At 55.5% G+C, this 56,077-nt stretch carries 52 protein-coding genes and 6 pseudogenes (1 of these 58 cut by a window edge); 28 read left to right on the forward strand and 30 right to left on the reverse strand.

The features are described from left to right. The first annotated feature begins 93 nt into the window (after nucleotides 1-93). From repA to repC, 3 genes are all read left to right on the forward strand, one after another. Complete coding sequence (gene repA, locus ATU_RS23950; protein ID WP_035215636.1) at nucleotides 94-1,377, forward strand: plasmid partitioning protein RepA; 1,284 nt, start codon at nucleotides 94-96, stop codon at nucleotides 1,375-1,377. Then, nucleotides 1,374-2,405 (forward strand): plasmid partitioning protein RepB, encoded by a 1,032-nt coding sequence (gene repB / locus ATU_RS23955; protein ID WP_010974268.1) that lies wholly within the window; start codon nucleotides 1,374-1,376, stop codon nucleotides 2,403-2,405. Before repA ends, repB begins: the two co-directional genes overlap by 4 nt. Nucleotides 2,406-2,605: 200 nt before the next feature. After that, entirely contained in the window at nucleotides 2,606-3,820 is a 1,215-nt protein-coding gene (repC, locus tag ATU_RS23960) for a plasmid replication protein RepC (RefSeq protein WP_006313545.1), read from the forward strand. 332 nt (nucleotides 3,821-4,152) lie between these two features. Here the strand turns inward: repC and ATU_RS23965 are convergent, their stop codons facing one another. Genes ATU_RS23965 through ATU_RS23980 form a run of 4 tightly spaced genes read right to left on the reverse strand, consistent with a single transcriptional unit; the run spans nucleotide 4,153 to nucleotide 8,754 of the window. Beyond that, nucleotides 4,153-5,280, reverse strand: a complete 1,128-nt coding sequence (locus tag ATU_RS23965) for an NAD(P)/FAD-dependent oxidoreductase (RefSeq protein ID WP_010974269.1) — start codon at nucleotides 5,278-5,280, stop codon at nucleotides 4,153-4,155. A gap of 44 nt (nucleotides 5,281-5,324) precedes the next feature. Then, complete coding sequence (locus ATU_RS23970) at nucleotides 5,325-6,332, reverse strand: Gfo/Idh/MocA family protein (RefSeq protein ID WP_010974270.1); 1,008 nt, start codon at nucleotides 6,330-6,332, stop codon at nucleotides 5,325-5,327. Between the two features lie 19 nt (nucleotides 6,333-6,351). Next, on the reverse strand, nucleotides 6,352-7,860 hold the full coding sequence (locus tag ATU_RS26955) for an amino acid ABC transporter permease/ATP-binding protein (RefSeq protein WP_010974271.1): 1,509 nt from the start codon (nucleotides 7,858-7,860) through the stop codon (nucleotides 6,352-6,354). 60 nt (nucleotides 7,861-7,920) lie between these two features. Then, nucleotides 7,921-8,754, reverse strand: coding sequence for an ABC transporter substrate-binding protein (locus ATU_RS23980; RefSeq protein WP_010974272.1), 834 nt, complete (start codon nucleotides 8,752-8,754; stop codon nucleotides 7,921-7,923). 225 nt (nucleotides 8,755-8,979) lie between these two features. Here ATU_RS23980 and ATU_RS23985 point away from each other — a divergent pair, with 225 nt between their 5' ends. Together ATU_RS23985 and ATU_RS23990 are read left to right on the forward strand one after the other, a co-directional pair. Then, nucleotides 8,980-10,044 (forward strand): LacI family DNA-binding transcriptional regulator, encoded by a 1,065-nt coding sequence (locus tag ATU_RS23985; protein WP_010974273.1) that lies wholly within the window; start codon nucleotides 8,980-8,982, stop codon nucleotides 10,042-10,044. Between the two features lie 261 nt (nucleotides 10,045-10,305). Then, complete coding sequence (locus tag ATU_RS23990; protein WP_010974274.1) at nucleotides 10,306-10,611, forward strand: hypothetical protein; 306 nt, start codon at nucleotides 10,306-10,308, stop codon at nucleotides 10,609-10,611. 55 nt (nucleotides 10,612-10,666) lie between these two features. Here the strand turns inward: ATU_RS23990 and ATU_RS23995 are convergent, their stop codons facing one another. Both ATU_RS23995 and ATU_RS26785 read right to left on the reverse strand, forming a co-directional pair. Then, nucleotides 10,667-11,452 carry a DUF72 domain-containing protein gene (locus ATU_RS23995; protein WP_010974275.1) on the reverse strand — a complete coding sequence of 262 codons (786 nt, stop codon included), beginning with the start codon at nucleotides 11,450-11,452 and terminating at the stop codon, nucleotides 10,667-10,669. 945 nt (nucleotides 11,453-12,397) lie between these two features. Next, a pseudogene (locus ATU_RS26785) lies at nucleotides 12,398-12,539 on the reverse strand (integrase); the annotation flags it as partial. On the opposite strand from ATU_RS26785, the pseudogene ATU_RS24000 reads away from it, so the two are divergent. Together ATU_RS24000 and ATU_RS24005 are read left to right on the forward strand one after the other, a co-directional pair. Next, nucleotides 12,538-12,717: pseudogene (locus tag ATU_RS24000) on the forward strand (NAD(P)H-dependent oxidoreductase); the annotation flags it as partial. The pseudogenes ATU_RS26785 and ATU_RS24000 overlap by 2 nt on opposite strands. Nucleotides 12,718-13,081: 364 nt before the next feature. Next, complete coding sequence (locus ATU_RS24005; protein WP_010974277.1) at nucleotides 13,082-13,723, forward strand: DsbA family oxidoreductase; 642 nt, start codon at nucleotides 13,082-13,084, stop codon at nucleotides 13,721-13,723. A 120-nt stretch (nucleotides 13,724-13,843) separates the two neighbouring features. Here ATU_RS24005 and ATU_RS24010 read toward each other — a convergent pair. After that, nucleotides 13,844-14,090, reverse strand: a pseudogene (locus ATU_RS24010) (recombinase family protein); the annotation flags it as partial. Between the two features lie 325 nt (nucleotides 14,091-14,415). Between ATU_RS24010 and ATU_RS24015 the strand changes: the two are divergent. Then, nucleotides 14,416-14,664 carry a type II toxin-antitoxin system VapB family antitoxin gene (locus ATU_RS24015; protein ID WP_006313527.1) on the forward strand — a complete coding sequence of 83 codons (249 nt, stop codon included), beginning with the start codon at nucleotides 14,416-14,418 and terminating at the stop codon, nucleotides 14,662-14,664. Next, complete coding sequence (locus tag ATU_RS24020; RefSeq protein ID WP_010974278.1) at nucleotides 14,661-15,074, forward strand: type II toxin-antitoxin system VapC family toxin; 414 nt, start codon at nucleotides 14,661-14,663, stop codon at nucleotides 15,072-15,074. The genes ATU_RS24015 and ATU_RS24020 overlap by 4 nt, the downstream gene beginning before the upstream one ends. A gap of 14 nt (nucleotides 15,075-15,088) precedes the next feature. Here the strand turns inward: ATU_RS24020 and ATU_RS24025 are convergent, their stop codons facing one another. After that, nucleotides 15,089-16,237: a site-specific integrase gene (locus ATU_RS24025; protein WP_035257854.1), complete on the reverse strand. Its 1,149-nt coding sequence runs from the start codon at nucleotides 16,235-16,237 to the stop codon at nucleotides 15,089-15,091. A 190-nt stretch (nucleotides 16,238-16,427) separates the two neighbouring features. Here ATU_RS24025 and ATU_RS24030 point away from each other — a divergent pair, with 190 nt between their 5' ends. After that, the gene (locus ATU_RS24030; RefSeq protein ID WP_010974280.1) at nucleotides 16,428-17,576 is read left to right on the forward strand and encodes an RHE_PE00001 family protein; all 1,149 of its coding nucleotides are present in this window, start codon (nucleotides 16,428-16,430) and stop codon (nucleotides 17,574-17,576) included. 92 nt (nucleotides 17,577-17,668) lie between these two features. On the opposite strand, the gene ATU_RS24035 is transcribed toward ATU_RS24030, so the two are convergent. The 6 genes from ATU_RS24035 to ATU_RS24060 all read right to left on the reverse strand — a co-directional run bounded on the left by ATU_RS24035 (nucleotide 17,669) and on the right by ATU_RS24060 (nucleotide 24,126). Further along, nucleotides 17,669-18,334, reverse strand: a complete 666-nt coding sequence (locus ATU_RS24035; RefSeq protein WP_162180339.1) for a hypothetical protein — start codon at nucleotides 18,332-18,334, stop codon at nucleotides 17,669-17,671. A 49-nt stretch (nucleotides 18,335-18,383) separates the two neighbouring features. Further along, nucleotides 18,384-19,208: a DUF2971 domain-containing protein gene (locus tag ATU_RS24040; protein WP_010974282.1), complete on the reverse strand. Its 825-nt coding sequence runs from the start codon at nucleotides 19,206-19,208 to the stop codon at nucleotides 18,384-18,386. A 25-nt stretch (nucleotides 19,209-19,233) separates the two neighbouring features. Then, nucleotides 19,234-20,004 (reverse strand): Qat anti-phage system TatD family nuclease QatD, encoded by a 771-nt coding sequence (qatD, locus tag ATU_RS24045; protein WP_010974283.1) that lies wholly within the window; start codon nucleotides 20,002-20,004, stop codon nucleotides 19,234-19,236. Then, on the reverse strand, nucleotides 20,001-21,335 hold the full coding sequence (qatC, locus tag ATU_RS24050) for a Qat anti-phage system QueC-like protein QatC (RefSeq protein ID WP_010974284.1): 1,335 nt from the start codon (nucleotides 21,333-21,335) through the stop codon (nucleotides 20,001-20,003). Before qatC ends, qatD begins: the two co-directional genes overlap by 4 nt. After that, nucleotides 21,332-21,877, reverse strand: coding sequence for a hypothetical protein (locus ATU_RS24055; protein ID WP_071241530.1), 546 nt, complete (start codon nucleotides 21,875-21,877; stop codon nucleotides 21,332-21,334). The genes qatC and ATU_RS24055 overlap by 4 nt, the downstream gene beginning before the upstream one ends. Nucleotides 21,878-22,227: 350 nt before the next feature. Beyond that, nucleotides 22,228-24,126 (reverse strand): KAP family NTPase, encoded by a 1,899-nt coding sequence (locus ATU_RS24060; protein WP_010974286.1) that lies wholly within the window; start codon nucleotides 24,124-24,126, stop codon nucleotides 22,228-22,230. Between the two features lie 301 nt (nucleotides 24,127-24,427). On the opposite strand from ATU_RS24060, the gene ATU_RS24065 reads away from it, so the two are divergent. Together ATU_RS24065 and ATU_RS24070 are read left to right on the forward strand one after the other, a co-directional pair. Then, a complete protein-coding gene (locus tag ATU_RS24065) occupies nucleotides 24,428-26,161 on the forward strand; it encodes an ATP-dependent nuclease (RefSeq protein ID WP_010974287.1) in 1,734 nt (577 codons plus the stop codon). Then, nucleotides 26,149-27,891, forward strand: coding sequence for a UvrD-helicase domain-containing protein (locus ATU_RS24070; protein ID WP_035257825.1), 1,743 nt, complete (start codon nucleotides 26,149-26,151; stop codon nucleotides 27,889-27,891). Before ATU_RS24065 ends, ATU_RS24070 begins: the two co-directional genes overlap by 13 nt. Before the next feature lie 48 nt (nucleotides 27,892-27,939). Here the strand turns inward: ATU_RS24070 and ATU_RS26790 are convergent, their stop codons facing one another. Beyond that, nucleotides 27,940-28,185, reverse strand: a complete 246-nt coding sequence (locus ATU_RS26790) for a helix-turn-helix domain-containing protein (RefSeq protein ID WP_197970167.1) — start codon at nucleotides 28,183-28,185, stop codon at nucleotides 27,940-27,942. A gap of 105 nt (nucleotides 28,186-28,290) precedes the next feature. On the opposite strand from ATU_RS26790, the pseudogene ATU_RS26795 reads away from it, so the two are divergent. Continuing rightward, nucleotides 28,291-28,704: pseudogene (locus ATU_RS26795) on the forward strand (hypothetical protein); the annotation flags it as partial. A 162-nt stretch (nucleotides 28,705-28,866) separates the two neighbouring features. On the opposite strand, the pseudogene ATU_RS24080 reads toward ATU_RS26795, so the two are convergent. Continuing rightward, nucleotides 28,867-29,753: pseudogene (locus ATU_RS24080) on the reverse strand (IS3 family transposase); the annotation flags it as partial. 170 nt (nucleotides 29,754-29,923) lie between these two features. On the opposite strand from ATU_RS24080, the gene ATU_RS24085 reads away from it, so the two are divergent. Next, nucleotides 29,924-30,694, forward strand: a complete 771-nt coding sequence (locus ATU_RS24085; RefSeq protein ID WP_010974293.1) for a hypothetical protein — start codon at nucleotides 29,924-29,926, stop codon at nucleotides 30,692-30,694. A 160-nt stretch (nucleotides 30,695-30,854) separates the two neighbouring features. Then, a complete protein-coding gene (locus ATU_RS24090) occupies nucleotides 30,855-31,397 on the forward strand; it encodes a hypothetical protein (protein ID WP_010974294.1) in 543 nt (180 codons plus the stop codon). A 60-nt stretch (nucleotides 31,398-31,457) separates the two neighbouring features. Here the strand turns inward: ATU_RS24090 and ATU_RS24095 are convergent, their stop codons facing one another. From ATU_RS24095 to ATU_RS24105, 3 genes are all read right to left on the reverse strand, one after another. After that, nucleotides 31,458-32,576, reverse strand: a complete 1,119-nt coding sequence (locus tag ATU_RS24095) for a restriction endonuclease (RefSeq protein WP_010974295.1) — start codon at nucleotides 32,574-32,576, stop codon at nucleotides 31,458-31,460. 195 nt (nucleotides 32,577-32,771) lie between these two features. Continuing rightward, nucleotides 32,772-33,533, reverse strand: a complete 762-nt coding sequence (locus ATU_RS24100; protein ID WP_010974296.1) for a hypothetical protein — start codon at nucleotides 33,531-33,533, stop codon at nucleotides 32,772-32,774. A 31-nt stretch (nucleotides 33,534-33,564) separates the two neighbouring features. Next, a complete protein-coding gene (locus ATU_RS24105; protein ID WP_071241511.1) occupies nucleotides 33,565-34,740 on the reverse strand; it encodes an SIR2 family protein in 1,176 nt (391 codons plus the stop codon). 791 nt (nucleotides 34,741-35,531) lie between these two features. Here ATU_RS24105 and ATU_RS24110 point away from each other — a divergent pair. From ATU_RS24110 to ATU_RS24130, 5 genes and pseudogenes are all read left to right on the forward strand, one after another. Beyond that, nucleotides 35,532-36,428, forward strand: a complete 897-nt coding sequence (locus ATU_RS24110) for a hypothetical protein (protein ID WP_010974299.1) — start codon at nucleotides 35,532-35,534, stop codon at nucleotides 36,426-36,428. Nucleotides 36,429-36,550: 122 nt separating this feature from the next. After that, on the forward strand, nucleotides 36,551-36,865 hold the full coding sequence (locus ATU_RS24115; RefSeq protein ID WP_035257820.1) for a DUF6804 family protein: 315 nt from the start codon (nucleotides 36,551-36,553) through the stop codon (nucleotides 36,863-36,865). A gap of 52 nt (nucleotides 36,866-36,917) precedes the next feature. Next, entirely contained in the window at nucleotides 36,918-37,697 is a 780-nt protein-coding gene (locus tag ATU_RS24120) for a hypothetical protein (RefSeq protein WP_010974301.1), read from the forward strand. A gap of 324 nt (nucleotides 37,698-38,021) precedes the next feature. Further along, nucleotides 38,022-38,731: pseudogene (locus ATU_RS24125) on the forward strand (DUF4158 domain-containing protein); the annotation flags it as partial. 508 nt (nucleotides 38,732-39,239) lie between these two features. Further along, a complete protein-coding gene (locus tag ATU_RS24130; protein ID WP_010974302.1) occupies nucleotides 39,240-40,421 on the forward strand; it encodes a Fic family protein in 1,182 nt (393 codons plus the stop codon). A 73-nt stretch (nucleotides 40,422-40,494) separates the two neighbouring features. Here the strand turns inward: ATU_RS24130 and ATU_RS24135 are convergent, their stop codons facing one another. Genes ATU_RS24135 through ATU_RS24145 form a run of 3 tightly spaced genes read right to left on the reverse strand, consistent with a single transcriptional unit; the run spans nucleotide 40,495 to nucleotide 43,834 of the window. Continuing rightward, a complete protein-coding gene (locus tag ATU_RS24135) occupies nucleotides 40,495-41,397 on the reverse strand; it encodes a plasmid partitioning protein RepB C-terminal domain-containing protein (RefSeq protein WP_010974303.1) in 903 nt (300 codons plus the stop codon). Further along, nucleotides 41,394-42,281, reverse strand: coding sequence for a plasmid partitioning protein RepB C-terminal domain-containing protein (locus tag ATU_RS24140; protein ID WP_010974304.1), 888 nt, complete (start codon nucleotides 42,279-42,281; stop codon nucleotides 41,394-41,396). Before ATU_RS24140 ends, ATU_RS24135 begins: the two co-directional genes overlap by 4 nt. Then, nucleotides 42,278-43,834 carry a recombinase family protein gene (locus ATU_RS24145; RefSeq protein ID WP_051883819.1) on the reverse strand — a complete coding sequence of 519 codons (1,557 nt, stop codon included), beginning with the start codon at nucleotides 43,832-43,834 and terminating at the stop codon, nucleotides 42,278-42,280. The genes ATU_RS24140 and ATU_RS24145 overlap by 4 nt, the downstream gene beginning before the upstream one ends. Before the next feature lie 61 nt (nucleotides 43,835-43,895). Between ATU_RS24145 and ATU_RS24150 the strand changes: the two genes are divergently transcribed. After that, entirely contained in the window at nucleotides 43,896-44,303 is a 408-nt protein-coding gene (locus ATU_RS24150; protein WP_010974306.1) for a hypothetical protein, read from the forward strand. A gap of 48 nt (nucleotides 44,304-44,351) precedes the next feature. Here the strand turns inward: ATU_RS24150 and ATU_RS24155 are convergent, their stop codons facing one another. The 7 genes from ATU_RS24155 to ATU_RS26620 all read right to left on the reverse strand — a co-directional run bounded on the left by ATU_RS24155 (nucleotide 44,352) and on the right by ATU_RS26620 (nucleotide 48,190). After that, a complete protein-coding gene (locus ATU_RS24155; protein WP_010974307.1) occupies nucleotides 44,352-45,479 on the reverse strand; it encodes a nucleotidyl transferase AbiEii/AbiGii toxin family protein in 1,128 nt (375 codons plus the stop codon). Then, on the reverse strand, nucleotides 45,460-46,200 hold the full coding sequence (locus ATU_RS24160) for a DUF6088 family protein (RefSeq protein WP_010974308.1): 741 nt from the start codon (nucleotides 46,198-46,200) through the stop codon (nucleotides 45,460-45,462). Before ATU_RS24160 ends, ATU_RS24155 begins: the two co-directional genes overlap by 20 nt. Before the next feature lie 171 nt (nucleotides 46,201-46,371). Further along, the gene (locus ATU_RS24165; RefSeq protein WP_035257815.1) at nucleotides 46,372-46,638 is read right to left on the reverse strand and encodes a hypothetical protein; all 267 of its coding nucleotides are present in this window, start codon (nucleotides 46,636-46,638) and stop codon (nucleotides 46,372-46,374) included. A 2-nt stretch (nucleotides 46,639-46,640) separates the two neighbouring features. Next, nucleotides 46,641-46,889, reverse strand: a complete 249-nt coding sequence (locus tag ATU_RS24170; protein ID WP_071241513.1) for a hypothetical protein — start codon at nucleotides 46,887-46,889, stop codon at nucleotides 46,641-46,643. 15 nt (nucleotides 46,890-46,904) lie between these two features. Beyond that, entirely contained in the window at nucleotides 46,905-47,141 is a 237-nt protein-coding gene (locus ATU_RS24175) for a hypothetical protein (protein WP_010974310.1), read from the reverse strand. Nucleotides 47,142-47,225: 84 nt separating this feature from the next. Continuing rightward, entirely contained in the window at nucleotides 47,226-48,002 is a 777-nt protein-coding gene (xth, locus tag ATU_RS24180; protein WP_010974311.1) for an exodeoxyribonuclease III, read from the reverse strand. A gap of 11 nt (nucleotides 48,003-48,013) precedes the next feature. Further along, on the reverse strand, nucleotides 48,014-48,190 hold the full coding sequence (locus ATU_RS26620; RefSeq protein ID WP_010974312.1) for a hypothetical protein: 177 nt from the start codon (nucleotides 48,188-48,190) through the stop codon (nucleotides 48,014-48,016). A 199-nt stretch (nucleotides 48,191-48,389) separates the two neighbouring features. On the opposite strand from ATU_RS26620, the gene ku (ATU_RS24185) reads away from it, so the two are divergent. The 6 genes from ku (ATU_RS24185) to ATU_RS24210 all read left to right on the forward strand — a co-directional run bounded on the left by ku (ATU_RS24185) (nucleotide 48,390) and on the right by ATU_RS24210 (nucleotide 52,444). Beyond that, nucleotides 48,390-49,286 (forward strand): non-homologous end joining protein Ku, encoded by an 897-nt coding sequence (gene ku / locus ATU_RS24185; protein ID WP_010974313.1) that lies wholly within the window; start codon nucleotides 48,390-48,392, stop codon nucleotides 49,284-49,286. Nucleotides 49,287-49,298: 12 nt separating this feature from the next. Continuing rightward, nucleotides 49,299-50,111, forward strand: a complete 813-nt coding sequence (gene ku / locus ATU_RS24190) for a non-homologous end joining protein Ku (RefSeq protein ID WP_010974314.1) — start codon at nucleotides 49,299-49,301, stop codon at nucleotides 50,109-50,111. Beyond that, nucleotides 50,108-51,145: a non-homologous end-joining DNA ligase gene (gene ligD / locus ATU_RS24195; protein ID WP_010974315.1), complete on the forward strand. Its 1,038-nt coding sequence runs from the start codon at nucleotides 50,108-50,110 to the stop codon at nucleotides 51,143-51,145. Before ku (ATU_RS24190) ends, ligD (ATU_RS24195) begins: the two co-directional genes overlap by 4 nt. Before the next feature lie 165 nt (nucleotides 51,146-51,310). Continuing rightward, entirely contained in the window at nucleotides 51,311-51,787 is a 477-nt protein-coding gene (locus tag ATU_RS24200; RefSeq protein WP_010974316.1) for an Hsp20 family protein, read from the forward strand. Between the two features lie 72 nt (nucleotides 51,788-51,859). Then, complete coding sequence (locus tag ATU_RS24205) at nucleotides 51,860-52,159, forward strand: DUF982 domain-containing protein (protein ID WP_010974317.1); 300 nt, start codon at nucleotides 51,860-51,862, stop codon at nucleotides 52,157-52,159. Between the two features lie 9 nt (nucleotides 52,160-52,168). Continuing rightward, entirely contained in the window at nucleotides 52,169-52,444 is a 276-nt protein-coding gene (locus tag ATU_RS24210) for a hypothetical protein (RefSeq protein ID WP_010974318.1), read from the forward strand. An 11-nt stretch (nucleotides 52,445-52,455) separates the two neighbouring features. On the opposite strand, the gene ligD (ATU_RS24215) is transcribed toward ATU_RS24210, so the two are convergent. Continuing rightward, the gene (gene ligD / locus ATU_RS24215) at nucleotides 52,456-55,110 is read right to left on the reverse strand and encodes a DNA ligase D (RefSeq protein ID WP_010974319.1); all 2,655 of its coding nucleotides are present in this window, start codon (nucleotides 55,108-55,110) and stop codon (nucleotides 52,456-52,458) included. Nucleotides 55,111-55,383: 273 nt separating this feature from the next. On the opposite strand from ligD (ATU_RS24215), the gene ATU_RS24220 reads away from it, so the two are divergent. Further along, nucleotides 55,384-56,077: the 5' portion of a hypothetical protein gene (locus ATU_RS24220; protein WP_035257813.1), read on the forward strand. 173 nt of this gene lie beyond the right edge of the window; 694 of the gene's 867 nt are visible here — the first part of the coding sequence; its start codon is at nucleotides 55,384-55,386; its stop codon lies beyond the right edge, outside the window.

Genomic DNA, 56,077 nt, shown 5'->3' on the forward strand with positions numbered 1-56,077 from the left:
AAAATATTAACCGTAGTTATGGCGAGGCCAAGCGCGGATAGTGGTTCATTAAGGATTCGTTAACCCTTAATGTCTGGACGTAAAGCGAGAATCATGTTGTATCTTTGGCGGGCTTTGGGCGGCAAACCGAACCTTGCCCGCCAAGGGGGCGATATGGCGATAGCGAAGCAGATTGAAGCAACGATCGGTCAAAAGGAAGATGCAGGTGGCAAGATCGCCCGCCATGCAAGCCTTTTGTCGCAGCAATTGCAGGAACTCCGCACACGCATGTACCCGCCGAAGTCGGAGAAAAGCCTGCGGCCCTTCCTGACCAACGAAGTCTCCAAGCTCACGTCGATACCTGATTCCACGCTGAAACTCATGTCGAGTGAAGGGCGTGGGCCGGTTCCTGGACGCCTGGAAAACAATCACCGCGTCTATACGCTTGCCCAGATAAACGAGTTGCGCGAATTCTTTGCCAGCCAGAAGCCTTCAGAGGCGTTGAGATTTTTGCCGCGCAGACGCGAGGGCGAGCATCTTCAGGTTGTCGCGATCGCCAACTTCAAGGGCGGTAGTGCAAAGACTACGACCTGCGTTCATCTTGCACATTACCTCGCTTTACAGGGTTATCGCGTCCTTGCACTTGACCTTGATCCGCAGGCATCGCTTTCCGCTCTCTTCGGTGCGCAGCCCGAATTCGATGTCGGTGCAAACGAGACGATTTATGCGGCCCTTCGTTATGACGACGCCGAGCGTCGCCCGATCCGCGATATTATTCGCAAAACGTATTTCGATGGTATCGACCTTATTCCGGGCAACCTCGAAGTCATGGAATACGAGCACGAAACGCCGCGCGTCCTGGCGCAGAAATCAGGCTCGGGCGCGATCTTCTTCGAGCGTCTCAAACTTGCCCTTTCCGAGGTCGAGCAGGACTATGACATCGTCATTCTCGATACGCCTCCGTCGCTCGGGTTTCTGACGCTCAGCGCAATTTATGCCGCGACCAGCATGATTATCACGGTACATCCGGCCATGCTTGATGTGGCGTCGATGAGCCAGTTCCTTTTGATGATGGGCGATTTGATCAGCGTGCTGAACGAGAGCGGAGCACAACTCGATCAGGATTTCATCCGCTATCTTGTCACCCGCCACGATCCGAACGACGCACCGCAGTCGCAGGTTGTTGCGATGATGCGCCATCTGTTCGGATCGGATGTGCTTCTACCCACGCTGATTGAAAGCACGGCGGTCGAGGCAGCGGGACTTGCCAAACGATCCATTTACGAACTTGAGATGGGCCAGATCGGCCGTGATACGCACAAGCGCGCCCGTGAGGCGGTGGATGCCGTCAACGAAGCGATATTGAAACTCATCAACACCAGTTGGGGACGCACATGACCAGTAAGTCATCGCGTAAATCCATCGTTGCAAATTTCGGACTGCTGTCGGCGGAGCTTGAAAACCGGCTGTCGACGGACAATTCTGCCACCCCGCAACAATCGACAGCACCTGCACGTGTTGGCGCCGGCGTCATTGGTGCGGCGCACCGCGCAATCGACGACATCAAATCCGAACGCGACCGCCTGAAGGCGCTTGTCGAATCGGGTGGCGGTGCGATCCGGGAACTCGATCCGTCAAAGATTGATCCCTCTCCCTTTCCTGATCGTCTTCCAGATGACAACGCATCGGATTTCGAGACTTTCAGGAACTCCATTCGGTCCGAAGGTCAGAAAGTTCCTATTCAGGTCCGCAAGTCGCCTTCCTCACCTGAACGCTATCAGGTAATCTACGGCCATCGCCGACTGCGGGCAGCCAAGGATCTCGGAATTCCGGTGAAGGCGATCGAAGTCGAGATTTCCGATGTCGAGCTTGTCATCGCGCAGGGTATCGAAAATGCCGATCGTCAGGATCTAACCTGGATCGAGCGCGCCCTGTTTGCCCGCCGCATGGACGATGCCGACGTGAAGCCTCGTGATATCAAGGCGGCGTTGTCGATCGACGATCCAGAGCTTGCCCGAATGCGGGCGGTTTATCGCTCCGTTCCCTTCGAGATCATCGAGGCGATCGGTCGGGCGACCAAGGTCGGCCGTCCAAGATGGGCAGAATTCGCAAAGGCATTCTCTGAGCAGGCTGATCTGCATGATGAACTGCGCAAGGCGCTGTCGCTCGCTTCAGAAAAGCACCTGGGGTCGGATCAGAAGTTTTTGGCAGCCCTCAATGCCCTGAAACCTGCAGCACCGTCACAGAAGGCCGGCGGGAAGAAGATTGCCGGCGCCGCGGGCGAACAGCTTGGCAGTTTCCTGCGTACGACCAAGGACATTCGCATTTCGGTGGAGACGCCGGCCGGAGCAGAATTCCTCGATTTTATCGAAGCCGAACTACCCACGCTGGTGGAGCGGTTCGCCCGCAAGGGATCAAAGACTTAAACCGAAGCTGAGTAGCAGGCTTCGAAGTGATTTTACGGAAGGAAAGTGCGCAAAAGAAAAAGGCCCCCGAAACGTTGCCGTCATGGAAGCCCTTCTCGTTGTGTGAGAACTTGAGAATCGCATTTCCATGAATCTTAGTCAAGAGTCTTTGGCATCGTTTTGGTGAGCGTGAATCTTTTGCCTTTTTGAAAGGCGAGGACATGGAAGGTGGACAAGTGACGACGCCCTTTGGGCGGCGGCCTGTGACCCTTGCGCTTGTGAAGCGGCAGATTGCCACGACCAAGATCGAGGAAGGCAAGTCGGCAGACAAATGGAGGGTCTTTCGCGATGCATCAGAGGCAAGAGAAGTGCTCGGTCTGCAGGATCGTAGCCTGGCGGTGCTCGACGCTCTCCTGAGCTTTTATCCCGAGAACGAACTGCGCCAGGACGCCCAGCTCGTCGTCTTCCCGTCGAACATCCAGCTGTCAATTCGCGCGCATGGTATCGCAGGTGCCACTTTGCGTCGGCATCTTGCCCTTCTCGTTGAGGCCGGCTTAATCATCCGCAAGGATAGTGCGAACGGCAAGCGCTACGCTCGAAAAGATGACGAGGGATCAATCGAACACGCTTTTGGATTCGACATATCCCCGCTCCTTATGCGGGCTGAGGAACTCGCATGCCTGGCCCAGCAGGTTGCCGCTGATCGAATTGCCTTCAGAAGAGCAAAGGAAAGCCTGACGATCTGCCGGCGCGATATCCGAAAGCTGATCACGGCTGGCGTTGAAGAGGGAGCTTCAGGCGATTGGAGCGGGCTTGAAGAGCGCTATCTTGCGCTCGTCGGACAAATTCCGCGCAATCCAACCTTGAATGAACTCAGCGATCTGGGTGCCAAGATGGCCAGCTTGCGAGAGGATATCCTCAAACTCCTGAATTCCGATGATTTTTCTTCAGAAATGACCACCAATGATGCTCAAATTGAGCGTCACATACAGAATTCAAATACCAATCACCTTAATGAACTTGAACCTAGCTCTGGAAACGAGCAGGGAGCGAAGCCGAGCCAGAACAAGCAGGCCGGACATGTGCCGATCAAGGCTTTTCCTATTGGCCTTGTGTTGCGAGCCTGCCCGGAGATTTCGAACTATGGGCCTGAGGGTCAAATCGGGAGTTGGCGCGAGCTCATGACCGCCGCCGTGGTTGTCAGGTCAATGCTTGGGGTTAGTCCCTCCGCATATCAGGAGGCCTGTGAGATAATGGGTCCAGAGAATGCTGCGGTAACCATCGCCTGCATTCTGGAGCGCGGTGGCCACATCAATTCGCCGGGCGGGTATCTCAGGGATTTGACAAGCAAGGCGAAGCGCGGTGAGTTTTCACTTGGTCCGGTGCTTATGGCGCTGTTGCGAGCTGGCGGTCACCAGGTGAAAGCCACGGGATAAATGATGGTTGGCTGGGAGAGGTGGTATCGTTATGAGGGCGGCGGCCTGCGACGTCGGAACCGTAGTTAAGGTGGTGAGGGGTTTGATTGATCACGTCAGGAAACCGGGCATGCCAATTATCACCACCCGCCCTGCCCTTCATTGACCCTTCCCACTCACCTCGCCGAGCTGGTGAATGGGACAAGAACAATCCACGTCCGGACGATAACTGGTGAGTACCGTGATCGCGCCCGCCTGGGAAACTGAAACGACGGTTCAGCATCGGCGTGCGGTAAAACAAGCCTGCCGTTAGGTCAGCAGGCTCGTGTTCCGGAGATCTTCGAATGAGTGTCTTAGCTTGAGAAACGCTCCGGTCGGAAGGTTGCGAGCATCTGATGCTCGGTCCCGGTGACAATCTCGAAAGCGAGCAATTCGCCCACGATCAGGCCAAGCGTTGCGCCGCTATGGCTGAAGGCCACGTAATAGCCGGGAATGGCCTTGATGGCTCCAATCACCGGCTCTCCGTCGCCCGGGATCGGCTTCCCACCAACACCGATCGAAGCGACTTCGAGTTGCGGATTGCCTTCCATCACCTTGGCAGCCTCCACAAGAAGCTCGGCAACAATGGTGTCATCGATCTCATAGGTGCCGTCCGCACGCACTGTCACACCCTCGTCGGCCGCCCAGTCGGCATCCAGCGAGAAGGAGCCACCTGGCGCGGGGCGAACAGCGACACGCGGTGTGTTGAGGACAGCGCGCAGGGGATGGGCGAGCGGTTTGGTTTGCACGAGAAGAGCGATCGGTGTCCCGTCACCGATGATTTGTCCGCTTTCCCCAACCATCTTCGGCACGGCCGGGCCTGTCGCGAGCACAACAGCATCGGCCCGATGGAGATAACCTTCTGCGGTTTCCGCACCAACAGCACGACCACCCTCGAGCATGACCCGCGCGGCACCTTGGTCCGTCACCAGAACGCCCCCGAGCGCGAAAAACTCTTCCAGAAGCACCCTGATCAATGTTGGCAGATCGACCCAGCCTTCGCCGGGATTGAAGATGGCACCCTGCGGGGTGATTGCGCCTGCGTCTATGCCCGGTGTGACGCGGGCGACGTCGCCTGCGGAAAGCCGCTGCGCGTCATAGGCAAGCGAAACCTCGTGGCGATAGGCTGCGTCGATCTCGTTGCGCTCGTCATCCGAATCCCAGGTCAGCCCACCATCGAAGCGAAGCCATTCCACGTCGGGGTTCTCCGCCGCGAGCGTACGATACCGGTCGATGCCAGCCATCCGCAACTGATGATAGGGTTCCGAGCGCATGCGCGCCGAGTTTAACCAGGAAAGCGAGCGGCCGGAGGCACCGTTGGCGGGCGGGCCGTCATTGAGGATAGTGACCTGGATGCCGCGCCGCGCAAGCTGCACGCCGGTAGAAACGCCGAAGATACCGGCACCGATGATGACGGCCGAAGAGATGGTGTTGTCGGTCATGGGGTTGGCTTTCAATCAATTGTCATACGGATGGGGTGAAGCGGTCAGGGCTCTTCCCAGCGGCCGCTGGCGGCGGAGCGGAAAAGGGCATCGATCGCCTTCGTGTTTGCGATCGCGTCGCCAAGGTCCGTCTCGAGTGGCTTTCCGGAGAGAACAGCCTCGGCAAATGCATCGGCCTGTTCGCGATACTGGTCGACCGGCCCGATCATGATCTCCTCGCGTCCACCGCCGGCCAGATCACGGCCATCGTCGAAGATGAGGACAGTCGGCTCGTCGGCGGGTGCATTGAAAGGAATGGGAATTTCCAGACGCCCACGCGTTCCCAGCACCGTCACCTTCTGCGTGAGGGACAGTTGCGTGGAACAGGTGAAGGCAAGCTGCTTTCCCTCCGGAAACGCTAGCAGCCCGCTCGTCAGCCGGTCCGTGCCGAAAACGGGATCACGCTCCATGAGCGCGATTGCCCGCAGCGGTTCCGCATCGAACAGGAAACGCGCCGTGTTGATGGCATAACAACCGACATCGAACAGACCGCCGCCGCCAATATCAACCTGGTTGCGCACATTCCCGGGGTCGTCGAGATAATAGGAAAAGATTGTCTGGATGGCCCTGACCTCACCAAGGCGCCCCTCGGTGATCAATGCATGTGCTTTCTTCCATTGCGGATGGTGGCGAACCATGAAGGCTTCGGCGACCGGCAGGCTCGCCGCCTTTTGTGCGGTCGCAAGTTCCCTCGCCTGTGCGGCATCAAGCGCGATCGGTTTTTCGCAGAGCACGGGTTTGCCCTGCTCCAGGGCCTTGATCGTCATGGGCACATGCAGATGATTGGGCAAAGGGTTGTAGATTGCATCTATTTCCGGATCGGCAAGCAAATCCTCGTAGCTCCCATAGGACCTGGCGATGCCGAAGCGGGCCGTCATCTCCTTTGCCTTGGCGGCATCACGCGAGGCAATTGCCACAACGCGCCCCAGGCGGCTGGACTGGATGGCGGGAATGACCGCTTTGGCAGCGATTCCTGCGCAACCGAGGACGCCCCATCGTATCGTTCGTGTCATCTTTTTCTCCTCCCGACGCTCAGAGCACTTCCGCAAGGAAGCGCTGGAGGCGCGGGCTTTGCGGGTTATCGAATATCGCCTCTGGCGTGCCGGCTTCCACCACGCGCCCCTCATCCATGAAGACGACCTGATCGGCGACCCGGCGGGCAAATCCCATTTCATGCGTCACGACGACCATGGTCATGCCACGCGTGCCGAGTTCGGCCATCAGGTTGAGCACGCCCTTGACCAATTCCGGATCGAGCGCACTCGTCACCTCATCGAAGAGGATAACTTCCGGCTCCATGGCAAGCGCACGGGCTATGGCGACGCGCTGTTGCTGCCCACCGGAAAGACCGCCCGGACGGTGATGCTGACGGCTCGCAAGACCAACGTCGGCAAGCCCTGCCTTGGCAATGCGCTCGGCCTCGGCTGCAGGCAGGCCCTTGATCTTCTTCAGCGACAGCATGACGTTTTCCAGCGCCGTGTGATCCGGAAAGAGATTGAAATGCTGGAAGACCATACCGACCCGGCGGCGCAGCGTTTCCGGTTTCATGGCCAGAATGCTTTCACCATCGATGAGAATATCGCCGCTCTTCGGCTCGACCAGACGGTTAAGTCCGCGCAGCAGGGTGGATTTGCCTGAACCGGACGGGCCGATGATGCAGGTGACGCTGCCCGGCTTTACCGAAAGGTCGACACCCTTCAGCACATCGAGATCGCCATACGCCATGCCGAGACGGCGCACATCGAGGCTGCCACCCTTGAAGGCGACACCGGACGCGCGGGCTGCACCGTCGAGTTCACTGACTTCCTCCAGCCCACTGGTGATGACGGATGGACGCTGCTTGCCGATCCGCAAGCGATTGTCGATCGCATTGACGACATGGGTGAGCGGTACGGTGACGATGAGATAAAATACGCCCGCGAGCAGCAGCGGCGAAAGATTGCCCGTCACCACCGCCTGGTCCTGCCCCACGCGGAAAATCTCGCGCTCGGAGGCCAGAAGCCCGAGGAAATAGACAAGGCTCGAATCCTTCACGTTGCCGATGAACTGGTTGACGAGAGCCGGCAGCACACGGCGCACACCCTGCGGCACGACGATAAGGCGCATGCCCTGACCGTAGCTCATCGAGAGCGCCCGGCAGGCCTCCATCTGGCCGCGGTCAACGCTCTGAATACCGGAGCGGAAAATCTCGCCGATATAAGCGCCAGCGATCAGGCTGAGCGCCAGAATGCCGAGCGGATAAGGCGACGGACCGAAGAGCTCGCGGCCGATGCGGGCAAAACCCTGGCCGATCAGGAGGATTGTGACGATGGCCGGCAGGCCGCGGAAAATATCGGTATAAAGGCGCGCGGGAATGCGCAGCCATGGCGAGCGGGAAATACCCATGATGGCGAGCATCATGCCGATGGCGACGCCAAGCACCGTCGAGGTCGCAGCCAGAATCAGCGTATTCTTCAGTCCGACCGTGATCATGGTCGGCAGCACTTCGGCCATGGCATTCCAGTCGAGGAAGCTGCGGCGCAGGTTTTCAAGCCAGTTCATCAGTATATCCCTTGAAAGAAAGGCCGGCCCGACCGGTGGAGGCCGGACCGGAAGGCGGCATCACTGCTTGGGAAGATATGCCGCCGGCATCGGTGTGCCGGGGAACCATTTTTCATGAAGCTTCTTCCAGGTGCCGTCCTGCATGGCCTCTTTCAGGCCCTTGTCCAGTGCGTTGCGCAATGCATCGTTCCCCTTGCGGATGACGAAGCCGGCAGGCGCATCGAAGCTTGGAATGTTGACTGCAATCTTCAGCGCCGGATAGCGGGCGGAGTAGTCTTTTGCCGCCTCGAAATCGAGGAAATGGGCGTCGACCGTGCCGTTGTTGAGCGCAGAAACGGCTGAGTTATTGTCCGGGAACTTGACGAGATCGGTGCCGGCGAAGTTCTTCTCGGCATAGATTTCCTGCAGCGTGCCCTGCACGACGCCGAGACGCTTGCCCTTGAGGCCTGCGGCATCGGTGATGCCAGCCTCCGAAGTCAGCACGCTGAGGAAGCCTGCAAGATAACCATCGGAGAAATCAACGGTCTCCTTGCGCTTGGCCGTCGTGCCAATTGCGGCAGCCGCAACATCGAAGCGGCCGTTAGCGACCGAGGGCATCAACGCCGAGAACTCCTGACCGGTGAAGACCACCTGCTCCTTCTTGAAGCCAAGACGCCCTGCGACGTTGAGGAAAAGCTCGATGTCGAAACCGGTAAAGTTGCCGTCGGCAGTGGTAAAGGCATAGGGCTTGGCGTCACCCATCGTGCCGACACTGATGGTGGTGGGATCGATGAGGCCAAGCGGATTGTCTGCAAGCGCCGGGGTCGCTGCGCCTGCAAGGACACCAAGCGTGACCGCGATGGCAGTGGCGCGGATTTTGGCAAAGGGGGAAGTGAAGGCTTCGGTAAATCGCATTGGTTTCGTCTCCTCTGGTGTCGTTGTCTGCGATGTATTCAAGGCGCACGGGTCCCATCCGGACGGCGACATGACGTCACCTGCCCGGCCCATGCAGTTCGCATGTCGGAAGTCTTTTTGTTACTGAGACCGGTCTCAATGAGAATGAGACCGGTCTCTTTGATTATTGGTAATTGTTATCTTCGCATTTGCCACCCGTCAAGTTCTCTTGTAAGGCTACCGTTCATGGACAAGAGCCTATCTAAATCTCCTTCCGTCACCGTGGCTGACGTCGCACGCAGGGCCGGCGTCTCGAAGGCAACGGCTGCACGCGTGCTGGGCGGCTACGGAACTGTCAGCGACAGGGTGCGCGAGGCTGTCACAGCTGCGGCAAGTTCCCTTGATTATCGTCCTAATGAGCTTGCCCGCAGCATGACGACGGGCCGCTCAGGCACGATCGGCGTGGTAGTGGGGGATATCGAGAACCCCTTCTTCAGCCTCGCGGTACGCGGCATCACGGATGTCGCCCGGCAGGCCGGCTTCACCGTCATTCTCATCAATTCGGGCGAGGACGCGGCGGCGGAGAAGGCGGCGATCCGCACATTGCTTGCCAAACGCGTCGATGGCCTGATTGTTTCCCCTGCCAAGGAAAATGACGTTGAGCACCTCCATGAGGTTATCCGCTCGGGGCTGCCGCTTGCTTTGCTCGACCGCGGAAGCGACACACTTGAAGTCGACACGGTTCTAGCCGACGACCGTTATACCGCCGAGAATGTCACGAGCCGGTTGATTGCGCTCGGCCACCGCCGCATCGCTTACCTCACCGCCTGCGACACGCCGGATCATCGCTTCCGTACGCCGCAGGACATTAGCACCGGTTCGGTGCGGCGCCGCATCGAAGGATATCTTGCTGTCTGCCGTGAGGCTGGCTTTATCGGTATGGAGGATTGGGTAAAGGTTGGGGCCGTTACACCTGAACGCACACACCGGATCGTTATCGAGACGCTCCAATCGGGACACCGTCCGACGGCGATCATTGCATCGGACAGTATAATCGGCCTTGAGGTGTTCAAGGCGCATCGTGAGTTGGGATTAAATATTCCGGGGGATCTGTCTCTGGTGTCATTCCACGACGCTGACTGGACATCTGTAACCACCCCCCCGGTCACCGTCGTGCGCCAACCCGTCTACGAACTGGGAGCGACGGCAGCCAGACTGCTAGTTGAGCGACTAAATGGCGAGGATCGGGCCGCCCGCAAGGTGGTTCTAAAAAACGAAGTTGTTGAACGCGCCTCCACACGAGCCATTTGACACTAACATCTGCCCTTTGCTCGTGGCGTGCACTGAACAGTGCCCTCGCCGCTTCGGTGCGACGTAGCACTTTTGGTATCGAGTAAAAAAATGTCGCCAGGCGGCCGGCCTGCAACACGGTTCGCCTTCTAGACGAGGTGCTGACGTGTATCGCAGCCGCGACCGGAGGCGACACAGTCCTTAAGGCGCGTTCCGCAAGGTTTGAGTTGACCATTCTCAACGGCGAGGCGAAACTTGTCGCAATGGCAAGGGAGGAATAGAATGGATCAACCAAACCTATGGCGTCATATGGCAAGCGCGCCGAAAGACGGTAATCGGATTCTCGTGACGATCCGCTCTTCAGAGCAAGGCCCAGCGCAGGTAGATCTCGTTTATTGGTCTAACGGCGATCGACTCGGCTCGGAAGGCTGGCGCGCTTCAGACTCTTCGCCGGGCCGAATCATCGAATACGCTGAACCGGAATTGAAGTGTTGGATGCCAATACCGTCGGCAAATGTCGACGGCCTCTCAACCCCCTCCCCTTGGCAAGGTGATGATGACCGGGAGCTGTACGGGTCAGGGATATGATGGGATGGAGTGCGAACATTCCGCGTGCCCTTAGCTCTCGTTGATCAAACACGTCTCAACCGTTTTCTGACTTGGCCGCGGCGTCTTCAGCCACCGGAGGTCTCTTGCCTTTCCGGAGTGTTTTGCGAGGGGCATGGCTCGACCCAAGCATAGACAGAGCGTTCTCAATTGCAGCTCCAGAGGCGGTGTTATCGAAGACGCACCATCCGTCAGGCGCCACGTTTTTGAAAAAGAACTCGATCTCCTCGTCACTGTAGACAGAATAGTAGATTTTTGGCTTTCCATGTAAACGAATGTATCGAGGAGGTGTGTCGAAAACTTCGACAGGCCACACGAGGGCAGGATCAGCGAGAACCCTATCGATCTCGTATGTCTTCAACAGATCGCTAGCTTCGAGCGAGGCCCAACTTTTGTGCCGAGCCTCGATGACAATCGGTCCCATGTCGGTATTGCGCATCGTTTTGAATGCAATATCGAAGGTTCGGCTCTCAAAAGCCAATGATGGCGGCAACTGGCACAGAAGCGGTCCACGTTTTTCGCCAAGTGGGGCGATATCTTCAATGAAACTGCAAAACGGCTCGGCGACATCGATCATCGCACGCGTATGTGAGATTTCTTTGGGCATTTTTACAGAAAACCGAAAGCCGTCTGGCACAAAGCCGGCCCACCGCGCGAATGTGGACGTTTTGTGCCGACGGTAAAAGGTGGAATTGATCTCGACGCCGTCAAAGACGGAGGCATACCGTTGCAGGCCACTGCCCTCTTCCGGAAAACGACTGGCAACTTTTTTTGGTATCGACCACGCTGCGGTGGCAATGATTGGCAAATCGCTTTCCTCCATTTTGGATTTGCAAGTGTGTAAAGAGCTGGCGCCCCGAAAGTTCCCGATCTGCTTGTCAGTTACCTTTGGTAGACATGGCACCGGTCGGACATCGAACGATTTCAACCTCATGGCTGGACTTTAGCCATGGGTCTGCCGCGCTTTCCAAGCGTTCTTACGTTTGTGCTGTCTTTGGATCGGGCTCTGGAAAATCGTTGCCGCTATGTAGATGCTGGTGCACGGTCAATGAGCGTAACACACCTTCTCGCAGGTAGCGGTATGCGCTGTTTGCGCGCTCGTAGCGTTGCGTGGCGCTGGATTGCTGAAGTTTGCCGTTGGTGGACGGGCGAAAATGAGCCCCATTCCTTCTGCATTTTAAATTTGGCTGACAGGTATGAGGTCGCTCGAATGGGTATATGTTATCGTCTTGTTCAGTTGGCCCTCCCCTCCCTCTTCAAATAGATAGCTTTTCTTTCCGATGTGATTGGTGGAAGACACGCGGTGTCTGTATCAACGTATCGGTCCGCGTGACGTCGCCTGCTTATAAGCGCTGTTTTCACGCAATGGTTTTCCAAACCTTGTCAGCTGACAAGGTCTTGGCCCCCAAGTTGCTAGGCCTTGATGTGTCCAGTAAGGCGGTATCTGCATATGAGGCTTCAAGGGTGTTGGCCTAGGGTTTTGAAAACCTTGTCAGCTGACAAGGTTTTCAAGCAATGCGTTACAAGTAAGCAGCCAAAATGACGCCTCCTCCCTACACCACCAATAGGTTGACCGACAGGAATGGCAGGGCGTCGCAGAACGGCTCGGGGAACTGCGGCGTTTGCCAGAAGGGCTGTGGACGAGGCCGGGCTCGACTGCCGGGCTGTCATCAACGAGTTTGAGGAGCTCGATTTCAATTCCTTCGTCTAAGGAACCGAGCGATGGTGGGATTGTTTCATCGTTTCCGGGAGGGGAATGCCGCGATCAGCTGCCTCCGTCGATCCTGGCAGCTACTAACAAGGTATTCAGCGCTTCCATTGGCCAACCAATGAGATAGACAATCTCGTCCTGTTCGCCTGTGGGCCGTTTTGGTGCGGCCGAGATGGATGGAGAACGAGGGGAGAGGAGGCGAATGGGCCGCCTACGATTTCCAGACCGGCTATCTGCGCCACCTCCTGGGCTTCATCGGGTTGACCGACGTTGAAATCGCTCGCGTGGAAGGCACGGTCTTCGGACCTGAGGCGGCCACGGCCGCCATCGCGGCGGCAGAAGCCCAGGTTCGCGCGATCCTGGAAAAGGCCGCCTGAAGGCGAGCCCGCCGGCTACTCAAGCTGTGAGCACGAGTCTGCATTTCAGCAGTTAGAGCTGGCGCTCAAAGCGATAGGACAAAAAGGAAGATGAAATGAAGATCACTCTCTTTGGAGGGGCGGGACCAGCGTGATTTTCCTGGCTGCTGGGTCCGTCCGGCGAAGGTGTTGCCCCTGATGAGGCGCTGAATCCGCAGTTAGCCGAACGACTATGGGACATGTCCATCCAGATGACCGGGATCGACCTTCGCTTGCTTCCCGTCAATCGCCCGTCGTGACTTACGGATGGAGGGTGCCGCGGTCGCCGCCAAGTGGTTCAGATCAATCCAAGACTTTTCGGCTCAACGATCAGAAGGATCACATAATGCTGAAAATCGATCTTTACACCGAGATCACCTGCCCCTGGTGCATCATCGGGCATCACCGTCTCGACAAGGTCCTGGCGGGGCGCTTCCCTGAGTTGGACGCGGATATACGTCAGCATCCAGACCTTCTGCTTCCCGACGCGCCAGCGGAGGGCCTCTACATTCCCGATCTTCTCCTCTCGCGCTACGGCGTGACGGATCCGAAGGCGCTCTTCGCCAGACCCGAGGCGGAAGCACGGGCGTCCGGCCTTGATCTCGACCTCAGTCGCCAACCCTGGACTTACAGGACGCAGGCAGCGCATGGGTTGATCTTTGCAGCGCGAGCACGAGGTACGCAGCATCAGCTCGCGGTCGCGATCACCGATGCTTACTTTCTGGAAGCCAAGAACATCTCGGACGCCGATGTGCTCGCGGATATCGCCGTGGCCTACGGGTTCGAACGCGAAGAGGCCCGTGCAATCGCGCTTGATCCCGAGCAACACAGACGCGTTGAGCAGGAGGCGGCCCGATCGATGGCAGCCGGGGTCAGGTCAGTTCCTTATTTCGTCTTCGGCGGGCGCATCGCCATCAACGGAGGACGCAGCGAAGACGAGATTGCGTCTGCCATCCGGGAAGCGATTGGCGTCGCGGCGTCTGCCTGAGAAAAGCGGTCCGCCACGTCGACAGCGAAGATGGAAATCTCTGCTGGCGGAAAGGGCGCGCGTGAATCTGGGCAATCGACAAGTTGATGCTCGCGCCCGCGATGACGAATGAAGGCCGAATCAATGTGCCTCATCCAGCAGGTGCCGAACAGAGGAGGGCTGCCATTTGCGCCCGCCGCGCGCCGGTCGCTCACCCATCTGGTCCAGCTGGGCGGCAATATCGCGCAGCGAAAGATTCGGATCAGCACTGGCAATCGCTGCAACGAGCTTCATCAGGTGATCCTTTGGGGGCACGACGGGGCGAGCGCGCCAAAAGCTCGGGGTCGGCAAGCTTCTCGCGGACCATCCGATGCACCGCGCGGCGCATTGTACAGATAGGAATGCGTGAGAAAATGACCAGTTGCAAGTGTGTTTTATGACCAGAATGCAGCCCTGTCAGACGCGAAACACGGCGTCGAACGACTCCGGCCACGACCGGCTCGAAACGCGCTCTGATGGCCGTCTACGGCGGAAATTGCTTAAAGTATGGTGTTCGGGGAGGGGATGTGTTGGCCTCACGCGGAACGAACATGCACGATGACCAAACCACGGGGCGCCAAATCAGAAATACTAGATAGCCATCAAGATGGCAGACGCCATCTTGATGGCTATTTCAATTTAAGTTACTGTGGATCCAAAGAAAGGAGCACTCAATGGTAACACCGCAACTATCTGTCCGCAGTTCCAAAGCTCGCGACCTTGCCCATAAGCTCGCCCGCCGAGAAAACCGCACGATTGCCGATATCGTCGAGCGCGCGCTCGAAACCTATGAGGCTCGTGAGGCAGGACGTGAACCCGCTGCGAAATTCTATAGTCGTCTTTCATCGCAGTCGGGTACGGATATCGATTTCGACAGTATCATCGATGAAAACAGACGCGCTCACAAAGGCGTCGAGCTTTGATTTTTCTCGACACGAATGTGATGTCGGAGACTTTCAAGAAAGCTCCCGATTCAGCGGTCATAGCATGGCTGGTTCGTCACGACGCCGAGTTGGCATTGCCGACGGTTGCCGTTGCTGAGATCGCTTTTGGTATTCAAAAGATCAGGCCGGATCAGCGCGCCGATCGCCTGGAAGAGGGACTTGTGAGCTGGCGTCGCCGGTTCTCCGACAAGATGTTTGCCTTCACGGAAGAAGCAGCATTGGCCTATGGCGATATCATGGGAGACGCTGCGCGGCAGGGGAGGGGGATGTCGGCTCCGGACGGCATGATCGCGGCGATAACGCGGATCAATGGTGGCCGGTTGGCGACGCGAAACCTCAAAGATTTCGAGACAACAGGGCTCGAATTGATCTCGCCCTGGCAATTCTGACGATGAGACCCGATCTACAACAATCGGGCCGCTCGCCCGCTTCTGCGTGTAGCACTGTTATAATAGCTGGACGCTTGCTGGACGGATCGGTGGCGTGATTGCTCCATCGCCTCGGGGAGGGGAATGCCCCGGTTGGCCGCTTCGGTCAGATAGCCCGACCGCAGACCATGCGCCGAAAACTGGCCTGCCTCCAACCCCGCCATCTCCGCCCGCTGTTTTAGAATCGCATTGACCGACTGCGGATCGAGCGCCCGCCTCGAGACCGTCCCCCAGCGCCCGATCCCCCGAAACACGCTGCCCTTGTCAATTTTTGCCGCTGCCAGCCACGCATTCAGCGCCTCAACGGGTCGACCTGTAAGGAAGACCGTATCATCTTCCTCGCCGCTTGTTGTCTTCGTTCGGCCGAGATGGATGGCGAGCGAGGGGAGGGGAGGGCCGCCTTCAGTCTCGATCGGAGCTTCGATCGTCAGTTGTTCCCGGCGAAGGCCTGCGATCTCGCTGCGCCGCCGGCCGCCGGAAGCAAAGGCCACCATCAGGATTGCCTTGTCGCGTAGATCGCGCAGGCTGTCTGACTCGCAAGTCGCAAGCAGCTTTGCCAGAACGTCGCCTGTGACCGCTTTTGCGCTCTTGCGCGCCCGGGTTCGCGGAACGGCGCGCACGGCCAGACGAATGGCTGATTTCAGGGCAGGGGAGGCGAAGGCGCCATGGAGGCCGCGCCACCTGGTCAGCGTCGACCAGTTTGCCAGCCGCCGGCGCACCGTCGATGGCGCATGCGGGCCGACGGATCTCAGAAAACCCTGGCGCCGGAGGTTTTCATCGACCGCAGCTGGCATGCCGTGGTCCGGATCTGTTGCGCGCTTTTCCGGATCCCAGAGGTGATGGGCGACAAATTTCAACAGTAGTGCTTCCGGTGCGGGCCAGGGAAGAGAACTGCCGGTGGTCGCCAGCCCCCAGGCTTCGAGGTAAGCGAGGTCGGATGTGAGCGCGCGCAGGGTATTGTCACCCATGCCCTGATTAACGAGATGGCGCAGCGTCTCGACGTCCTGATCGGTCAACAGCTCGGCGAGCTCGTCGCGGCGTTCGAGCGGCAGGACGGACGCAATGGTATCGAGCTCTTCGGCGCGCCGCTCGACGGACGTCTGTGATGACTTCGCTTTGGCCACGAGAGGCTCCGGAATCGCGGGTTTCGGCGGCCGCTGGGACCGTGATTTGCCCCGATTTTCCTCGATTTGCGCCGCGAAATCAACTACCATCGATAAGAGGTAATTATCGATGGTTAGAGAACCAACCGGCAATCATACCATGTGAGGAACCGCAAAATTCATATAGAGTTCTTTTAGTAAATCATTTACCATGATTTCAATGGCTTACGATCTCGCAAAAATTAGCACGAGTGACCTGATGCGGCCGGCTTTCGACGCCGGTGTCGCTCTCACGCGTCTGGACGAGCGCATCGCCCGCTCGCCCGTCGGGCAGGGCTGGATCGAGCGCACTCACTTCACTGAAGCCTGTGCCTCGCTGTGGGTCGATGGTGAACTTGTTCACCTCGAAGACCTCGTCCTCCACGACGCGACCCGCGATATCCGCACGCCCACGCACGAGCTGACCATCGCCCGCGACGTGTTACGAACCCGCCGGCGCATCGCCGCGCAGCCCCCAGACTGGACGCTGTCCGCCGATGGTTTGCGCACGCTCCGCCAGACGTCAGAAATCGCGTCGACCGGCGTGGGCGAGGCCGAGACGGCCGCCGCTATCCGTCGCGTGGTCGTGACCGACCCAGAAGGGGAGGGGGATGAAGTCGACAGTGGTGAAAATCTCCCCGGCGTCGATCTCGAAGCCATCGATGCAGTGCTCGCCCGATCGGAGGCTGCGATCGAGAGTGCCACACGGCCCGGCCGTGCCGGCGGCAGCCGCGCTACCGAAAAGGATCCGATGGTCTACGATCTCGACTGGGACGAGGAAGCCCGGCTCGACGAATGGCGCGGCGTGTTGCGGCAGGCGCAAGAATTGCCGGCGGTGCTGCAGGCGATCGTTGCCCTCGATGCTTGGAACGAACTTTCCGTCCTGCAGCACGCCCCTTGGCTCGGCCGGCTGTTGGCCGCGTCGATCCTGCGCCATGCTGGCGTCACGTCAGGCGCTCATCTCGCGGCCATCAATCTCGGCCTCAAAACCATTCCGGTCGATCGGCGCCGGCATCGCGACCGCGAGAGCCGGCTGCTCGCCATCGCCCACGGTTTTTTGGCAGCCGCCGAGATCGGGCTGAAGGAGCATGACCGGCTGATTTTGGCGCGCACGATGGTCGAGCGAAAGTTGGACGGACGCCGGACGTCTTCAAAGCTGCCGGAGCTCGTCGAGCTAGTAATGGCAAAGCCGTTGGTGTCCGCAGGCATGGTGGCGAAGACGCTCGACGTCACACCGCAGGCCGCGCGGCGGATCGTTTTGGAACTCGGTCTTAGGGAGATGACCGGGAGAGGGAGGTTTCGGGCGTGGGGGATTTTGTAGTGGCGTCGGATTCTGGCATGCACAATAGGCCTGCCGACTTCTATCACGAGATAACTTCCGGCGACGGGCCCGCTAAAATTCCTGGGTTCGAATCAGGCGCGGCGGTAGAGACCATCAAAAGTGACGCCACTCCCATACTGCCCCCCTGTATCCTCCTCCCGCACTTTGAGGTGGCCGTCATCTGTGAAAATGACCTCTGTTATAGCCGGTTCACCCTGTAGCACGATCGAGCGCCGAACGAATACCAGGGAACTTTCGTGAATTACTTGCGAGAAAAATTCTAGCGTGCCCATGTTGGGCCCGTATCTGTTTGAGGTGCCAAAGTAAGCAACGCCTGACACGAAATAGCGGGCTTGACCATCGATGGTATCGGGCAAAGGAATGATTTGAAGCTCAGCAGGATTCTCACTGCTGCCCATACGAACCCACTGACCCGCGTAAGGATCAGACGCGGGGAGTTCCAACACGCCGTAGTGAACCTTCTGAGATAGCGCTGACCCTAACCATTCCATCAGCTCTTCTTTGTACCTTTTGACCTCTGCGATTTTGAAGCCTTTGCTTTGCGACGTTGTAGTGTCGTATCCGTCATGGTGCTCCAGACAAAGGAATGCGAGGTTCGGGATGGTGTGGTTTGAATTATTACCGTCGAGATGAGCAATTTGCCCTGGCTTTACGTTTGTATCGCGATTCAGCGCGAAGCAGATGCAACAGCGCCTTCGACTATCGAGCAAAACTGCTGTTTCGATTTCGGTAGGCATCCTTGTCCGAGCCATCGTTTTCCTCATTTCGGTGATTCACCAATGACGCTTAAGGACGGAAAGGAACGTCAGATGTTCTGACCTTCACATTGTACCCATGTGCATCCAGAAATGCCTTGATACTTTTCGCGGTCAATTCTTGATCGGATCCGGGTCCGACAAGGACCGACTTGATAGGTAGTGGCTCCTCTGCGTTGCCGATAACGATGTATGGGACCATCTTGTTTTCTGATATGCGAAAGGAAAGGTCTTCTTTCAGAACTTTCTTCTGTAGGACAAACCGCCACTCCCGCTCATCTCGAAATCCCCAGTGCTTGAACCGTGGCAGTAATCCCGAAACCCTACTTACAAGCTCGTTGTAACGCAGGGAATCGTTGCGGTCCGGGGAGGACTCTTCCAACTTGGCAAGCTCAGCAAGTTCGCCGACAAGCTCGTTTTTTAGTCTGCTCGCCGTAGAAATTCTGGCATAGATAACTTTCCTTAGCTTTGCGTGGTCCTTTTCCAAACGTTTCGCCAAAGCTTCTCGGTCGAAGGTCACACTTACGCCTTGGACGTTTCCCCCATAGCCCCGCCATTGGCTCAAGTTGTCGTCGTCTCCACAGAAGCACGCTACGAATGTGTCAGCCTTCCGACCATCTCGAAGCTCATCAAAGGCTTCGCGCAACATCGGTGCCCAAGCCTTTTGAGCTTTTCGCGATGATAGTAACCCGATCGCTCGCTCCGAAGCATCGAGAGCGTGTATCAACTCCGCTCGATCGTTCAAAAATGATGCGTTAGACGCCCACAGCGAACCCGATGCCACAATTCCTTTCAGGCCCTCGAGCGTTGTGTAATGGCTGAGTCTCTTCGGCGGGACAGGTGCTTTTTCAGGCATTTTCTCTGCTTTTACTCGTTGGATTTTAGCAATTACCGACAAGCTTCGCGGCCGCTCTGCCTTGTTCGGTCGCGTTGATCAACTCCCGAAAATTGGCACTGACTACCTGGTCGACGCCAACCGGCGTCGTTCCCCAAACGTCTGCGATCGCAGGGAGCGCCATGGAAACGTCCCATGGCATAAGCGGGCGGTCGACATCTGTCGCGAAAGGTCCATCCGTTTCTGTCAGGAGCCGATGGCGAGGCATGGAAGCCAGAAGCTCTCGTCCCTTCCTACTTCGAAGCATCGCAGGTCCGACACTGAACCAGCACCCGAGTTTGGCCGCTCGTTCGACCTGTTGTTTCGATCCACTGAACCAATGAAGGATCGGCAGGGTGCCATGGCCGTTCCTCTCGATTTCGTCCAGGACAAGCGCCGCCGCGCCGCGCGAATGAATGGACAGGACTTTTCCGCCCAGTTCACTGGCCCGTGTAAGAAACCTCGCAAAGACCTCTGTTTGAAGCTTAATACTGGACTTGTGGGGAGGAGAGCCGTCAATGCCGATCTCACCGACATATTTTGTCTTCGCCATAAGCTTGCAAACATCCTCCACCTCGCGGTGGCGCTCGGCTACCAGTTCGGGATGTAGACCTACTGCGACCCTTATACGTTTTTTACCCTCGGTCATGCGTATGTTGCCAAGGAATGCCTTTGGAGTCGTGGTGACAGCGATAACGAACATGCCACGCTTGTCGGCTTCCGCAATCACAGTTCCAGGCTTTGGGTAAAGGTCCAGGTGGCAGTGTGTATCGATCATCGCAGTCCGGTTAGTTTCAGGAAATCTCCGATCTCCTTTAATCCCTCTACCGCGACGTTTCGATAGGCTTCAGCATCAATTCCTAAATGCGATGTGGTGATGTGCGCCCCGGTCCATCGGCGCGGACCATTGCGTTCAACGAAATTCAACGCAGTCAATGCCTGCATCACGTCATCGTACTCCGCGAATGCCTTGCCGTGGAAATCGTTGTTCACCCGCCCATGAACCAAATCTTCCGCTTTTGGATGAACGTAGACGGTTTTATCTGCGTCGAGCCGTCCTGCCCATTTCAAGAAAGACGACCTGCGGACCAAACAAGGCAAACATCTTCCGCAATGAGTGTAGATGCGTCCGGCTCGGCCGCAGCTCATTGATTCCGAGGCCAGCTCTATCAGGAGCTCTTGATTTTTGGACCCGAGCATCATCGTGCCCTTGGTCTTGAGCTGGTGATGGTTTCGAAGGCGAATTCGCAGTTCGAGGCTGTCAAACAAACCCTGCAACATTTCGATGAACTTGGGATGTGTCGTCCGAGTGCTGAGACTACCGCGCCGCAACGTCGTCAAGGGAATATTGAGACTGATAAAGCCGTTCTCTGGCGTATGCAGGTCGACCACTTCGCCATCATTGTAGCGGTCCAGTAGTGTGACGGCCAAAGCAGCGAACGCTATGAAGACAATGGAGCGCGGTCGCTGAGAAATTTCAGCTGTCGCCCCTGAGGTTCTCGGGTCAGCGTTCAGAGAGAGCAATCTGTTTCCAGCGCCTAGCCTGCTCGCGAATTTTTCCTGCTTAGCAACATCACCTCTGACGCGGTTCGACACGTATACGGGTTTCTCCAGGCCGTCTGCCTCCATGTCGATCGCCCCGATCAGACTGTCGAGACCGCCGGACAACAGTGCGACGCAGGTTTCGGGACGCGATCCGATAACCTGTTTCGGCGGGCGTGGGTGGTATCCGCCCTCAACGAACCTTAATGACCAAAAATCTCCGGTCAGGAAGGAGAGCATCTGCTCGATCTGGTCGCTTAACGACTGCCAGCGACCGGGATCGCTGACCGCTACCGTGAGATCGATCTCGCGGGTCCATCCGTCGGCGCTGGTTTGCAATCGATTTACCAGGCGATCCGCGCCAACCACGCCCAGAGCCAAAGCTGTAAAATCCCATGCTAGGGTCGATGGCGAACGTCCTGCCCATTTAAAAAGCTCGTTCGACACCGATAGACCGGCATGCCCAGAGGATCGACTAAGGGCTCCCAAGTCACCTTCGAAAATACTGATCCGATGATCGACACCTGAGGGCGTCGGTTGCTCAGGACGAAGCGCTGCAATTTTCATTCGAGATAGCTTTCGAAAATGTCCATGACCTGTGAGGTGACGGATTGGGCGATGCTTTTTGCTGTACGCCGACTGACTTGGCCACCGCGTTCCTTGAACTTCGTGTACTGGGCTCGATAAGCCTCCCGCATGAAATCGCTGATTTCCTTGAGACGATCGTTGGCAAGACCAGCGTTCCCGTGCGCAGCACGCTGCAGTGAGGCTCCGATATCGGCGATGATTATGTTGAAGGCGGACATCGCGAGCGTGCGGACGTAGCACTCTTCGATTAGCTCGCTAGGCAGGTTGGTGATATCGGCAGTCTCGTTTTCGCTGAGTACAGAACTAACGGCCTCGGCAACCGCCTCCCTGACGCCCGCGTCATCGAGCGAGACATCACCTGGGTTAACCGCATCGGCAATACGTTCCGCGATCTCCGAATGCGGCAGTCCTGCCAACGTTCTCACGTCCAGGGATGGTGCGTCAGCCGCATCCGCCTCTGCGGATGCTCCCCCGGAAAGGATATTGTACACGCCGCCAGCGGCCGAAGAGGACTTGCTCATCCTTCGTGCGGCAGTCCCTGATCCGCCATATCCTCCGCGCACGTAGTTGCCGAGAGCATTGCGCAGGCTCCGGGTATCACCTGTCTTGGCGAAGTTTCCAACGGCCCGGCGGGCGGACGTGAAACGACGCGGAGGAGCCTGTTCGGCGGGAGGTTTTTGGTCGGGCTTCTTTTCCGGATTTGGTTGATCCGGGTTTCGATCCGGTGGCCGTTTTGGAGCAGATGGTGATCCATCGCCAGGCGCAGTGAGAGGCGGAGCCTTAGTGGGCGGTGATGGAGAATCCGGGGCAACCCAATTGGGAACCAGAGGGACGTTCTTTCCCGGGCCAGTGCTCGTTTTTGAAGTGCCCATTATTTCTTCACCTTCATTTCTTGGTTCAGGGCCTTCGAAAAGGGAAGGGGAAGGTCGGTCCTTTTCGCCAGGTTAACGATGGCTTTTTCCCCCCATTCACGCGCTCCAAGCCTTGGAACGATCGGTGTTTTCAACGCTGATGAAGGACGCTCGACGAGAAAATTGACCAATCGTTCGGCTTGTGTTGCGTCAGCATCAGCCATGGCCTCTAGGGCATATAGAATGCTGGGTGTGCCCCATTCGCTCTCGCTGTTGGCCTTGTCGAGCAAGCTTGTCATGATAACAGAGCGTTCCTCGGGACTCACCGTCGTGAAAGCTTGTTTGATTGCTTGAGTTGCGGGAATCTTGAGCGTGGAAAGCTGGCTGAGAAGCTCGGTGGCAGCTTTGGAAAGCTTGTTTTCGGCGGCTAGAATAGGAGCGCTTTCTCGACCAACATGAAGGGCTCCACGGAGGTCAACACCGCCAATGTCTGGCGGCAAGCGAAGCCAGTCTTGAATGAGGGCTGCATCCTCGCTCCACCCGGTGGGCCATCGTTTCTCGTCAATAACGTTCCCGGCTCTGACGTCCGTTTCCAGATCGCGAAGCTGGTCGGATTTGCCGTCGGGCGCTGTGCTAATTAGTTCGGCCAGCGCATTGAATGACGTTGCCGAGGCAAAGCGCTCAAAGAGCATCATCTTGGCGAACATCGCGTCGTTCACTGAGATATTTTGGACTTTGGCCAAGCTGCGTCGGATCGAGAGCGTGTTCATGAAGCGTTTGATCAGGCGCGGGTTGCCGTTCACCTTGGGCGAAATGATCATCTGACGAGCCAATCGGTCCGCAAGCTCCAGCTCTGAAGCCAGCGCCGGAGGGCAATTAAAAATCAGCTTCTGGACATACTCGGCATCGACTGCCTTTCCCTGCCAACTGCGAGCCAGTTGCTCATTGACCTTGATCCGAATTATTTCCTTCTCGGCGGGTGGAATGCGGCTGCTCTCGACAAATAGCAACATAAGGTAGGCCTTCACCTCATTCGTGCCGAGCGGCGGTACTCTCAGTGGAACTTGAATAAGTTTGTCGAAATAGCTGATGACGATGTCGTCATCGACCTTGGTGCCGGGGAAATGCACACGCACGGCTTCTTTGATCATCTTGTCGTCGGCGGCGATAATGAATGCGGTCCCCTTCATGAACAGGAACAGACGCATCGCTTCCAATGTACCGATAACAGTCGGCGGAAGACATCGGTCAAGATCGTCGACGAAGACGACGAGCGTGAGGTTCAGGTCTTCTAGAAGCTCTTCAAATTGCTGCCGTATGGCGTGGATCATCTGGGGTGGGGTCTGCCGTTCTTCGGGTTTGAGGAGACCCTTGGCAGCGCCTGACTGCTCTTTCACAGCCGTTTTAGCCGCTTCAACATCATCTTCACTGACGTCACCGTCGGTGAGCCGGTCGAATAGATTTTTCCCCGATCGAGCCAGCGCACCAACGGGCATGCCGGTATAGGCAGTCACCGCAAGCTCGCCGAGCATCCAGATGCCACGAAAGACATCGATCCGCTTCAACAGGTTCATGCCTTTCTGAACGCTCGTTTGCTGCTGTTTGGCGCGTATCATTAGGGCGTTGGCAATTTCCTCCATCAGCGCAGCTTTGGCATCATCATGACCTTGGTAAAGCCAAGCGTTGAAGTTGACGAAGAGCAGGCTCCTCGATCCCGCCTCATGGCCCTGTGACTGAGCGATACGAGTTCTTAGGTCCGCCTCGATGAGTTTGACCATCGAGGATTTTCCGACGCCCCACCCACCAGAGATGCCGATGCTCAATGCTTCCCCGTTGGCGTCCAAGATCATCTGAGAAATGAGCTTAGCCATCACATTGAAATTTAGAAAATCACGTCCTGTCTCGACGTCCGCCCACATACTCGCGCCCCCGTTGTAAAGCGAAATTTACTCTAGGTTAAAGTGAACTCAATAGGCTTGAAGAAAATTTCGATGTTACAACCAGGCAATCCACAACTTGTACGCGTCGCGGTTCAATATCCTGGGCGATTAACTCGGAACCGTAGCATTAGTTCTATGTTTCATAGTGACGATTTCACGTTCTTGTCAGTGGAGTCTTTGGTATAGGAACCGCTCTACAAGCCGTGATGCTGCCGTGAGAAGTACACTTGTAATTGTGTCGTCCGCCCGTCACTCTTCTGCAACCGGGCTGGAGATTCGCGTGCACCTTGCATCTTTGAAAATTAAAAACTTCCGTCGATTTTCTGAAACGACGATCAAGTTCAAATCTGGCCTCAACGTGATCGTCGGGCCTAACAACATTGGCAAGTCAGCCGTTGTCGACGCGCTTCGCTCGCTCCTTGCCGGGGCAGATGATCCTTATCCAAGGTTCACGGTCGACGACATCCATGTTCCCAAGCTTGGAGAGGCGAGCGGCGATATCGTATTTGAGTTCATTTTTGATGATTTGGACGGGAATGATGAAGCTGACTTTATCCACGCTCTGCGTGAAAAGCCGGATAACAAGCTCGAAGCCGTTTTGAACGTCGCGTTCGGTGATGCGGACAAATCAGGCCGACTACGACCCCGACGTTGGTGCGGAGCGTTCGAGGAAGTCTCCATGTCATCGTCAATGCTCGATAACCTTCGAAGTGTGTATTTGCCGCCATTACGTGATGCAGAGCAGGGACTGAGGCCGAGCCGCAACAGCCAGCTCTCGCGACTGCTACATCTCCTTACGGATGAGACCGGCAAGGAGGAAGTTGCCCTCCATCTCAAAGACCTAGACGCGAAGCTAAAGGAACTCCAGGTACTCAAAGATGCTCAGTCCGCTGTCTCGGGTCGGCACGAGACAATGTTGGGCGAACGACTTGCTCAAGTGCTCAATGTCGGCTTGACCGGCAGCGATTTTAGCAAATTGGCCGCCCGGCTATCTCTCCTGGTCGATACCTTCGAAATCGAACGCAACGGCCTTGGATACAACAATCTAATATTCATGGCGGTGGTTCTCAGCGAACTTTCTAAAAACGCAGAGGCGAGCTTTCGCAGCCTAATCGTCGAAGAGCCTGAGGCACACCTGCACCCACAGCTGCAAGCGGTTTTGCTGAAGTATCTTTCGAGCATTCAGAATGGTGTCGGCGAGCGGGATGTGCAGGTCTTCGTGACCAGTCATTCGCCGAACTTCGCAAGTATCGCCGATCTGAACTCGATTGCATGCCTTTACGAGGTGGACGACAATGTCGCGAGCTTCCATCCTGGATCGGTCAATTTCGCGAAGGGTAAGAAGGAGAAGCTCAAGCGATATCTCGACGTGACCAGAGCGGAGTTATTCTTTGCCCGGCGCGTTATTTTTGTTGAGGGTGCGGCTGAGCTGCTGATGGTCAATCTCCTGGCGACCAAGGCTGGCTTCGACCTGAGGAACCACGGGATCAGCCTGATCAGCGTAGAAGGCCTGAACTTCGATTCGTTCATGCCTCTGTTTGGTGAGGCAGGGATCAAAATTCCTGTTTCCGTCATCACCGACGCCGATCCCCAGATTGAAGATGCCGGCGGCAAAAAGACTGCGCATTACCCTTCCAGTACCGAGGCGATAATTGTGTCGGACAACACAAAATCGATGAAAGCACTCGAAGACAAATACCTGAAAGTTTTTCACGGTCAGAAAACGTTCGAGTATGATTTTGCACTCGAAGACCAAAATCGACAGGCAATGCTGGATGCGCTTGAAGACATCCATCCGGTCATAGCCAAGAATCTACGGGACGTCGTTGCGGCAGAACCGGACGACGCCGCGAAAGCAAAAGCGTTATTCCGTGGCATGTTTGAGCGGGAACAGAACAACGTGCAGAAGGGCAGGTTCGCTCAGACGCTTGCGGCAAAGATCGAGGATGAGGGACTGCCAATCGTTGTGCCGCCGTACATACGCTTTGCTGTGGAGCATGCATGTCAGCCGTAGAGGAACTCTCGAAGGCCCAAGAGGAGGTTGTGGACCTGCCAGCGGAGCCGTTCGTCGTCTCGGCATGTGCAGGCAGCGGTAAGACGAAAACGGCTGTGCATCGCGTTGCAGCGATGCAGAATCGATTGACCGACCGGATAGGGCGCATCCTCCTGTTATCGTTTTCCAACGTGGCAGTGGAAACGTTCCAGCGCGAATATGGAATGTTGGTCACTAACGACAAACGACGGATAGGGCCCATCGTCGAAATCGACACGGTCGATGGCTTTCTCACCAAAAACCTCCTGAGACCGCACGGCCATCGCGTGATGGGCTGCGATAGGTGTCCATTCCTCGTCGATGGGCGCGAGCCGTTCTTGAAACATTTCACTGTGTGGGACGGTTCTAAACCTGCACGGACTGCCGACCTGCGGATCACCATGGACGGAGGCAAGTTTTCCTTCAGAGTAGGAAAGTGGGCCGGGACGGCGATTTCCCGAACGCCTGCAGTAGAGGCTTTGGAAAAGCTCGGAGCAGTTGGAGCTTATACGCATGAAAGTGCCCGGTACTGGGCGTACCGTCTGCTCAACGAAGTCCCCTTCGTTCTGCGAGCCATAGCGCGTCGATATTCCCATATCCTGGTCGACGAAGCGCAGGATATCGGAACGATCCATCAGGCGCTCCTTGAGAAGATTTCGGATGCCGGGGCTGAACTCTCGCTGATTGGCGACGTCAATCAGGGCATTTTCGAGTTCACCGGAGCGACTGGAGATTTCCTTGGAAATTATCATAGCCGAGCTGGGGTGACCGCGAAGGAATTGAACCGAAATTTCCGATCGGTGCCGTCGATAGTAAAAATCGCAAACCAGCTGTCCGGCCGAAAAGATGAGCCGGATCGAGCCGCTCCTGATGAGCTCAGTGGGGCGTTTTACATTGCAGTCGATCACGACAAGCGCGATGAGGCGCTGCTGCGGTTCAAGAAGTTTCTTGATAAAGGTAGTATTTCGCAGTCGAAGGGAGTCGTCGTCTTTCGTTCAAGCGAAGTCTTCAACACTTGGAGCGGGCCAGGCGATCCCCAAGGCCAGGGCGTTATTAAGTCTTTCGTGGCCAGTGCGAGATGGAGAGACCAAGCCAAGCGTTTTGACCAAGCTTTTTCACAGGCGTGTGCGGGGATAGTAGGTCTATTGGATGATGGCCACGGAGACCTGCTTTCGCTGATCAAAGGACAGGCGGTCTCTCAAGAGTTGCGCGGCGTTCGCCGAGAGATTTGGAATTTCGTGAAAAATCCTGCCACGGGATTGCCCGCATCGAATCTGGATGCGGTTAAAGAATGGCATCCCCAGTTGGTGGTTCGAGTGAAAGCTCTGTTGGGGCGTTTGGAAAAGCAGTACGGCTTCGTTTCCGGCGATAACCTTGGGAACCGCCTTAAGAAAACGGCGTTGCCGAACGGACCACTGGTTGAGGCTCCGGAAGGCGATGAGCCTCAGAATCTCCAATTCAGGCTTTCCACTGTTCACAAAGTTAAGGGCGAAAGCCTCGACGGCGTCATGTATGTCGCCAGTAGGAGCAACATTGAAGAATTTTTGGCGGGGACGAAAACCGAAAACGGTAAGATCGGTTACGTTGCACTGACCAGGGCGCGCAACGTCTTTGTGCTCGCGGTACCTTCCGACGCCATCGCGGCGCTAAAGCCGCTCCTAGATGCGACTGGATTCCAAGACGGGGACGTCTGCGCGCTAGCCGGTGCATGAGTTCGCTTGAACACAGGTTTTCTGGCTTTACCTCGACTAACCTGTCAATCAGCACGGAACACCCACCCCTTTACTTATCCAATTTTCACCCCCCTGTAGGCGATCAGCGCTTGGCCTGCCCGGCGCTCGCCGGGGTTGCAGAGGGTAGGCCGAGTGCGGGTGATGGGTTTCTTCGGCTTGGGAGCGCAAAATTTTGCGCACAGTATTGCGAGAAACATTCAGCTCTCTGGCGATCTTCTTCACCGACCAGCCCTGAACATGGAAGGCTCGTCGGACATGGGCAATCGTATCCACTCTCTTCAACTCCCTACTCCATCCGCTGTGAAAAGCCGGATGGTCGGATGGAATCCAGAGGGGGTCAAAATTGGATAAGTATCACCCCGCCAGAGGGGTCAACATTCCATGCTTAAACACACCTTGTGCGAGGTGGCGCTCGACCACGGGATCGAGACATTGGTATCTAACTACGAACCCCATTTGAAGCGACTCTATGAACGCGCCGGCGCGGAACTAGAGGAGCTTGGCCGAGCAACGGGATTCGGACGGTTTCCCGTTTGCTGCGGCATATTCGAGGTCTCCGCCCGAATTCTCAGGCAGATGCGAACTAAACTGGAGGTGTCCGAGCCTCTTTACCGACGCAGCCATCCTACTCGACGGCAGACGGGCCAGCCGACAGTTCGTGGCGAAAAGCTTTCCGAACGTCTGCAAGCTGATATCAGCGATATTCAGTCGGACCAGCCGGATCCAGTCCAATCCCGCTCTCTTGTGATGGCGTCCTGGCCCAGTCCCAGATCTTCCACGATCAACCCGTGAAGGGTCCGCTAGCGAGCTGCGGCCGCTTGGCTTCGCCTGCGCGGTGATCGCGCCCGGGACCACGCCTTTTTAGGAGCCATCGAGCGGGAATTGGCCCGCTCCCAGATGGAGCCTTCAATTTCACATGATCTCACGCTCGCACAGTCCCACGCCTTCCAGCTTTGCTGCGAACCGCTTTTCGACCGCCTCCAGCATCATGTCGCGCACGTCAGAGCCGGAGATGCCCGCGTTGGCGGCCGCCGTCCAGGCGATGATATCCCAGTCGAAAGCGTCGATGATGAAGGCGAGACGGATGACCTCGCCGTTCCAGCAAGTGAACTCCAGCCCATCCGAGCACCAGCGCAAGTTCGAGCGCACGACCATCACCTTGCCGTCGTGGAGGCGGCCCTTGCGAACGGCTGTGTGCTTCTCGAGCAGCATCGCGTGGTTGCCCATAATGCGATGAACCCGTTTAGCGTTGACGACAGGCTTATCGGCGGCTCGCCCTTCGCGATTGAGGAGCGCGGCGATCCGCCGATAGCCATAGGTTGGCATTTGATCCACCAGCCTGCGGATGATGGGCAAAATCTCTGCATCCTCGACCTTGTTGTATGGCCCACGCGGCTTTGATTTGCCTTTCAGCCGCTCGATGAGGTTGGATCGGGAGACGCCCAGCGTGTCTGCGACGGTCTTCATCGCGAACCGTCCTTCGGCAACAAGATCGGCCGCGATATCCGTTTTTTTGGTAAGGGCTTCGCGGAGGATTCGACCTCCATCGTCTTGCGACTGAGCATGCGCTCCAACTCCCGGACGCGATCCTCCAGTTTCTTCACTTCCGAATTCCCGACAACCGGCTCGTCAGAATCCACGGCTGCAGCACCTCCCTCGCTCAAGAGCCTGCGCCACCGATAAAGCAAATTGGGCGCGACGCCATGACGGCGAGCGGTCGAAGATACCGTCTCGCCGGGTAAGAAACTCTGCTCAATGATTGTCAGCTTTTGCTCGGTTGTCCACCGCCTGGGGCGAACATCACCCGTCAGCAATTCAACGTGTCGATACTCGTTAGACATAAGCCTATAACCAAGCCTGTGCTTGAGCCTTTCTGCTTATGCAGACTGTCCGGTCGAAATGGGGGGCAGTTCAAAAAGATATAACCGAAGCAGTGAGCAAACATACGCTGTGGTTGACAACAACTACCACTATAGGTTTCGCTCAATATCGACATTCACAGGATCAGAGCATGGCATCCGCACTCGCTGAATATTTTACGCTCAACTACATTGGGTTCACTGTTGGAGTGCTTTCAGCACTATTCTCAATTTACGCCTACGTTCGTACACGCGAACGTTTCGGTATGACATACCAAGCATTCGATGAAACAATCGTCGGAGGTGAAAGCCCAACTCTATTCGATGACAGGATTGAAATCCGGTTTGACGACATGGTGATAGATCGTGTCAACAAAACTACTTTTTGGATTTGGAATAGCGGAAACAAGACAATAAACGTCTCGGACATTGCGCTACATGATCCCCTTGTTATTGCTCTCCCACACGGGAGCACGATCCTACAAATGAGTACTCGGAGTAAAACACTGGCGAATGCAGTTCGCGTTAATCTGTTCGCATCAGACAGGGTTTTTCCAACGTTTGACTTCCTTGATCCCAATCAGGGGTTTGTATGTGAAATTCTGCATACAGCAGAGAAGAATTCTTTGAGTTTGCAAGGCACAATCAAGGGCGGCGGAAAAATCTTAAACTATAAAGACCGCGACTCTTGGCTGAGCATCTTATCCACTCTGCCGAAAGTGTTTGTAAATTTTGCAGGGATGGGTTTCACCGTTCTGGTAGCAAACTTAATCACATCGCCAATCCCGAGTAATTACGAATTGCTAAAACCGTTGCTGTTCGTAACAATGTTCATTGTTTTGGCTGGATCGTTTTTCGCCGCCGTCGATAGGCTCCTTGAAAGAAGAAAAAAACAAGTCCCGCCATACTCACTAAACGACTGAGCACCCTTGGATGCGTCGGAGTATTCGAATGACCTGTCCGCTCCCCATTCCGATCCTCTAGAGGTCCGCTCAACGCTTTAGCAATCGCTGCTAGCGTACCTCTATCAATTGCCGTTGACAACTCAAGGCAACCAAAGATGCGTCAGAAAGACCAGAATGAATGATACCGAACGCACCTACGGATAATCTCTACAAATTCGTCACTGTATTAGGCGTTGCGCTAATGATATTCTGCGCATGGTCGTCAACCGAAGTTGTTAAGCGCGTTGATGAAGCAAACGTTGATCAAATAATCCGAGAGATTCGAGACGGAGTGGATCAAGCCGCAGCAGAGGTAGACGCGGCCACGCTGAAAGAGCATGCCAGCATCCCCAGAGATCAGTTGACGGCTGAACAAAATACATTGATCAACGAGGCACTTGAACGAACAGTGGAACGTTTAGGTGTTTTGGTAAAAAATATGAAAGATGATCTGCGACCTACGATGCGCTTGCAGCAGAGCAAGAGCGAACTATTAATGTATCGGATTGGCGCTGGTTTGGGTGCTGTGATTGCCGCAATCGGCATCGCTGCTTGGTATTTCCTGCATCAACGTTATCAAGACGCCATCCTGCGTCGTCAGTTCGCCACTAGTTCACAGGCTGCCATTGTTGAAGCCGAGCGAGTACACATAGCACCTGTCGACCATCTCAACACGCGGTGACGGCCCCTAAGAACACGGACCTTAGTCGAGCAAAATTCTGATCGTTTTGTCGCTACATACTTATCGAGCCAACGTTGTAAGAAAATCATCGATTTTCTCCGCTAAAATCGAAATAACTTCCTCATTGGCGATCTTCCTTTCGAGCATTTTGATCAGTTCGTCCTGCGTAATCATTATGATCAATTTACCCATCTCTCTCAGAGCACCCTGTCGAGCATGCAGTGCACCTTTGTTCTCTCCCTTTCTGGCGATAAGAATTGCCACCGAACGCAAAGCGTTCGTGAATAGGTATTTTTCAGTTGAATAGATCTCGGATTGGCTGATCTGCCTCGGATAATTCTTAACCTCGAAAACAACGTAACGAGAGCGAAAATCATCACGCAACGAGTTCCAGAAGGGGTTTTCTGATTTGATACTCGCTATGAAGTCGAGCCTATGGAAGCCATCCGATATTCGATGCTGATCTTTAAATTCACCAAAATCTTCTTCGAACAATTCCTTTATCGCCTCCAAGCACAAACGCTCATATGCTCTTGCCCCCTTTGGTCCAGCGCGAGATTCCTCGATTCTTTCAATAAGATTCCGAATTCGGCTAGTAGTTTGCTCATACTCTTTCTGATGAGCGCGCTTTGTATCCTCAACGTTTCTTATCTCAACCCCTTCAACCGGCGGGATTGTTGACACAGATGGAGGAGTTGGCGAACAATTAAATGGGTCGTTTTCACGCGCAGAGTGAGGCGAGGCCGTTTCGAGCCTCGACACTCGCATGAGTTCAATTAGGTCTCTGTAAATTGCATCAAACGGTGCGGATAAAACGAGAAGGTCGTGGATATCAACGATTTCTATTCGACCGTCTACCAAAGTTTGATCTCTAAGGGTCTTAGGTACCGCTATCGACAAAACTAATTTTCCTCTGGAAAGTCGGCGTTTATCTAGCGCGTCAGTTAATTGCGCGACCGCACCTGTCATAACCCGGCTTGACGGCGTTGATGCCCTGTAAAATTTAACCTCAACACCGATATCCTCCCTGCCATCGTTCATGACGAAATCAGGTGATCTAAAAATGTCGTTCGCATGAATTCTGTAGTCTTCCGCCTTCTCTACAAGACGGTTTCCGTTCGCCTCGTATAGTCTTTCAACAATTTCTTCGAACCGCGTGTAAAAGGTTATATTTTGCATCGAATCCCCAACCCCAAATGTTCTCAGATTTTCTATCAGAGGGTTGGAGCGCAGATATAAAGATTATTTTGCTCAAAGGGGGTGTATGCACTTCATTTTTGCCCTAATCGTCGAAGCAGACGCACAACTTGGCCGGTAGGTTTGCAAGCACCGGCTGTTATGTCGCTGTTACTTGAACGTCCGAGTGGCAGGAGTTTAACCGTATACCTTTATGCTGTCTGGCAGTTTTAGGTATGACTTGAAACGTTCATACAGCGGTGTCTCACGGAGATTTTCGTATAGCGTTACTCTGCACTTAGTTTCTTCGTCGTAGGCCTCCAGTAACGCATTCTCGTCCTGATTTGACCAAGACTGCCTGTTTCTCTTTGGCTCGTTCTGAGCAATGAAGCCCAATTGCATTCTAAGACGAAATGAAGTTTCAAGAAGAGACAAAATCCACTCCTGAACATCGTCGGGGTAGACAAATTGGGCATCATAAAACGCCAACTTCAAGTTCACTAACGTATCGTCTGTGACATTTGCCATCAACTCCTCTCCAGCGGCCATCAATCTATCAAAGACTAACTTGCGCTTGTCATAGAGGGCAATTTTGTGGTTCGTCTGGATACTTGCATAGTTCAGGGCCGCTTCTTTCAGTCTGGCCTCTTCGTTTTTCCTACTGTCTTCAATCGCCAATCGAAGTTGTTCGCGCTGCAGAAAGTAAGTCGCAGCCAGACCAATGAATGCTAGGGGAGCAAAAACGCCTGCTAGGAAATCGCCTAGTGTACTCAGTCCTGCGCAATCGGTCAGCCTCTTCAACAAGATGCCCGAATAACCATCGTCACCACAGATGTCCTGCAAGGTATCCAACTGAACAACCCGAAGCACGATCAAAATCAATGCAATGAGAATGACGGCTCCAATTATCGTCGCCTTACGACCAACGACATGACCATATGAATTAGTGTTGTCGCTCAAACCCTGCCCCGTTGACTCAGTGTGAAATCATTTACTTGATATACGGTGAGTAGCGCTCGACCTTCGAAACCATTCCGCGCATTTCCTGTTCCAGACGGATATACCGTTGAATGAAAGAACTAAAATTCATGTCGTGTATTCGGAACAACTCAGCACAGCCAACGCCAAACTCTAAGTTCACGCGGCTTAACCAGCCTCTATGTTCTGGCTCATCTATAAAAAGGTCGAGGATTCGGCGCGTCAGTGTTTCTTTGATCTGTGGATAGAGACCAAAACAGGTTGCATATATATTTTTAGGGTGAGCGCTGCCGTTAAAACGGGTCTTCACTCGCAATAAATCCAAGTTCTGATTATTGAAGCCGAACCCTAAGAAAATCAGGTTTTTGCACTCTGCAATTGCCTCGTGGATGCTCCACACCTTGGTCGCATCGTGCGCTTGTTCCGTATATGTGTGAATGTGGTCCGCGATCAAAGAGATCTCTTTGGGTTGGTGTAGAGCCGAGCCAAAGCCCAGACGATCCTTTCCGGGACTTCCTGACACCAACGCCAGTTCACCAAGATAACCGTAAGGGTGAATGATCTTGATATTATTTTTTACGACTCTTAGCGCGGTCTCAATAGATATTCGGTAAGCGTCTGCGATTGTTTCTGCCAGATACACCTCAATGCAACGATCATAGTTAAAGCAGATTATGGTGATGTCCTTGCCGAGATCGTTGTAATCTGCCACTCCATCTGAAAGTATTCGGAAAAAGTGGCCGATCCACGTGTAGTCTGGATTGATGAGTTTCTTTCCAGCGTTCTCAAGCACCAGATTTGGATCTCCCGCGAACTCGGGCCACGTCAGCGTTGAGAGAGAAGAGTTGCGTTCGGCCTTTAAGACCTCCAGTGCAATAAGAACCTTGCCCCAATATGAGATGTTCGCGTCTGCTCCGTGTCGATGAATGAATGCGTCGATACTGACGGCAGTTTGTATGCCTTCGTGGATGTCGTGGAGGGCTTTTTTTGCCGCACTCTCTTCAGCGCCAACCTTACATTTTGTGTATAAAAGTTCTCGCAGCAGTCCGTGGCTTGGGTTATCGCGATCATCGCTCTCAAACATCGCGGTCTTCTTGATCTCCGCAGCAAGACCCGATCCCACAGGTAATCCGAACTCGGCGCTTGCTCCAGCACCGATTACGAACGTTGTCTTTTCTCGGAAAGCCATTGCGATCTATCCTGCCCCGCTTGAACGCATAGTCGCGAGAAACCACGCCAACTGCAACCAATTACCTGGCGCCTCCACAAGCAAGTTTGAATTGTTTCTCTAAAGAGCCATTTCGAACGAAGGCTACGGGCTTCACTGAAAGTGAAGGATTTAGGTAAAATTTTACCGTTATAAGCAACGTATTTGCAATATATCTGAATACTCCAAGTTTTTATTAGCGATACATTCCGACAAATCTATGGTTAACTCAAATTAATACTTGTAATGTGTCATCGGCTGTGAGGGAAACGATTATCGGCTTAAACGTGGAGGCATCCAATGTGGTGTCTGTCACACTCAAGGCACGGCAGGTCACATACGAGTTCGTTGCGCGTCTTTGCGACGCAGCGGTCAAGTTGGGACAGGCCATCCTTCCACATCCGTTCGAGGACCGACCTGAACTGAGCATCGTAATGGCTGTGCTTCCGAGATAAGCCTGCGGACCATGGAATGATCGAGCCCGAAACGCAAACCAACCTCTCGGTAGCTGTGCTTGCCGTCGCCGTGATACGACACGACCTCCTGCTTGAATGTGCTGCTGTATTTGGACATGCAAAACCCCCGAAGTTGGGTGTCCAACTTTCGGGGGTCAGTTCATTCGCCAGGGCTTTTTCTTTTTATGGCTTCGATATAAATCGTGAGCGTCCGGCGAGCGCAATTTCGGGTGATCGGGGATAATTCGATCCTCATCCACAGAGAATCATGATCTATAAACGCGCAGACACCTAAACGCACAACTTCCGGAGACCAAGATGGGCAGCATGCAGGACGCCGGACATGACGGTCTACTCGTCCACTTTGCCTGCCCCAATTCCGATTGTCTGAACGTTCTAGAACATCATGTTACGGATGCAATCTTTGACTTTACGGTCTTTGACCTTTCGCTGGATCGGCATTCAGACGGCATTGGCCACGCGGAAACAAAGATCGTCTGTGAAGACTGTCAGCAGGAAATTGAGGTGGTCGTTCTCGCAACAGCGGTTGGCAAAGAGGTCGCCGTCAAAGGCTTCCCACACATACTAGTTGAGTTCGCAGACAACACCTTTGAACAAAAATATGGTGACTTTCTAGCCGACTACAAACCGGAAGATCCATTCGGCGTTTACAACGCGACCGTCAAAGAACTAGATGATCTACACTACGGTTCAACGATATTGCCAAGTGCTCAACGTGCATTCAACAAAATGATCTCGCTCCAGCATGTTATTTCACTTGAGGCGTACTTGAGCGACCGGCTCATCAAGATCGTCACCAACGATAGCGACAAACTGCTTGCGCTCGTCGGTGCAACCCCCGCCCTTCGGAACAATCAACCTAAACTTATCGACATCGCCAAGGACCCCAACTATGTGGCGACTGCAAGCAAGAACTATTTGCAGCGTTTCTCGTTTCACGACTTAGCCAGCGTGGCCGTCTTTTACAAAGCCGTACTGAAAATGAACTTGTTTGAGAGCGAAAATCACGAGAAAGAAATGCTAGACATTATCACGATGCGGCATGACCTCGTGCATCGCAGCGGGCGCGACAATGATGGAAAAGATGTCGTGATTGACGACGAACATATCGTGATCCTTAAAGACCTAATGAAAGCCGTCGTTCATCGAGTTGAAGCGGCATATACAGCGTATATCCTTGACAATAAGGCTTAGTCATCCCGCTCCGCACTGCTGACTTGTAGCGCAGCGTACTCCACAAGAGATTGTATCTGCCTGCTTTCCAAACTTATGTTTGTGAATTAGATGATTTTCATAGACATGTTTGGGGGGCTTACGTGACCATATTTCCACGCCACATCATCCTCCTTCCAGCAGTAGCATTAGTGATTGCTATATTTCCGTTGCCCTATGGCTACTACACGCTGTTGCGCCTCGTCATCACTGCATTCGCAGCGTTCTTCGCTTACATCGAGTACGGACAGCACAAGGCGTTTACGGGTTGGGTGTTCGGCTTCATTTGCGTGGCGTTGCTGTTTAACCCGCTTATCCCGGTGCATTTGAGCCGGTCGTCGTGGTTCATTCTTGATCTGATTGCCGCCGGTGCATTCGCGGCATACTGGAAGTTCTTTGACAAGATATCGCGAGCTTGACCGCTATCTGGAGAAGTGACGATATTCATCACCCGGTGCGAGGGAACTCGTGATGGCTTCTGGAAAATGCGCACTCACGTTGAAAGAAGGGTCTTTTGTTGATAGTCACATTATCCCTCGCGCCCTGACGCAAACGACCAACAAAGAGGCAGGGTTCGTTCAAGTTGGCGGTGACGCAAAGGGGAAAAAACGTTGGAGCAGTTGGTATGACAATAAACTTTGCACCGCAGAAGGAGAAAAAATCCTCTCCGATTTAGATGATTGGGCAATCAAATTTCTGCGTTCAAACCGTATGGTGTGGAGTGGATGGGGGCCAGTTCAGCAACTTGATGACCGTATTATAGCGGGTCCGTATGGCGTGAAAAGCGTCGAGGTCGCAGAGCCGGATCGCCTTCGTTTATTCATGATCAGTTTGCTTTGGAGAGCAGCCGCAACAAGGTTACAAGAGTTTACGGACATCAATGTTCCAGACGACGACTTGGAAACCATGCGTGTCGCTCTCGTCAACAACACACTGCCCCCTGTCGGTTTCTACCCCGCTAGTCTAAGCCAGTTGCGGACGATTGGGATAAAGCATAACCAATCTCCGACCTCGGGTATAAAAACCCTACCAGACCTAGAGAAAGAAGAAATGAAAAATGTACCAATCTTTCGCTTCTACTTCGACGGGCTGATTATCCATTTTCATAGGACACCATCTGACCCAGATGCGCAGGCATTGGGTCCGCTTATCGTTGGCAATGAAAAAAGTCTCACTATATCAACCATTGACTACGAAACATCACTCCAACGGGAAATTCTTTTCAACTTTATCGCCTCAACAGGAATATAGCCATCATTGCGCCGCCAATCGGTAAAGCATGGCATCTGCTGGATCAAGAAAACTAGCCAGTATCACCGGCTCGTAACGTGCTACGAGTAGGGCCAGGGCGAGGTCCGCAACCGGCGCATCCGGCTTTGGTGCCGCGATGTGGGGTCAGAACAAGAGCAGTCCGAAATCGTACGCTAAGGCCGAACGAAGCATGAACAATGCCGTAGTTCGGATTTTGGACGTTCGATCTCTGTAGATTGCCATCGATATTCGCTGGTTTTGATTTCTCTGTCCGGCCCGACTCGACAACGCTAAGCGCAGCTTGGTTATGAATGGAGTCGGGCTATGGCAAAGCGCAACCTTCTCAAAGATCAATATCGCCGAAAGCTTGTCGATATCCCTGTCGACGAGGACAGCTTATTCCGACACTACTCATTGTCACGAGCCGATCGCCTAGAGATCGAACTGCGCAGACGCAATCACAACCGGCTTGGCTTTGCCATTCAGCTATGTCTGATGCGATACCCGGGTCGAGTGCTGGGGGCAGAAGAAATTCCGCCACGCGCCATGCTTAAATATGTTGCTGATCAGATCGGCGCCGCCCCGGAAGCATTTTCGCTCTATGCACGCCGTGAAGAAACCCGTCGGGATCAAACAGCACGGCTAATGATGTATCTGGATACGAGAGCGCGACGCTGCAAGATCGCCGCGTCGCGCTACTGTCTGCAATTCAGGCGGCGGCCACGTCCGACGACGGTGCTGCGATAGTCAGTTCGATTGTCGCCGCGTTTCGTGAACGCGGCGCTCTTCTACCGGCGATCGACACGATCGAACGGATTGGCCTTGCCGGCCGTGCGATAGCTCGCCGTCGGGCAGAGACAACTCTGATTAAAGACGTTCCGCTCGATGCGCTCCGATCATTGGACCGGCTGTTAGAAATGGACCCGTTGATCGGCCAGACGCGCTTCCATTGGCTACGCTCGGCGCCAGAAGCGCCAGGTGCGTCGAATCTGGTCGGGCTGACAGAGCGGATAGCCTTTCTGCGGCGGTACGATTTTGCACTGCTCTTGTTCCCGCCCCGTTTAGGTAAACTGCGCATCGGCATGGATCCGCTCGTAGTTCTTATCTTCTAACTCCATCAGCCATTGCATTCAGTTAAACTTACATCTCTTAGATCAAAATATGAGATTCATGTGATTGCAAAAGCTGCGCGAGCAAGTTTATGCTGATTACACGGTACCGCATTGATTGGACAGCCTCTACCTGATCAGTTGAATGGCAGGCCATTCGAGGACGACTCGAATATAACATATAGGATTTACTTCACTATATCTTTATTTTCTAGCTTGGACAGTTAATGATGGCGGAAGAATGCTTTGTTTTCCCTTCTTTACTCTGTTGAATCAGCGACGATTTCCGAATGGTCGGAGTTAACCTGTGCCGCCTGGACCAAAGCTCAGGAGTTCAATGTCGGCGCGTTAATTAAGCGCACTTATCTACGTCTGTTGCTTAATTAAATGAAATGCGCCTTGCTTAAATAAGGGGCACGATTGATATTGGGTTATGTCTGATTCCGAATCCAAAAACCGCCTGGGTCGTTTCGTCGAGACGGTCGCTGCCAGTGAAACAGTGCGGGCGTTCGTGCCCCCACCATTGCCGCCTGCGCCGGCGATTGATGTGCTTTCATTGCTAGAGCGCCTCAGCTTGGCTGAGCGCGCACTAGGACGTCTGGATGGTATCACAATGCTGCTGCCGAGACAGGAGCTGTTTCTTTATATGTATGTAAGAAAGGAAGCCGTTCTTTCCTCGCAGATTGAAGGCACGCAGTCGACCCTTTCTGATCTCTTGCGGTTTGAGACCGAAGCGCAAGCCGGGCAGCCGGTTGATGATATCCGTGAAGTATCCAACTATGTTGACGCCATGATGTATGGTTTAGAGCGGCTGGAAACGTTGCCCATGTCGTTACGTCTGATCCGCGAGATGCACGCCAGGCTCCTACACAGTGGGCGGGGAGGCACCAAGGATCCAGGAGAGTTCCGCCGCTCGCAAAATTGGATTGGTGGCACGCGCCCCGGTAACGCACTCTTTGTACCGCCACCCGTTACTGAAATGGCCGGTTGCCTGGATGCGTTCGAGCGCTTCATGCATGACGATCAATCACGGTTACCCGCGCTAATCAAAGCTGGCCTGCTACATGTGCAGTTCGAAACAATCCATCCGTTTCTCGATGGTAACGGTCGTATTGGCCGGCTGCTCGTGACCCTATATCTTTGCATGAACGGCGTTTTGCGAAAGCCGCTGCTGTACCTCAGCCTCTATCTGAAGTCCCATCGGAGAGAGTATTATCGATTGCTGCAAGAGGTTCGCGAACATGGTAATTGGGAAGCCTGGCTAGAGTTTTTCCTGACGGGCGTCGCCGACACTGCCAATCAAGCGTTTGAGGCAGCTACTCAGATCGTCGATCTTTTCAAGGAAGATCGGGAGCGGATAACGATGGAGAGTGATAGAGCAGGGTCGGCCCTTCGCATTCATGAGCTTTTCCAGCAGAATCCTTTTCACACAGCTAACCAAATTGTTCAGGTGACGGGACTGTCGGCACCAACGGTCAACGCTGCACTTGCCGACCTAGAGCGATTGGGCATCGTTGATGAGGTTACCGGCCGTAAGCGTGGCCGGGTATTCAGCTATCGACGATACCTTGCTATTCTAGGAGAAGGCACCGATCCCTTGCCTCTCAATTCATGACAAATTGATGGGCCGAAGGTTCGATTCCGCTCAAGGTGTAATGCTTGGCGTCGACGTTGAATCGAAGGCTGATTCAGTTGGCTGCCAACCCAGTCTGGTCGAGGGATGAGGCGACGATGATGGCCCGGAATTCGTCCAGAAACTCCGGGTAGCGCTGAGTGAGAAAGCGTTCGATTTCCGAATTCCCGACGAGTTTGCTGAGGTATCCCGAAGCCACGACCAAGTGCAAAATATCATCGCCATAGGATTCCTCGATCTGCTTGAAGTCCTGATGGAGTGAAGCCATTTCTCGCTCCATACGTGCCATTTGTTCTCTGGTCAGGCCACCGATCTTTTTCGGACGATCTGGTTTTGCAAGATCTTCCTGTTTTGTCGCTGCCAGTAACGCCTTTGCATAGCTGGAGGTCCAATTGTGCACGGTCAGCATCAATTCCGCGGACTCGATCTGTCGCATCGGCCTCATTTTTCTCAGCACGTCGAATGTCACCGGGTTAACCGACTTGTCCTTTAGAAGTTCAATCACCTCCGGGCATATGCCGTCGAGTAGCGTCCGGCGGCGTTTGATCATCGAAATATCCAGGTCGAAGGTTTTTGCCAGTTTCTCCTCTGGGACGCCGCTATTGAGCGCCTTTATCAGCATGTAATGTTCCTGGACCGTGGCCAGTCGGTTCACACGTTTGTTGTAAGTGAAGCCTTCATCGTCGTTCGCGATCAGGCAGCGGATGGTAGTGGCACCTCGGTCAAGCGCGATTGTGAACCGGATGTGGCCATCCAGCAGCATGAACTTATCCTCATTCTCCTCCAATCTAGAGATTACGATGGGCTCGACAATTCCGACCTCCGAAATCGAACTGGCGATTCGCTTGTATTTTACGGTCTTCTTTTGTGCCTCTGTGATGATTTTTCGCGGCAGGATCGCGGTCATGGGTAACTCGACGATTGCCTGTTCGAACGAGATGCGAACCGGCCCGCTCATTGTAGCCTCCCGCTGCCAAGCCGCTCGGCCAAGGGTTTTGGCATGTCCTTGATGGCTTCAGCTCGAAGCAGCGTCGTAAAATGCTCATCATCTATAAGACGGCGCAGGGCATTGACCAGAAACAGCAGACGGCTCTGAGCAAGTGTTGCCTTCTTGATTAACATCTTCTGGCGCTCGGTCTCTTTTTGGTAGGCTCGAACAAGCGCTGCGGCGGTCACCTGCTTTCGTGGACTGTCACCCCTGTAGGCTGCGCCACTCACGGTTTTTCCGGATAAATTGCGCTGCTCGACGATCTTGCGTATCGCAAGCACTTGGTTGCCAGGAATGGACTTTTGCTCATAGGCTTCAGCCAGCGCTTTCTGCACCTCGGCGTCTTTCGCACGTGAGATCTGCATCGCGATGCTTGCGGGAATAATCCCCTTCTCAACCCCCGCCAGGAGCCGCTCCTCACCGTGATCTAGCAGGTAGCAGACGGCATAGACATACTCCTCGGAAAAGTCGGTCTTCGTCGAAATCTCGGTAAGCGAATATCCCCGGTCGCGCAACACGGCGATCTCGCGAACGAGTTCCAAAGGTGAATGTTGACGGCGGGCAAGGTTTTCAACCAGGCTCATGACGAAGCAATCTTCAACGCTGGCATGGACGAGGATCGCGGGGATATGTGTCTGCCCCAGCGAAACGAACGCCTCTAATCTCCCTTGGCCACAAACCAAGTCGTATTCAGAATTGTCATCCCGAACGCTGACCGTGATTGGCCTCTTCAGTCCTAAATGGGCAATGCTGGTAACGAGTTCGTTGAAAATCTTTTTATTACGAACCCGTGGATTGAGGACATTGATTGCGTCGATCGGGATGGATTTGATTTCAGGTAATCCGTCAGTCATGCCGCCCTCCTAATGGGTACACGTTCTGTAAGCCGAATGAATCGAGACAGATCTGCACAGCGATAGGCATCGATGCCGATGGCATTGTCCTCCGCCACCGCGAGGTTTGCAGAGGCAAAATCGATCGCGGGGAGGAGATAGTAATCGAGGATCTTTTCGTTACCGGGAGCCATCCTGACAGCAATCGAGAGGTCTGGGTGGAGGCCATTGTCAAGCCGTATCTTCCAACGCAAGTTTCCCGCCGGTGTCTCGATACATCTGCAAACGACCACCGACACGGTGAATTCGCCATTGACTTTCAGAAGGTCGGTTGCCGCATCTCGAATAATTCGACCCCCGGCGTGTTCGACGGCCGCAATAATTCCGGACAGGACATCGGGGAAGAGGCTACGGAGCAGTCGGTTGATCTCTACATAGCGGTAGTCCCGGTCCGGCGTGTACCCGATCAACTTGTAGGCCCGCAGCAAGCTACCAAACCGCGAACCATAAATTGAACTTGAGGGCATCCCCTCCTGCTCGTCTATGATGATGGCACTCAACTTGCCGCTTTTCAGCAGCAATTGCGCCAATAGCGCTAGCATTTCATCATCTCGCAGACGGACTGTCCGCTCGGCAATAATTGCCGCAGCTCTCTGGAATAGATCCTTGCTTACGATCGGTTGGAAAACACCGCTAGCTCGTATTATCGCGTCCGGTGGGTTTCGGACACGACGCATCTTAAGCTTGAACGAGATGCGGTTGAAGACATTGTTACCGACGTATTTTTCGTTCGTGAGGACCTGATGCACCGTTCCTCGGGTCCAAGGTCTCCCCATGTCGGTAAATAAGTTTTCAGAATTGAGTATCCCGGCTATGGAGCATTCGTTCTGTCCTTTTTCCACGAACAGGCGATAGATCCTATCAACCACAGCCACCTCCGTTGCCGGGCCTGGCACGAGAATGACGCGGTCGGTTTGAATGCTCTTGCGTTCGCCATGGGCAAGCAAAGCCTTCGGCTCACCGCGTTCGTCGATAAGTTGCCGCCGTAGTCCAAAGCCAGCCGTCCCACCTTGGCGATAGCCAAGCTCCACGAGATGGCGTTGACCTTCAAAAACCTTACGGGAAAGATCTCGGCTATATTCGCCGGCCATCGCGCGCTTCATGTTCTTGATGATTGTCGTCGTCAGGCTGCCGTCATTGGCGAATTGCTCAGCGCAATATTCAACGGCAATGCCGGCTCGCGTACACAGATACTCCAAATAGGCGGACTCGTCGGCATTTTGAAAACGACCCCAACGGCTAACATCGTAGACAAGTATGATCGAAAAATCTGTCTGGCCGTTGCTAACGTCCTCGATCAAACTTTGCAGGGCATCCCGGCCGTCAAGTTTGAGTCCACTTTTTCCGGAATCCATGTATGTTTTGACGATGACGTAGTCGTTTTCGCGCGCGTACTTAGCGATCTCGATGGCTTGGTTTTCGGTAGAATACTTCTGATGCTCAGTGGACATGCGGACATACTGTGCCGCACGCACATTTTCAGTCTTGTGTGTCTGATCGCCAGCTCCGGTCATCTATTTCGCAGCTATTTTGAGGCATTTCCCGAGTTCTGATATTAATTCGAGGGGAAACGAAATGTCGCCTACGAACAAGGGCCGAAATATTCAGTCCAAAAAAGGACAAGGATTTCCTTCTTCAACCGGAGGGCGCTTAGGCGCTGCGGCCTTTGCTTCTGCCATAGCGACGGCACTGCGAAACGACTTCGGCGAGGGCAGGAGCGCCGTGAAAACGATTGCGGGCTTGACCCTGGCAAATGAACGCGCGGTCAAAAACTGGTTCAACGGGATTAACGGGCCTAGTGGCGAGTTTCTAATCCTGCTGTGCCGGCATTCAGACACGGTTCTCGAAACCTTTCTTATGTTGGCCGGCCACGGTGAACTCGTGAAGGTCAAAAAATTCGGAGACGTCAAAACCAAACTCAACGAAATGCTTTTGCTGTTGGGCGACCTCGAGCATCTCAACGACAAACCTACGATCGGCTGACACACAAACGGGCCAACGGTTCAACTCCCTTCAAGGCGACACGATCAGCTAGCTCTCGCATTTGCCTTTAAACCGGGGTTTGTCTGCGATTGAGTTGAGAAAGGATTCCAACTCTTCAATGCTAGCCATGACAGATCCAAATTCCGGCGGCGTTCCAAATATCATGGCGGACATTCTCTCGTAGTCGGATGCGAGTTTTTTGCGCATCTCGGGCGTGGGCACCAGCCGAAAACTTCCTGGGACGGCTCGATCATATCGATGGTCCGGCGCGCGAAACATCAACTCTTTATGCCAGCGGCAAGCCTCGGCAAGGTCCAGCATCGATGCAGTGGTCTTGCCGTAGTTGGGATCGGTCCAAATTTGATGAACATCGTAATAATGGCGCGAGTATCGATTGAGGTCTGGAACTTTGAGCGAAGGGTTACCGGACATGCTCCGTTTTTCCGTCATCTCGGTCATAGCGTGAAGGATCAAAACTTTTTCCCAAAAGGTGCGCTCTGGCTTAACGGTTGTTACATTCTGGACAGTCAGGTCACTGCCCTTTGGCATTTCCGAGGCGACGTATGGGATGATCTCTCGCTTCTCGGCCGGAACCGGATCCGGGCGGGCCCCGCCTTCGATGCGCACTGCGGCCTCGACATAACCGCCGCTCGTGTCAAAGACGCTTTCGTATCCCAGAACAAGTACGTCAAGCGCCTCCTTCTTTCGGTAGAGATCGTATCCGAAGTCGAGCGAAAAATGCCCCGATTGTCCGGTCTCTCCCTCGACCGCAGCGATTTCCTCATCTAGCAAACGCTTGAGCGGTCCGGACATATAATGGCGCGCTGCCTCGTCCACCTGCTCAGCCAGAGCCTTTTGCTGTTGATTGACGGAGGGAAGTGCTGCGATATCGGCCTCGAGCGGAACTTTTAGATCTGCTTTGTAGATGCCGATGTCGATGTCTTCGGAGAAACGCTTTATCAGGCCATATGCCTTGCTGAGGCTGGTGCCGCCCTTAAAGTAAAGGCCTATCGCATCATCCTTGCGCCGGTTGAAAAAGAAGTCCAGCACCCAGCAGACGTACAGATCCTTCTCGATATTCTCGGCCCGCGTCTCAAGGTCGGACGCAGCGGCGGAGAATAGTGCTCTCCGCTCGTCAGCGCTTGAGCGAAGGATATCAATGAAACCCTGGCGCATGTTCATCCTTTCCCTCGTTGCCTTGTGAAGTACCTCCATCCGCCTGAGGCGGTGGACCGGCAGTTATGGTCTCTACCGCCTTGTACATCCAGGCCGGGATTGCGTGGATGTTTTCCCGCAGATCCTCTACAATCGGCTGCCTGTGGGGGCTGCGTGCCAGGTAGCGGACGATACCATCGACAACAGTTTCCAGATTGGATCGCTCGTCACGAAACCAGTGGAGGGCTTGGATCACTCGCATTGCCGGCCGGCCCGCCCAAAAAGCAGTCTTTGCCGAAATGCGCTTGAAGTCCAAGATGTAGATTACAGGCTTCGTGGCCTCCGCATCGCCGGCATTGGCCTCGATCTCGATGGTCCGGGGATATGTGTCCGCATAGATTGTTGACCTGGCGGGGACGGCCGTGGTCAGGCCAAGATCATTGGCAGCCGTCATGCCATCGACGCAAACACGAAGTTTGTCACGTCGCGCGATTGCATCGATGAATGAGGCCCGTGGCGGAAACACCATCTTGCCTGTCAGTTGGCTGACAGCTGGCTTGTCGTAAAGACCACGATGAGGGCGGCGGATGTCGCCGCGATTGGTCAGCCTCTGCAGCGCCTTTTCGACGGCGTTCGGTGTTGCGATATCCAAGAAGTCGGAGCGCGACCAAACCCCCGAAGGCGCCGCGTCGGCGATCCTTTGGTGAATGCGTTCCAAGGTGTCAGATGTGGGATCCGGCATAGTTGTCCTACATTGTGTCCAAAAATTATATACAAAAATTGGTCACGATGGCAACTCCCGCGTTACTGACCAATTTTTATATCAAAACATTGGTCAGTAGCGTCGCCCGGTTAGGCTTTCATGTGGTGAGGTGGATGTCTTTCCAACGGATGCAAAGCCGGCGCAGACAGATTATTGAAGCAGCTGCGCCTTGATCGCCTGTCCGACAGTGGTCAACTGTAGCACCGGTTCACCGCGGATGGAGCTCTCCTCGACCAGTTCCATCTTTTCCAGCCGCTCGACAAGCTTCTCCGACAGCCGCTTGTCACCTACCAGCCAACCCCTGCCCACTTTCCTCTGTCGCCGGAAGAAAGCAATTGCTCGAAGCGCTTCTTCTTGCGTCCGGGTCAGATTGCCTATTGCCTCGACGGCGGCGGGATGGTCTGCCGCATTGTTCATGGTCACCGCCCCCCATTTCTGTTCGACGGGTTATCGGCTGCGGGCCACTCGTTGGCAGGTTCTTCTATCGGTTCATCCGCCGGATCAGGGTCGCGATCATAGGCGAGCTGTCGCTTTGCCAGAACGTCCTGCAGCGTCTTTACGACACGCGCTGTTCCGTGTCCCTCATTTGCGAAACGATCGATTATCTCAGCGACGGCATCATCCAACTGCTGAAACAGCCGTTCCTGATTTTCAGATCTCGCACTCATCAAAAATCCTCCTGATCAGCCACCGACCCGGCGCTGCTGCCAATCCTTGTATGGCGCCATAAGCTGTCCCGGAAACCGATCTTCGATCGCCGTCTCCACCAAGCCGATTTGGGCGAACACATCGCTGTCATCGCGATCTTCAGGACGAATGCTCTCGCTTGCTTCCTCAAGCTCCTCCATCAGCCCAAACACTTCCTCGTCCGTCATCGCCGCCAGACGGTCCGCGAACTCCACGGCGTCGAAATCTTGCATACCGTCACTCCTATGTTTCTCTATCGGCCATCGCCACGGGTGGTGGGCCTGGAAACGACCGCACCAACATGTCCTTGAGATACGCTATTCATCATCCAGTTCAATCCAGACGGGCGCATGATCGCTGGTGTGCTCCCAGGCCCGCGCGAACTTGTCTACGCCGCAGGTTTGCAGTCGTTCCCGCAGCGATGGGCTCAGCAGGAAATGGTCGATGCGCAGCCCGGCATCGCGTGCGAAGGCGTTGCGGAAATACTTCCAGAACGTATAGATCCGCTCTTCCGGATGCAGCAGCCTGACGGCGTCCGTCCAGCCCATGGCAATGAGTTCGGCATAAGCTGCGCGCACCTCAGGCCGAAACAGGGCGTCATCCCGCCAGCGCTCCGGTTTATAGACGTCGAGATCGGTTGGCATCACATTGAAATCGCCGACCAGAGCCACAGGAACATCGAGTTCGAACAGTTCCGCGGCATAGGAGTACAGGCGCTCGAACCAGCGAAGTTTATAATCAAACTTCGGCCCAGGTGCTGGATTGCCGTTCGGAAGATACAGGCAGCCAATGACGATGCCATCAATGGCAGCCTCGATATAGCGGCTGTGGCTGTCGTCAGGATCTCCGGGAAGGCCGCGTCGTGTCTCACGCGGTTCCTGATCCCTGGCAAGGATTGCCACGCCATTCCAGGATTTCTGGCCGCGCCAGATCGCACCGTAGCCCGCGCGCTCGATCTCGCGGCGCGGGAATTTGTCGTTTGGCGCCTTCAATTCCTGCAGGCACACGACATCAGGCTTTGCCTCGGCGAGCCAGCGGAGCAAAACCTCCAGCCGACCGTTGATGCCGTTGACGTTGTAGGTAGCGAGCTTCACCGCCGTGGCCGTCAGTGCTTGCGATCGCCCTTGTCGCCCTGACCCGGTTTCGCATCATGCTTCGCGTCGTGGCGTGCATCGGCCGACAGCGAGCGAGAGACGTCGACACTCTCCTTGAATTTCCCCTCCTTGTCACGGCGGACATAACGCTTGTCAGTTCCCGTATCGATCAGTTCGCGTTTGCTCATGGCAGTGCTCCTTCAGGGTTGCTCCACGAACAAACGCGTGTGACCAGGAAAAGATGCACGAGAATCAAGAGACTAGCGCAGACTCGCAAAACGAGTAGGCCTGATCGCGCTAAGTCCTTGAAAATTGATTCGTTTCGACTCGGAACAATTACATGCTGATTCGCTTGAATCGCATTGGTTGTGTCAGGAGTTCTGCGTCATGGTTGCCCCGAGAGCGAATTGGAAAGGCTTCATCAAATACGGAGAGGTCGCTTGTCCGGTGGCGCTGTACACCGCAGCGTCATCTTCGGAACGGATCGCTTTCAACACGCTGAACCGCAAGACCGGAAACCGGGTCAAGCGCGAGTTCGTTGACAGCGAGACCGGCGATCCGGTCGAACGTGACGAGCAGGTCAAAGGATACGAGGTCGAAAACGGCCAATACATCATCCTTGAGCCCGAGGAGGTCGCGGCCGCAGTTCCTGACAGCGACAAGACGCTCAAGATCGACGCCTTCATCCCCTGCCACGAGATCGACGACGTCTATTTTGACAAGCCGTACTATCTGGCGCCGGACAAGATGGGCACGGATGCTTTTTTGCTTTTGCGCGACGGCATGAAGAAAGCCAAGGTTGCCGCGATTGCCCGGACGGTTCTCTTTCGCCGCGTTCGAACCGTCCTCATCCGTCCGCATGGCAAAGGGCTGATCGCCACAACGCTGAACTTCGATTACGAGGTGCGCTCCTCTCAGGAGGCGTTCGAGGAACTACCCGATCTGAAGATCGAAGGCGAAATGCTCGAGCTCGCTGAGCACATTATCGGCACCAAGAAGGGCAGCTTCGATGCCAGTGCCTTCGACGATCGCTACGAGGCTGCCGTTGCGGAGCTGGTGAAGGCAAAGATCGAGGGGAGGGCGCTTCCGAAGAAGAAGGCGCCGCCGGCGTCGAAGCCGAGCGATCTTCTTCAGGCCCTGCGCGAGAGCGCTGGTGTCGTTGCTAAGGCCGCGTCGAAGCGAACGGCTGCCAATGTCAATAAGGGCACGTCGCGCCAGAAGGTCGCCAAGGCCGCCGCTGCCAAAACCAAGTCTGCGGCCTCTCAGACCCGCCGCGCCGGTTGATCGGAGGAGATCATGGCTGTTCGTCCCTATTGGAAAGGCTATCTCAAGCTATCGCTCGTCACTTGCCCGGTGCAGATGATGCCGGCGACCTCCGAAAGCGAGAAGGTGCGCTTCCACACGCTCAACCGCGAGACCCAGAACCGCGTGGTCAGCCACTATGTCGATTCGGTCACCGGCAAAGAGGTCAAAGACGAAGATGAGGTCAAAGGCTACCAGCGTGGCGAGAACGAATACATCATACTGGAGGACGAGGAGCTGGAGAACGTCGCGCTCGACAGCACCAAGACGATCGACATTTCAACCTTCACGCCGCGCGACAGTGTGGAATGGATCTGGCTCGACACGCCCTATTATCTCTCGCCGAACGATCCGGTCGGACAGGAGGCCTTCTCCGTGATCCGTGACGCGATGGAAGCACAGAACATGGTCGGCATTTCGCGGCTGGTAATCTCTCGGCGCGAACGCGCCGTCATGCTCGAGCCACGCGGCAAGGGTATTGTCCTTTGGACCTTGCGCTACGGGGATGAAGTCCGCGACGAGGATACCTACTTTGCAGGCATCGATGATGAGGAGACGGCGGACAGGGAAATGATGCCTTTAGTGCAGCAACTGATCAAGAAGCAGACGAAGCATTGGGATGCGAAGATGGTCATTGACCCGGTGCAGGAACGGCTGCTCGACATCATCGCCGCCAAGAAGAAGGCGCTGAAAAAGTCGGCCAGGGCGAAACCGTCCGCGCCAGCAAAGTCGACGCCGAGCAACGTCATCAACATCATGGATGCTCTGAAAAAATCGGTCGCCGCCGAGAACCGGTCCAGCAAATGAGACGACGCGCCAAACCGCTGCTACAGGACGACAGTCTTTCCACCAAATCGCAGCCGCTTCGCAAGCGCGACCCGGCGCAGCCGAACCTTCCATTCGATCCGATGCCCGATCGGGTCGAGCCATGCCTTGCCATGCTGAAACCTGTTCCACCGACCGGCCCTGACTGGGCGTATGAGATCAAGTGGGACGGATATCGGCTGGCGGTGCACATCGAGCCTAAAGGTGTGCGGATTATCACCCGCGGCGGCCATGACTGGACACATCGGTTTCCCACGATTGCGGCAGCAGCCAAACGGCTGGGGATAGGAACTGCTATTCTGGATGGCGAAGCTGTTGTGCTGAATAGCGAGGGTCGCTCCGACTTCGGAGCGCTGCAGCGCTCGCTCGGCGGACGCGGCGGCAAACGAGCATCGAGCGAATCCATTCTGTTCGCCTTCGACCTGTTATACTTTGACGGGCACGATCTGACGAAGACCGAGCTGTCCGTCCGCCGACATCTCCTGACAGACTTGTTGGATGGTGCAGTTGGAGCGATCCAGCTGTCCGAGGAGGTGGCAGGAGAGGGCGCCGAACTCCTGGAAAACGCCCGCTCGCTTGGGTTGGAAGGCATCATAGCCAAACACCGGGACAGTCCGTACCGACCCGGCCGCACCGGCGACTGGCTGAAGATCAAATGCATTCAGAGCGAGAGCTTCATGATCGTCGGCTATGAGCAGTCTGCCGCCGCGCGAGGCGGGGTCGGTAGCCTGCTGCTGGCGGCTCGCCGCGACCACGACTGGGTCTATGTCGGGGCCGTTGGAACCGGGTTCAAGGAAAAGGATGCAGCCTATCTGAAGAAGACGCTCGACACGTTGAAGACCAGGACACCGGTCGTGCCGCTGAAGGGTAAGAACTACGTCTTCGCCCAGCCGACGCTGATTGCCGAGATCGAATTCCGTGGCTGGACCGACGACGGCAATCTGAGGCATGCATCTTACAAAGGGCTACGTGAGATTCAGGACAATGCTGCAGTCTTTGAGCTCGAATGGAGTTGATGTAGGCGGCCGTTGCGACTTCCTTTTTTTCCGCTGACGCTCTTGAATCCGAAATTCTCAAAAACCAAATCGATTGCCGCCAGCCGCTGACGACGGGGCTGGACTTGCTGGGAGCGCCGCCTTTCGGCGCTTCCGTACCCATGTTGCTTCAAGGAGGATATGGCTATGGCAACATCTTACGACTATGCACCTCTGTTCCGTTCGAGCGTCGGGTTCGATCGGGTCTTCAATCTTCTCGAAAACGCCCAGCGCGCCCGCTCGATCAGCGACTGGCCGCCCTATGACATCGTCAAGACCGGCGATGACAGATATCGCATCGCGATCGCGGTAGCGGGTTTCGAGCAGGGCGATCTCGATATCACCTTCCAGTCCAACCTGCTGACCGTAACCGGCAAGGAGCAGGAGACGGCCTCTGAAGGTTATCTGCATCGCGGCATTGCCGGCCGCCCGTTCGAACACCGGTTCGAGCTTGCCGATCATGTCAGGGTGAATGGCGCCGATCTGAAGAACGGTCTCCTGTCGATCGATCTCGTTCGCGAGATTCCCGAGGCCTTGAAACCGCAGAAGATCGACATCCAGACCAACCCGGCCCTCGCGCAACCGGTCGCCCCTGCGCAGATCGAAGCGCAGAAGGCCGCTTAATCAGAACGTTGGAAAAAATGGGCGCCGTCGTGACGGCGCCCGTCGACATTCCGGGTTGGGAAGGAGAGTATCATGAAACCCGACTTGTTCAGACGACCTGTTACCATCCTTGTCGGCCTTGGCTTCCCGGCTGAGGTCCGAAGCGTCATGGATGCCTACCGGCATCTTGCCGAATGGCCAGCATCGTTGCGCGATACGGCACATTCGATCGCGCTGAAAGCCTGTCGTGCGGCATTGCGCGGCGAGATTGAAGCGGAGACAGCACGCGGCCTCTTCGCAGCTTTCGCCGAAAAGCACGATCTCCTGGCGCCGGACACTGATGTCATCGCCGCTTCCAGTCGCCGGCACGACAAAGATCCGCACGTTCGCTAGGAGGCCGACATGGACCAGATTTTGCAGCAGGCCGCGAGCAATGCCGCGGCGGTGGGTCCGACGATCCTGCTACAGGGCATGCAGATTGAGCGGCCGCTTGACGTGGTGAAAGCGACTGGTCTCACTGTGGACGACAAACGGACCATACTGGCGGCATGGGCTTCAGATTACTATGCGTTGGATTCGACGCCGGCGTTCCGCCATATTCCCGGAACGCCGAAGCCGGTTTCCATCGATGAGCTTCAGGCTGCCCTTCGAGAGCTTGACCGGCGCTATGGCTTCTGACGACAGCGATCTTAGGCAGCCTGTTTCATCGACTTCGCCAATCGTTTGATGGCCTGCTCCAGCGAACGCTGCCCGTCGCAGTAATCCTGCCAGGCGGTCGTCTTCGACAACAGCGCCGGTACGGTGCGAATGGTGAAGCGTTTCGGATCGAGATCCGTTTTTACCTGCTTCCAGCTCAGTGGCATCGATACTGGTGCGCCTGCCCGCGCGCGCGGTGACAGCGGCGCAACAGCAGTCGCCATTCGGTCATTGCGCAGGTAGTCGAGGAAGATCCGACCGTTGCGCTGGTTCTTGGCCATCTTGATCAAATAAAGCTCCGGGGTCTCGCGTGCCATCTGCATGCAGACATCGTGTGCGAAGCCTTTCGCCTCCGGCCAGCTCAGCTTCTTTCCCTTCGGTACCGCAAGCGGCGTTACGACGTGAAGGCCCTTGCCTCCGGTGGTTTTGCAGAAGCTGACGAGGCCAAGTTCCTCCAGCCGGTCGCGCATCTCCCGAGCGGCTTCCACCACGGTTGAGAAGGGGACGTCCGGACCCGGATCAAGGTCGAAGACAAGACGGCCCGGCACCTCCGGTTGACCCGGCTCGCAATTCCACGGGTGCAGTTCGACGCCGCCGATCTGGGCAATGGCGGCAAGGCCCTCAACGCGATCAATCTGCAGATAGGGTTTCTTGTCGCCGAACACCTTGACCAGCTCGATCAGGTTCGACGTTCCCGGCATCGCGTGTCTCTGGAAGAACACCTCTCCACCGATGCCGTCGGGCGTCCGGATGATTGAGCATGGCCGTCCCTTGATATGGTCGATCAGCCATGGACCGACGGCCTCATGATAGCGCGCAAGATCTTCCTTGGTCACCGGCTCTCCGTCATTGGCATCGGGCCAGAGCGCTTTGTCCGGGCTGGAAATCATCACGCCCATCACCTCGGCCTTGGCGTTTTTGCCGCGTGCCGGCCTTGATGGCTTTGACTTGGCCGGCGTCGGGGTATCAGTCTTTGCCGGCGATGCCGGCTTTTCTGCCTCGACTTCGTGTGCAGGCTTGTCCTCGCGCAATCCCTTGAACGCCGCCTGGCGGACGAGGCCATCCGCAGTCCAGCCGGCGAACTGGATCTCCGCGACCAGTTCGGGTTTGACCCAGACCACGTTGGGATCCTTCTTTGGGGCGCCAATCCCGGTAAAGGGCGACTTTGAGGTTTCCAGTTCCCGGAGCCTCGGCAAGATCGTGTCGACCGTTTTGGCCCCGTAGCCAGTTCCGACGCGGCCGACATAGACGAAGTGATCACCCTTGAAGACTCCCACCAGCAGCGAGCGGAACTTGCCGTTGGTCTTGGCATAGGCGCCGATGACCACTTCGTGGCCGGCGCGGCATTTGGATTTGGCCCAGGTCTCGGTGCGGCCGGATTGATAGGGTGCATCCGCCTGCTTCGAAACAATGCCTTCCAGCGAGAGCTTGCAGGCCGACTTCAGGACGGCGTCGCCACCGGTTTCGAAATGTTCGACGAAACGCAGGCGTGGGTCCTCGCCGGCATCATCAAGCAGTGTCTGCAGGCGTTCCTTGCGTTCGGTCAACGGCAGTTGTCGTAGATCCTCGTTCTCCTCGAACAGCAGATCGAAGGCGAAATAGACCAGTTCGTCGGTCTTGCCTTCCGACAGTGCGGCCTGAAGTGCTGCGAAGTCCGGCGCACCGTTTTCATCGAGCGCGCAAATCTCCCCGTCGATAATGGCATCAGGTAAGTTTGCGGCCGATGTCGCAATCGCCGGATACTTGGCCGTCCAGTCCAGGCCCTTGCGGGTTTTAAGCGTCACCTCACCGTTTTCGATGCGGGTCTGGATGCGGTAGCCGTCGAACTTGATCTCGTGGATCCAGCCCTTGGCTGAAGGCGGGCGATCGAGCGTTTCGCAAAGCTGCGGCGGTATGAACTCCGGCATTGTCGACTTCGCTGGTTTTTTCAATGCTGGCTTTCGCTTTGCTTTCGTGTCCGAGGCACGTTCCTCCGCCGCTAGTCCATGATTGCTGTCCCAAACGGCATCCGCCTGGACGTCGCCGCTCTGCACCATGAACGGTTTTGGCTTCCTGCCCTTGCCAGCGGCGATCGCCTCCATAGTTCGGCCCGAGGCCACCGACGTGTCGTTTTCGTCGAGGACAGCGGCGCCCTTTTCTTCAACAGAGAAGTCGTCGCGATGTTTGATCAGCAGCCAATTCGTCCGCTTACCCCCGTCGCGGTCATTGCGCATCCGCACCAGAACGAAGCTGCCATGCAGCCGCTCTCCCTCCAGCGTGAACTTGAAATCCCCTTTGGCGAGCGCCTGTTCGGGCGTCTTGTTGCCTTCCGGCTCCCAGTACCCGCGATCCCACAGCATGACCGTGCCGCCGCCATACTGCCCCTTGGGGATCGTGCCTTCGAAGTCGCCATAGTCCAACGGATGGTCTTCGACCTCGACAGCCAGGCGCTTGTCGTGCGGATCGAGAGAGGGCCCCTTGGTTACAGCCCAGGATTTGAACACGCCGTCGAGTTCGAGGCGCAGGTCGTAATGCAGTCGGGTCGCATCGTGCTTCTGGATAACAAAGCGCCTCCGGTTCGACGCCTTCAGCTTCGCTGCGCCGCTAGGCTCCTGCGTTTTTTGAAAATCGCGTTTCTGCTTGTAGGTCGAGAGCTTGTCGCTGGCCATGGCAGTCCCCGGTACAAATCCGCCTCCCGCCTCCGATGAGGGCGGGATGAGGCCCGGCCGGACAGGTTGGACGCTCGACTGCCGTTTCGTTGGCCGCGATGAGAAACCGGAAAAACCATCGCGTTCGTCATCCCTGCCACGTCCGGTTGACACGGCCTGGAACCTCGACACTGAGAAGAGTCCAGCCGTGATTTAGTTCCAACCAACACCGCAAGCGGCCCAGCCTTTTCGCGGAAGATTGAAACTGTAGGTCAACATAGCCGTTTCCACAGCATGAGCGACGAGCAATCAACGGAGAATGTCGAAGCCGCAGCAGGAGAGACGGTGTCCTTTCCGTTCGACCGCATGACTGTCGAGCAATTTAGGACGCGTTTCCCCAGAGCGCGATGGAGCGACACCCGGAAGGCTTGGTTCGTGCCAGGCAAGACTGCCGCACGACGTGTTGTGCGGTGGCTTGCCGAACTCGAAGCAGAGGCCGATGCGTTCGCCGACGCAAAGGGCAGGGATGCATTCGAATTCGACCCGATCGAGAGCTGCTATCTTGCACTCGGAAAAGCGGGCTTTCTGATCAGGACGCCTTATTCGCGCACGGTCGTCGACGAACCGCGCGAGATCCCGTATTCGCGGTGGGACGGCGATCAGAAGATCTGGCACGTCCCTTACCGTTCATATCAAGAGCTCCGCAGCCACTGGCCGGCAATCGAGGAGGCGGCGAGAAGAAATGAGCCTGAGGAACGGCGGCGTCGAGCTGAAGCCCGAAAAGGCTCCGAGGAGGAGGCGAAGTCGAAACGACGCTCGGCTGAGCGGAAAAGGCGGCGATACCCTCTCGCAAGCGACGACCTTCCTCCTTTGGACCGTGTCGTCGGCATTCAATATGGCCTTGTGATCTTCACGGAGATCACTGGGGAACTCGTCGACCCAGAGGCGATGGCAGAATTCTATCCGGGTGTCACAGAAGATCACGTCT

It is taken from the genome of Agrobacterium fabrum str. C58 (assembly GCF_000092025.1).
GTDB lineage: Bacteria > Pseudomonadota > Alphaproteobacteria > Rhizobiales > Rhizobiaceae > Agrobacterium > Agrobacterium fabrum.

What these genes read in the sequence shown, in the direction of transcription:
- repC (WP_006313545.1), top strand. Translation starts at nt 2,606, where the DNA reads ATGGAAGGTGGACAAGTGACGACGCCCTTTGGGCGGCGGCCTGTGACC.
- ATU_RS23970 (WP_010974270.1), bottom strand. Translation starts at nt 6,332, where the DNA reads ATGACACGAACGATACGATGGGGCGTCCTCGGTTGCGCAGGAATCGCT.
- ATU_RS24035 (WP_162180339.1), bottom strand. Translation starts at nt 18,334, where the DNA reads ATGCCTACCGAAATCGAAACAGCAGTTTTGCTCGATAGTCGAAGGCGC.
- ATU_RS24015 (WP_006313527.1), top strand. Translation starts at nt 14,416, where the DNA reads ATGGTAACACCGCAACTATCTGTCCGCAGTTCCAAAGCTCGCGACCTT.
- ATU_RS24165 (WP_035257815.1), bottom strand. Translation starts at nt 46,638, where the DNA reads ATGAACAATGCGGCAGACCATCCCGCCGCCGTCGAGGCAATAGGCAAT.
- ATU_RS24040 (WP_010974282.1), bottom strand. Translation starts at nt 19,208, where the DNA reads ATGCCTGAAAAAGCACCTGTCCCGCCGAAGAGACTCAGCCATTACACA.
- ATU_RS24130 (WP_010974302.1), top strand. Translation starts at nt 39,240, where the DNA reads ATGTCTGATTCCGAATCCAAAAACCGCCTGGGTCGTTTCGTCGAGACG.
- ATU_RS24140 (WP_010974304.1), bottom strand. Translation starts at nt 42,281, where the DNA reads ATGACTGACGGATTACCTGAAATCAAATCCATCCCGATCGACGCAATC.
- ATU_RS24095 (WP_010974295.1), bottom strand. Translation starts at nt 32,576, where the DNA reads ATGCAAAATATAACCTTTTACACGCGGTTCGAAGAAATTGTTGAAAGA.
- ATU_RS24110 (WP_010974299.1), top strand. Translation starts at nt 35,532, where the DNA reads ATGGGCAGCATGCAGGACGCCGGACATGACGGTCTACTCGTCCACTTT.
- ATU_RS23965 (WP_010974269.1), bottom strand. Translation starts at nt 5,280, where the DNA reads ATGACCGACAACACCATCTCTTCGGCCGTCATCATCGGTGCCGGTATC.
- ATU_RS23980 (WP_010974272.1), bottom strand. Translation starts at nt 8,754, where the DNA reads ATGCGATTTACCGAAGCCTTCACTTCCCCCTTTGCCAAAATCCGCGCC.
- ATU_RS24135 (WP_010974303.1), bottom strand. Translation starts at nt 41,397, where the DNA reads ATGAGCGGGCCGGTTCGCATCTCGTTCGAACAGGCAATCGTCGAGTTA.
- ATU_RS24145 (WP_051883819.1), bottom strand. Translation starts at nt 43,834, where the DNA reads ATGACCGGAGCTGGCGATCAGACACACAAGACTGAAAATGTGCGTGCG.
- ATU_RS24085 (WP_010974293.1), top strand. Translation starts at nt 29,924, where the DNA reads ATGGCATCCGCACTCGCTGAATATTTTACGCTCAACTACATTGGGTTC.
- ATU_RS24060 (WP_010974286.1), bottom strand. Translation starts at nt 24,126, where the DNA reads ATGTGGGCGGACGTCGAGACAGGACGTGATTTTCTAAATTTCAATGTG.
- qatC (WP_010974284.1), bottom strand. Translation starts at nt 21,335, where the DNA reads ATGAAAATTGCAGCGCTTCGTCCTGAGCAACCGACGCCCTCAGGTGTC.
- ATU_RS24070 (WP_035257825.1), top strand. Translation starts at nt 26,149, where the DNA reads ATGTCAGCCGTAGAGGAACTCTCGAAGGCCCAAGAGGAGGTTGTGGAC.
- ATU_RS24160 (WP_010974308.1), bottom strand. Translation starts at nt 46,200, where the DNA reads ATGCCGGATCCCACATCTGACACCTTGGAACGCATTCACCAAAGGATC.
- ATU_RS24120 (WP_010974301.1), top strand. Translation starts at nt 36,918, where the DNA reads ATGGCTTCTGGAAAATGCGCACTCACGTTGAAAGAAGGGTCTTTTGTT.
- ATU_RS24170 (WP_071241513.1), bottom strand. Translation starts at nt 46,889, where the DNA reads ATGAGTGCGAGATCTGAAAATCAGGAACGGCTGTTTCAGCAGTTGGAT.
- ATU_RS24090 (WP_010974294.1), top strand. Translation starts at nt 30,855, where the DNA reads ATGATACCGAACGCACCTACGGATAATCTCTACAAATTCGTCACTGTA.
- ATU_RS26955 (WP_010974271.1), bottom strand. Translation starts at nt 7,860, where the DNA reads ATGAACTGGCTTGAAAACCTGCGCCGCAGCTTCCTCGACTGGAATGCC.
- ku (WP_010974313.1), top strand. Translation starts at nt 48,390, where the DNA reads ATGGTTGCCCCGAGAGCGAATTGGAAAGGCTTCATCAAATACGGAGAG.
- ATU_RS24005 (WP_010974277.1), top strand. Translation starts at nt 13,082, where the DNA reads ATGCTGAAAATCGATCTTTACACCGAGATCACCTGCCCCTGGTGCATC.
- ATU_RS24210 (WP_010974318.1), top strand. Translation starts at nt 52,169, where the DNA reads ATGGACCAGATTTTGCAGCAGGCCGCGAGCAATGCCGCGGCGGTGGGT.
- ligD (WP_010974319.1), bottom strand. Translation starts at nt 55,110, where the DNA reads ATGGCCAGCGACAAGCTCTCGACCTACAAGCAGAAACGCGATTTTCAA.
- ATU_RS23990 (WP_010974274.1), top strand. Translation starts at nt 10,306, where the DNA reads ATGGATCAACCAAACCTATGGCGTCATATGGCAAGCGCGCCGAAAGAC.
- ATU_RS24150 (WP_010974306.1), top strand. Translation starts at nt 43,896, where the DNA reads ATGTCGCCTACGAACAAGGGCCGAAATATTCAGTCCAAAAAAGGACAA.
- repA (WP_035215636.1), top strand. Translation starts at nt 94, where the DNA reads ATGTTGTATCTTTGGCGGGCTTTGGGCGGCAAACCGAACCTTGCCCGC.
- qatD (WP_010974283.1), bottom strand. Translation starts at nt 20,004, where the DNA reads ATGATCGATACACACTGCCACCTGGACCTTTACCCAAAGCCTGGAACT.
- ATU_RS24175 (WP_010974310.1), bottom strand. Translation starts at nt 47,141, where the DNA reads ATGCAAGATTTCGACGCCGTGGAGTTCGCGGACCGTCTGGCGGCGATG.
- repB (WP_010974268.1), top strand. Translation starts at nt 1,374, where the DNA reads ATGACCAGTAAGTCATCGCGTAAATCCATCGTTGCAAATTTCGGACTG.
- ATU_RS24200 (WP_010974316.1), top strand. Translation starts at nt 51,311, where the DNA reads ATGGCAACATCTTACGACTATGCACCTCTGTTCCGTTCGAGCGTCGGG.
- ATU_RS26620 (WP_010974312.1), bottom strand. Translation starts at nt 48,190, where the DNA reads ATGAGCAAACGCGAACTGATCGATACGGGAACTGACAAGCGTTATGTC.
- ligD (WP_010974315.1), top strand. Translation starts at nt 50,108, where the DNA reads ATGAGACGACGCGCCAAACCGCTGCTACAGGACGACAGTCTTTCCACC.
- ATU_RS23995 (WP_010974275.1), bottom strand. Translation starts at nt 11,452, where the DNA reads ATGGAGGAAAGCGATTTGCCAATCATTGCCACCGCAGCGTGGTCGATA.
- ku (WP_010974314.1), top strand. Translation starts at nt 49,299, where the DNA reads ATGGCTGTTCGTCCCTATTGGAAAGGCTATCTCAAGCTATCGCTCGTC.
- ATU_RS24105 (WP_071241511.1), bottom strand. Translation starts at nt 34,740, where the DNA reads ATGGCTTTCCGAGAAAAGACAACGTTCGTAATCGGTGCTGGAGCAAGC.
- ATU_RS24030 (WP_010974280.1), top strand. Translation starts at nt 16,428, where the DNA reads ATGATTTCAATGGCTTACGATCTCGCAAAAATTAGCACGAGTGACCTG.
- ATU_RS23985 (WP_010974273.1), top strand. Translation starts at nt 8,980, where the DNA reads ATGGACAAGAGCCTATCTAAATCTCCTTCCGTCACCGTGGCTGACGTC.
- ATU_RS24155 (WP_010974307.1), bottom strand. Translation starts at nt 45,479, where the DNA reads ATGCGCCAGGGTTTCATTGATATCCTTCGCTCAAGCGCTGACGAGCGG.
- ATU_RS24205 (WP_010974317.1), top strand. Translation starts at nt 51,860, where the DNA reads ATGAAACCCGACTTGTTCAGACGACCTGTTACCATCCTTGTCGGCCTT.
- ATU_RS24055 (WP_071241530.1), bottom strand. Translation starts at nt 21,877, where the DNA reads ATGAGCAAGTCCTCTTCGGCCGCTGGCGGCGTGTACAATATCCTTTCC.